Below are 55458 nucleotides of genomic sequence, written 5' to 3'. Positions count from 1 at the left end.
CCAGAATCAGCTGAAAATACTGCACGATCAGCATGAACAGGCCGAAGGTGACCAGGAACTGCACCGTCACGATCGCGGTGCCGCTGCCGAAGCCCCGATGAGCGAAGAGCCGGATATCGATCAACGGGTGCGCGACCCGTCTTTCGACAACGACGAAAGCTGTTGTCACGGCCAGCCCTACAGCGGTCGCGCCGATCACTACGGGATCGAGCCAGCCGCGTACGGGCACCTCGATCGCCGCGACCACGATCGCGCCTATTGCCACAGCGCTGGTGACCGCACCGAGCGGGTCCATCGCGGGCCTCGATGTATCCACCGATTCGGGCAGCGTGAAGGCTGCCACCGCAAGCATCGCGCCCGCGACTGCCATCCCGGCGAAGATCGCAGCCCAGGACCAGTTTTCGATCAGAACACCCGAGCCCAGGATACCGAGGATGGCGCCGACGCCCGCGACACCGGCCCACAAGCCGACCGCGCTGCCTCGCCGTTCCTCCGGAAATCCGGCGGTCAGCAGCGACAGCGTGGACGGCATCACCAGCGCCGCGCCGACCCCTGTCACGACCCGCGCGACGATCAGCCACGTCGGGCTGTCCAGCAACAAGGGGGCCGCTGAGGCGAGCGAGAAGATGACGAGTCCCAGGATGAGAACCACGCGCCTGCCATACCTGTCACCGATCGCACCCCCAGGCAGTACGAGGCAAGCCAGTGCCAGCGTGTAACCGTCGACGATCCAGGTGAGTTCGGCCTGACTCGCGCCGGTATCGGCCGCGATCTCCGGCAGCGCCGTATACAGCGCCGCCATCGAGGAGGTGACGAGAACTACCGCGAGACAAGACAATGTCAGCAGCCAGCGCTGGGCAGCGGACAATCGTTCGCGTCCGGTGGGAACCATCGGGCCTCCGCTACTATTAGTATCGCTTCGCTACTATATGTAGCATAAGTATGGAGCGGGAGGTAGGCCGTGGGGAAAGTCCACCGGCAGAGGAATACTGGGCGATATGAGCGGAACTGACGCCGTCGAGGTCGACCCGCGCCGGGTGCGCTCGCGCGCCCGGCTACTCGACGCCGCCGCGGCGCTGCTGCAGGACGGAGGCTTGGAGGCGGTGACAGTCGAAGGCGTCACCAGATTGTCCAAGGTCGCCAGAACCACCCTGTACCGGCATTTCGACAACGCGATGCAGCTACGCGCCGCCACGATCGAACGGCTGCTGCCCTCGGCAGTGGAGACCCCGCCCGAAGGTCCGCTGCGCGAGCGCCTCGTCGCCCTGCTGGAACGCCAGGCCGAGGCGATCCGAGACACGCCGCTGCAGGTCTCGACATTGGCGTGGCTGGCGACCGGCTCGGACCACAATGCCGACAACCCGGCCATCAGCTCGCTGCGCCAGCGCATCATCGACCACTATCGGGTGCCGTTCGACCAGGTGCTCGATACCCCCGAGGCGCACCGGCAACTGGGCGAATTCGACACGTACTTCGTGCTGTCGCAATTGCTCGGTCCACTCGTTTTCGCGAAGCTCATCGGCTTGCGGGCCTCGACTCCGCAGGACTGCGCCCGGATCGTCGACGACTTCCTCGCGGCACGCGTCAAGCCTTCTTCGGTGCCCTGAACTTCTTGCGCGCCAACATCATTCGCTTCGGCGCCTCGTAACCCCATCCGAAGCGAGCTGCCGGTCGCCGGAACCGGCAGCTCGACATCACAGATCCGATGTCAGCGAGTTGCCCTCGGGAATCGTGCCGCAACTCGAACCAGCGGACACGCCCCGAAGCGGCGAACCGGTCCACCCCGATCTCGACAGCACCGCCGCCGCACGCAACGCGGCGGCCCGACCGGCCCGTCGAGATCCCGACATGGTCCGACCTAGACTACTGCCGATCAGCTGGTGGGGTTCCTTGGAGTTTCACACGCGTAACCAGCGAGGTAGGCGATGCGATCGGGACCAAGGGTGAGTCGATGAACGACGGCAAGACGCTGCGGGCTTGGTGGAAAGACCCTGTCGACTACCGATGGCTGGTGCGCACGCTGTCCGCCAGGTCGGCGCTGGTTCCGCTGAAGATCCTGATCGGCGTCGCCGGAGCCGGGATCGCGGTGATGGGCGTGGTGATCGCGGGAACGCCGGTGGGCCCGCCCGGTCATCCGGGCATCGCTTCGACGATCGGAGTGTTGGCCGGGACCCTGTGGGCAGCGCGCTGGTGGCTGCTGCCCTGGCCGAGCAAGACCGAGTCGCTGATGCTGATCGCCTGTGCCGATGTGCTGTTCACGGTGGAATTCCTCCAGCTGCAGGATCGACTGTTCGGGGCGATGGGCACCGTACTGCTCCTCGGCACCGGCAGTTATCTGAGCTTCTTCCACAGCGCCAGGGCACTGGCCCTGCATTCGATGTGGTCGTTGCTGTCGGTGGTGGTGTTCTCGGTGCGGATCGCCACCGGCGGTGGCAGCATCGAGCTCGCCCTCGCGGTCGCATTGCTCCTCGCGTCGGTGGTGAGCGCGGTGCCCGCATTCCAGCTCCTGTATTCGCTGCTGCGCACCGAGTCGCTGTCGGACCCGCTGACCGACCTGCTGAACCGCCGGGGCCTCGAGAACCGGCTGCCCCAGCTGATGGACCGCAATCCCTCGATCTGTGTCATCTGCTTCGATCTCGACCGGTTCAAAAACGTCAACGACACCTGGGGCCACCGGATCGGCGACATCGTCTTGATGCGGACCGCCCGGCGGCTGCGCGATGCCGCCGGGGAGAACGCAGTGGTGGCTCGGACGGGCGGGGAGGAGTTCGTGGTCGCCGCCCCGATCGCCGCGACCGCCGCGCGCAGGGAAGCCGAACGGCTGTGCCGAGTGATCGCCGAACCACCGGAGACCACGGTGGCTGTCACCGCGAGCGTCGGTGTTGCCGTCTTCGACGCATCGAGCTGTCCACGATGTCCGTGCCCGACTCCGGACCGACTGCTGCAATCCGCCGACGCGGCGATGTACCGGGCCAAACAGTCCGGCGGGAACCTGGTGGTGGTCGACGAACTCACCCCGCCGCCGGAACACCGCCACCCTGCCGACCCGCAGGACGGCCGGTAGCGCGTTTCCCGAGGTCAAGGCCACCACTGCGCCGGACCTGTTCGTATCGGGCACGATGGTGATCATGGACCTCCGCATCTTCACCGAACCCCAGCAGGGCGCCGACTACGACACGTTGCTGTCGGTGGCGCGCGCCGCCGAGGAGCTCGAATTCGACGCGTTCTTCCGTTCCGACCACTACCTCGCCATGGGCGATGCCTCGGGCCTGCCCGGCCCCACCGATGCCTGGATCACCCTGGCCGGGCTGGCCAGGGACACTTCCCGCATCCGGCTGGGCACCCTGGTCACCGCCGCGACGTTCCGGCTGCCGGGGCCGCTGGCCATCCAGATCGCCCAGGTGGATCAGATGTCGAACGGGCGGGTCGAACTCGGCCTGGGCAGCGGATGGTTCGCCGCCGAGCACGCCGCATACGGAATCCCGTTCCCGGACAACAGGTTCAGCCTGCTCGAAGAGCAACTGGCCATCGTCACAGGCCTGTGGGAGACCAAGCCGGGGGCGACGTTCAGCTTCGAAGGCGCCCACTATCAGCTCACCGACTCCCCCGCCCTACCCAAGCCCGTGCAAGACCCGGTACCCGTGATCATCGGCGGCAACGGCAAGGTCCGCACCCCGCGCCTGGCGGCCCGCTATGCCACCGAGTTCAACATGCCGTTCGCCTCGATCGCCGACAGCGCCGCCCAGTTCGACCGGGTGCGCACCGCGGTGCGCGCGGCCGGGCGCACCGACGAACTGATCTACTCCAACGCCCTGGTCGCCTGCGTCGGGCGCACCGACGCCGAGGTAGCGCGCCGGGCCGCCGCGATCGGGCGCGAGGTGGACGAGCTCAAGGACAATGGCCTGGCGGGCTCGCCCGCCGAGGTCGTCGACAAGATCGCCCACTACCGCGAGATCGGCGCGAGCCGGATCTACCTCCAGATCCTCGATCTCGCCGATCTCGACCACCTGGAACTCATCGCCGCCGAGGTGCAATCGCAGCTCTGAGACCGACGGGGGCGGGCTACCGACTGCCGGGCTTGCCCCCGACGGTGCCTCGGCTGCCGGGCTCCTGGCCGTCCCCGATCTGGCCGGAGGACCCGCACGGTCGGCCGTTCCTGCAACGAGACGCCTCCGCCGACGAACCCCCGGCACCGCCCCCGTCCAACGATCCATAGGCAACCTCGAAGGTCGTCTGCGAACTGACGGGTGTCACCCCGGACGCCACACCGACTCCCAGCAAGCCGGTCGCGGCGATCATGGTGGCGGTGATTGCAGTTTTCATCGTTCCCCTTCGTGTTGTTCGACAAGATCATCCTGAGCCTGCGTCGCTAACGAAACCTTGACGACTGCTTATGGACGACCCCTCGTACAACATTCGGCGGCAACACTTTTCACGTCGAGCACGAACCTTCACCCGGTTCGGTCGAACGTGGCCTGCCGATGCGAACGCTCATTCCCCGCCGACTGACCTTGACCGTGACGGCGGTGCGGTCTGGCCGAATCAGGCTGTCTCGCATCAAGTCAGCCGGTGTGTGCCGGTAGCAAGGAGCAGCCTCGTCCGGTCAGCAGTCTGGTTCGGATCCAGGCCGCCGGTATCGATCGTGTACTTCTCGAGGTCTCCGATGTCGGAGAATGCGCCGTGCAAGCCGGTGATCGCCGCCAGATCCTTCAGCTCGTCTCCGACGCGTTGCTTCGCGCGAGACACGGTGGTGGCCAAGTCGGGTCGCAGGACCACATAGGAAACGGTCGGCCCGCCGTGGTCGGCGAGTGCCCGAAACGGCGGGAGGAACCACGGGCCGACGATCCCGTCGACGATGACGTCGTACCCGCCGCGCGCGTATGCCGCGACGGCCGCGACGATCGCCTCGATCACCACCTCGTTCTGCCGGTGCGCTTCCGGAAGGAACGGCAGGACGAATCCTGTGCGGATCGACCGGTAGAACAGGTCGGTCTCGAGATGAACCGTCGGGGCGCTCGCCGCGTCGGCGAGAAGGCGGCAAACCGTCGTCTTTCCCGCAGCAGGTGGACCGGTCACGATGATCACTTCACCACTCATGGACACGGACCCTAGCCAGCCCACCAAGCAAGAAACAGTCCTTTTTTCCTCCCCATTGATCGCCGTCGAACATCCTCGGCCCCAACGATGTCGGCGTCCCGGTCTGCGATCCGTCCACTGCATGTCGGTCGCGGCAGCGCACCTCGTCGGCGCCCGCCACCGGACCCGCGAAGGACAACTGATATCGCCGCCGCCTACACACGGCCTTGTCCCAGTCCGACCTGTTCTAGAGAAATATAATTCGACAATAAAAGCTCAGCTTTACATCGGGGCACAGTGGTAGTAAACGTCACGAAATACGCGTAGGCTCCATTCGGCGCTCCAGCATGAGCGACAATGTCATCGCAGTTACATGCCGGCAGACAAGCCAGAGCGCGGATCATACTCGCAAATGCCAGCGCTTCATTGTCCGCGCCGAAACGTCTTCACGGGCCGGCGACCACCCGATTCCGTCCTACGTAAATGACTCGGTAGCAATGGATTACGGCTGACAGCCTGGTTCCGGCAACACACCTCTACCGCAGGTTTCTGCTTTCATCGTCGTCGATGAAGACGAGCGGGATATTTCCTCTCCATTACACCATGAGCTTGTGAATGAGCCGCGACGCGCTGGCGCATTCACATTTGATCCGACCGAATCGGATGATCGGTGAAGCGCGCCCCATGGCCGATTTCGCTACATCGGCCGCAGTGCACATAAATAGAGGAGCACTATTGTGACCGGAACTCTCAGCGCACGCACCCGTATCGCCGCACTGTTCGGCGGTCTCGTCCTGACCACCAGCACCATGATCGCCGTGGCGCCGCCGGTATTCGCTGCCTGCCAGACCATGAACGGCGCCGACGGCGCTCCCGGCACCGCCTCCCAGCCCGCCGGCGGCAGCGGCGGCAACGGCAGCCAGGGCACCGAGAACTGTCCGGGTGGCGACGGCGGGAACGGCGGCGTCGGCTACGGCGGTGGCGCGGGCGGCGCGGGCGGAAACGGTGGCAGTGGTGGACTCGGCGTTCTGGGTGCGGGAGGGCTGGGCGGCAACGGCGGACTCGGCGGTCCCAACGGCGGATCCGGCGGCGCCGGTGGCGAAGGCGGCAACGGCGGGGCAGGCGCGACCAGCGCAACCGGCACGGACGGAGCGCCCGGCGGCAACGGTGGCGTCGGCGGCAACGCGCTCGCTGTCGACACCGGCGGCGCGGGCGGCAAGGCAGGCAACGGCGGCGACGCCTCGGGCGCCAACAACAGCGGCGGAGCGGGCGCGCGCGGCGGCAATGGTGGCACCGGAATCCTCGGAACCGGCGGGGCGGGCGGAAACGGCGGAAACGGCGGGGCCCAGACCGGCGACGGCACCCTCGGCGCTTGCGGCACCGCGGGCAGCGGCGGCGCAGGACTGGTCAACGGGGCTCCCGGAAATGCGGGCACCGGGGACTGCTGACACCCCCTACACATGCCGAATCACACCCGTATTCGTGCGGGTGTGATTCGGTGTCGAGACGGCGCCCTCGAACCGCCGGGCACAGCGGTGTCAGGGAAGCAGACCCAGGGGCGGTGCGGCCGACGACGTCGAGGATCGCGTCGGTGTTTGGGGGGATGGAGTTGTCCGGTGCGCACGTCGCGGTAGAGACGTTCGAGTTCGTTGCGGCGACTGACCGACGACGCGCCGACCACCTGCACGGCGGTGTCGATGACGTTCTCGGCTGTCCTGGTGGCGACTTCCTTCGCCGAGAACAGACGCGGAACCGTCCGCACGCCGAGATCGACGCCGGCGTCCGCATCACGGGTCATCGTCTCGAGCAGTGCGTGCGCGGCATCGAGCTGGATTTCGGCTTCGGCGATCTGACGTTGTACCGCGAGGTCCATACCGGGCCGAGCGACGTGAAGCTCTTGCGGCCGTCGATGAGGTAGGAGCCGTCGAAGCAATAGAATCGGCCCGATCACATCCCGAACGTCAGTAGAAAACCGGCCCGGGAACGCCACCCCCGGCCGCGATCGCATCGCCGGTGATGGCGATGCTGCGTGGCGAGGCCAGGAACGTCACCACGTCGGCGACCTCACCCGCGTCGATGATCCGACGAATCGAATTCTTGACCAGCTGTGATTCCAACTCGGCCACGTCGCCACCGTCTCGCTCGACCTGGCGGGTGAGACGTTCGGTGAGCCGTTCGGTACGGGTGAGACCCGGGTGCACGACTGTCACATTCACCCCGTGCGGCCCCAGCTCGTCGGCGAGGTTCTTGGTCAACGCCGAGACGCTCACGTTGCGGATGGTCTGCCCGATCGAATTGGCCTGCCGCGCACCGAGTCCGCTGATGTTGATGATCCGACCCCACCCCTGCTCCACCAGGTGGGGTGCGACAGCACGCGCGGTGCGAAGGTACCCGAGCACCTTGATCTCGACTTCCCTGCGCACGATCTCGTCGGTGGTGGCTTGCAGATCGCCGCCCGCGCCCGCGCTCCACGGTGTGGCAGCGGAGTTCACCAGGATGTCCACGCCACCGAGTTCGGCGACGGTGCGGGCGACGAGTTCTTTCACCTGTTCGTCGTCGCCGGTGTCGGTCGGTACCGCGATCACCCGCCGCCCCGATTGCCGAGCGATCTCCTCCGCGGCGGCGCGCAGCGGTTGCGCCGACCGTGCCGCGAGCACCACATCCACACCCTCTGCCGCGAGCCCCCGCGCGATAGCGAGACCGATTCCCTTGCTCGCGCCGGTGACGATCGCCCGTTTTCCGTCCAGTCCCAGATCCATCCGCCGACGCTAACAATCCCACCCGCAGCGCCACACGCTCCAGCTCGAGATGATCCAAACCTGCCCAGGTGAGGCACAAGCTGCCGCGTGCGCCGTGTTCGAGTCTCGCCGACGAGATCGCCGAGTCGGTCGACAGGGCAGATCGAAACGCCCGGCGCACCGCGTAAGTTATCGCCTGTCCGCCCGCTATAAGACGGGTTGGTTGCCCCGGCCCAGCGGTAGCGCGACGCGTAAGGCTCGAATTTCCTCGACCAGATCGGCATAGCCTTCCTGGACTTGAGCAAAGCGCAGTGCGGCGTGGTGCTGGTGTTCGGCGCTCTTGGTGTGGCGCAGTGTCCACTGAACGTGGGTGTAGGTATCTGCCACGTGGCTGATCACCTCGCCGAGGGAATGGGTGTGGCGGCGGCCCGAAGTGGGACGAGGAAGATGGCAGGCCGACCACTCGTCGATCAGGCCGATGACGGCGTTGATCCGGCCGCTGGTGGTGGGCGCGTCGAAGTCGGCGGGCCGACGGGTGGTCGACACCGACGCGGTGAACAGAGTCGCGTGCAGATCCGCCAGCTCGCGCGCCCACCCGATCAGCGGGGACCCGCCCTGCAGGTTCCCGGCGACGGCGAGCAGTAGCTGACGGGCCTCCAGTAATCCCTCCGCGGTCCGAACGCGTGTGTTCTCCCCAGCGCGGCTGTCGGGCTTCGCGGCGGAGCCGCCTGCGTGCGTCACAGCTACACACACCCGACTCACCGGCGTCTGCCCATTGCGCGATGGCCACGTCTCGGCGTCGTCGTAGTCATGAACCGAGTACAGCGCCGAATAATCTCTGCGACAATGACATTCGACAGGGCATGTCGTAAATGCCGCTGCGCGGGGGATGACATCGTCAGGTTGCGTCAACATTGCTACGCGGTCGCGAGGCGGTGTTCGGTCAGCGGACGCGGAGTGTGCCGGGTGGTGCGGACGGCCCGCCGGATCGTCTGACAGAGATCGCGAACATCGGATCGCGAGGACGCGAGAGTCGCGGCGTGCACCAGCTGCCCCAGCCGGTCGCCGACTCGCCCGCTGTCGACCTGACCGGTCATTTCCAGCGAAGCCGTCGCGAAGGAGACCGCGTCATCGATCTGGCCGAGACGGAAGGTGCCCGTGGCGATCGTGATGTTGTCGAACAGAATGCTGCGGGCAGGTCGTCCCGGCGTGGAGGCGGCCAACGAGGCGCGAGCGGCATCGACGGCTTCGGCTGTGTAATGTTGCGCGGTCTGTCCGCGGGCTGTCAGGGCGTACTCGTTGTAGATCACCGATCGCATCCCGGTGAACTCTCCCGGGGTGAAGAACACCCGGGTCCACGGGTCGACGGGATGGTCTGCGACCCGGGCGATCTCGTCCTCGGCGCGGGCGAGCGCGGTCCGCATCCGGCCGACGTCGCCCATCATCGCGTGTGCCCAAGCCTCGTTGGCATACAAGCGCGCCGACTCCCCACCGCCGGTGGCGTCTTGGGCAGGCAGCTGGCCGAGTTGGAACATCCGCAGAGCGACGCGCGGGTCGCGTTCGATCAAGCTGATCCGCCCCAGCACGTAGAGCGTCGACGCGACCAGGCTGTCCGCGCCCGCTCGCCGGGCGGACACCAAGGCCATCGTCGCGTATTGGCGGGCGCGATGTTGATCACCGATGTCGTGGTAGGCCCACCCGATCAGCCGGGCCAGATCGGCGGTGGCGACCAGCAGTGCGTGCGCGAGCGTCGTATGTCCGCGGTATCCGGCCAGCAGCGCGGTCGTCGATTTCAGGAGATCGACGGCGGTGCGGGCGACCGAGCCGCCACCGTGTCGCTGGTCGCGTTCCCGCAATCCCGAGGTGGCGCTGCGCACCGCATCGATATCGAGCAGTTCTGCGTCGCACGGCATCTCGGAAACATCGAGGGAAGGCAACCACGGCGTCAGGATGTCAGCGGAACCGACAACCGCGGTCGCGAGGGCCTCCAGCAGAGTCGCCTCCGCGCCGCGACGCGTACCGGCACCGACCGATTCGGCAGACCGTGACACCACGTCACGAGCGAACCCGACATTCAGGCCCGGCGATGGCAGGACGGAGTCGATCTCGGGAACCGGTGCGCCGACCGCAGCCAGCAGAACGCGATAGGACTTGCTGGGCCTGCGGACCTCGCCGAGTTCCCAGCGTGCGACGTGTCGTTCCGAACACGCGACATTGACGCTGTCGCGGCGAGCTCGGTCGTTGATCAACTCGGCGAAATCCCCACGGCTGAGCCCTAATCGAGCGCGACGATAGGTCCGAAGCCGCTGTCCCCAGCTGTTCGCGGCTCCGGCATCGAGAGTGCCACGGAGGGTTCCGGGGTCGGTGACGTCCATGAGTGGGCCCCACTCTTCTTGCGCCGCAGGGTATGTCGCAGTTCGGATACACCCTCTGACTTGTTCGCCAAATAATCGTGGTTGATAATCTAACCTGATAATCAGGATTGCGAAACAGGTGGCAGCCGCCGCCCAGCAGCCCGATACGGTGGGATCCATGGCACGAACCGCACGAAAAGTGCTGCTAGGTCGAGAGATCGACGCGCTCTTGCGCCGGTCTCGCACTACCCAGGCCGACGCGGGAAAGATGATCGGGGTGAGCCAGTCCCGCATCGCGGCGGTGATCAGCGGCACCGGCAATCTGAGCGCCCAGGCGCTCGACGAGCTGGTCAGGCAGCTCGGCGTCACCGACCAGGACTACATCTCGATCCTGCTCGATCTGCGCGAAGACAGCCATCGCCGCGGATTCTGGAACTCCGGCTACCGCCGCGCCTACATCGAGGAACTGCGACTGCTCGTCGACCTCGAGGCCGTGGCGGATCGGCTGCGCGAGACCGCCGCCGAGATCGTTCCCGGGCTACTCCAGCACGAGAGCTACATCCGCGCGCTGCACGAGCCACTGGAACCCGACCCCGACGATCCGGACGCGGTCACCGTCGACGACTACGTCCAAGCCCGCATCGCCCGTCAACGAATCCTTCTCGCGCGGGGCGCACCCGAGTTCCACGCGATCCTGTCCGAATCCTGCCTGCGCCGCACCTACGGCGGGGACGCGGTGATGCTCGACCAGATCACCCATCTCCTCGAGCTCTCCGCCCGGCCCAACATCCAGATCCAGGTCATGCCCTTCACCCACCAAGCACCCGGCGCCGGCATGGAGGACCGCTACATCCTGGTTCGCGTGCCCTCCCCCGGAGCGGCCGGCGATCTCGAGATGGCCGTCATCGAAGCTCAGGGCGAGATCCGCTACATCGATGACAAACCCGCCGTCGGTATCCGCGACAAGATCTTCAACCGCCTGGCGATGACAGCTTTGAGCCCCCACGACTCACGTCAGTTCATGGAACACCTCGTCCGCGGCCTCCGCAGCCGACCGACCATTCAGCGATAGACCGGCACCACCGCACCCGCAGAGGAATCACGATGTCCGACAGCGACTTCGAGCCACGCCCGATCGACACCAACAAACCCAGCTCCGCACGCATCTACCACCACATGGTCACCGGCGAGGTGATCTTCGAATCGGATCTGCCCTTCATTCATCGGCTCTACGCCGATATCCCCTTCTATCCGTTGTGGGCCCAGCACAATCGCCGGTTTCTCGCCCGCGCCGTTCGCTACATGGCCGGCACCGGGATTCGCCAGTTCCTCGATATCGGGTCGGGCCTGCCGACCGGCGGCAACACCCACGAGGTCGCGCGCGAGCTCGTGCCCGACTCGCGCGTGGTGTACGTCGACAACGACGAAGAGGCGATCAACCGCGCCCGCGACCTGCTTCGCGAACAGGGTGTCACCGACACCGCGACGATGGTCGACGCCGATCTGCGCGAGCCCGCGCGCATCCTCGCCCACCCCGATACCCAGCGCCTGATCGACTTTTCCGAACCCGTTGGACTGCTGCTGGTTTCGGTGCTTCCCTGGGTCACCGACGCCAGCGAGCCGAGCAAGATCGTCGCGCAACTGCGCGACGCCCTAGCCCCCGGCAGCCACATCGCGATGACACATGTGTCCCTCGAAGACGCGGGAGCGGAGATCAAATCCCAGGTCGCCGCGGGCGCTGCGATCTTCACCGACGCCAGCACACCGGTCACCCTGCGCACCCGCGCGCAGTTCCAGACCTTCTTCGACGGATGGACGATCGCCGATCCGGGCATCACCTACGCCACGGACTGGCGACCCGAACAGCCGATCGACCACGACGACTACGCCCGCCCCTGCAATTTCGCCGCTATCGGCAGCCTGCCCTAGTGTGCGCCCGCGCGGTCGGCACCGTCGCCGACCGCGCTGTTCGAAAGGATCCGCCATGTCGTTACCGACACCGCCCGCCGCCCACTTCCGCAAAGCGGCCGCCAGTTCCCCCCAGCAGGCGTGCGTGATGGTCTACCGCGACAACCACCGCACCCTCATCTGGGACGACAAGCTCGCGCGCCCGGTCGCCACCGCGGCACACCCTGTCCCCCTCGAGGAATGCCTGACCCTCGACCACCACCAGTTCGAGGCCCTCCAGTCCGCGATACGAGCAGACCGGCCCATCCGTGGCGCCCTGACGATCACCCGGGCATCCGACGACCTCTACGAATTCAGCGCCGCGCCGGAATGCCGAGCCTCAGCCGGCACCGCCAGGCTCTTCTTCGACCACCTCGAATACACCGCGTTCGTCCACGCGGTGCGGCACCGCGAGTTCGAACGAGCGACCTTCCTCTCCCACGCCGCGTGACCGAGGTGGCCTTGCGCCGCTGCGGGCCGAGGCTGCAGCACCATCCAGCAGCTTGGACAGAGTCCGTTGCACGACAACATGACTTGCGTTCGTGCTGAGCACAAGTCTGTTCGTCGGCGGTGGTGTCGGGTTGTATCGATGCCATGGCAACACAGGAGACCCCGGTCGCCGAGGTAGACAGTTTCACCGCCGAATGGCAGCAATGGCATCGTCAGCAGGAGGCGCGCCTGGCCGACCGGCACGGATTCCTGGCCATCACGAACCTGCACTGGCTCACCGAAACCCCGGAGCGGTTCACCGATGCGCCCGGCACCTGGTCCACCGGTGTCGACGGTGTTGTCGTGGTTCTCGACGAGGGCGAGGAACTGGTCGTGGAGGGGACGCCGGTGCGCGGGCGCTACGAGTTCGGTGCGATCGCCGAGCGCGACGGGGTGAACGCTGTGTGGGGTGATGCGGTGATCGAGGTCGCGCGCCGTGGTGGCAACGACATCGTCCGCCCTCGGCACCCGAACAACCAGTTGCGCACCGCTTTTCGGGGGACCCCCACGTTCGCGCCGGACCCGAAGTGGGTGGTGACGGGTCGCTATGTTCGCTTCGAGCAGCCGCGACCGACCACCGTCGGCGCCTCGGTCGAAGGGCTCGAGCACGTCTACGACGCACCGGGACAGGTCGAGTTCGACATCGACGGTCAACCGCTGCGGCTGACCGCGTTCCCCGGCAGGAACCCCGGCGACCTGTCGGTGCTGTTCACCGATACCACTTCGGGAGTCACCACCTACGCCGCGAATCGCATTGTGCAGGTATCGACTCCGGCCGCCGACGGCACCGTCGTGCTCGATTTCAATCGGGCGGTCAACCTGCCGTGCGCCTACACCGATCTGGCGACCTGCCCGCTGCCGCCCGCCGAGAACCGGCTCCCGATCGCGGTCGAAGCTGGAGAGAAGATCCCCTACGAGCGCCAGGCATGAGCGCACCGCGCATCGACACATTGGCGTTCCTGACGCCGGGCAACTACCTCGACGACGACCCGTACACCGGGTTGGAGGACACGCTTCAACTGTTCGAATTCGGGGAGCGCGTCGGCTTCGACGGTGCCTGGATCCGGCAGCGTCACCTCGAGCACGGCGTGGGTTCGGCGGCGGTCTTCCTGGCCGCCGCCGCCCAGCGCACCAGCCGAGTGGAGTTGGGCGCCGCGGTCATTCCGATCGGCTACGAGAGCCCGTTCCGGCTGGCCGAGGACCTGTCGCTGGCCGATGTACTGTCCCAGGGTCGATTGCAGCCCGGTTTCAGTGCTGGCACCCCACCGCACGCCGATCTCATCGGCGACCTGGTCTTCGATGGTGACTGGCGCAGTTTCGACCTGTCCTACGGCCGCGTGGCCCGCCTGCTCGAGAACCTGCGCGGCGACTACCTCGGCGACGCCGACACCGTCATCCACTCGCCCGGCAACACCCAGCGTCCCCGCCTTCAGCCACACAGCCCCGGCCTGGCCGATCGTGTGTGGTACGGCGGCGGGAGCATCCGATCCGTGCGCTGGACCGCGGAGAACGGACTGAATCTGCTCAGCGGCAATGTCGTTTTCGGCGACGCCAGTGACGATTTCACCACCTCCCAGCTGACTCTGATCGCGGACTATCGACGCCTGATCGATCCGGCTCGACCCGCCCGCGTGGCGGTGGGACGCGTGATCGTGCCGTTCGACAGCGCCGACCACGCGACCCGCGAGCGCTACCGCGCCTACGCCGCCAGCCGCCACGACCGCACCCTCGGCCCGCAGGGCGAACGCCGAATCCTGTTCGCGCCGGACATCGTCGGCACCGCCGAGCAGATCCTGGAACAGCTACGAGCCGACCCGATACTTGCGCAGACCTCTGAGCTGCGCCTGGAACTGCCCTACGAATTCCACCGTGAGGATTACGAACAGATCCTGCACGACACCGTGCACCTGATCGCTCCCGAACTGGGCTGGAAACCCTCGTTCACGAATGCGTCGCCTACGTCGGCGTGACCAGCCGCAATAGAAGTCGCTGCCAGAACACGGAAATCGCGGAGGAGGAAGGGATTACGTCTCCCTCCGCGATCACCGACGGGTTAGGCGGCGCGTCTACGCAGGGCGAGAGCAAGCCCGCGGCGAGCGGGCCATAGGTGATGACGCCGAGACCGTACTTGCGGGCGGATCAGCAAGGACGGCGGCGGCACTCACTCTCCGAGTAGCGGCAGCAGCTGGGAACCCTGACGCTCGATCTCGCGCAGATACGGGGTGTCGGACAGCACGAAATGGGTGATGCCGAGATCGCGGTATTTGCGCAGCGACTTCGCCACATCCTCGGCGGAGCCGACCAGCCAGGTGGTGCCCGCGCCGCCGCCACCGTATTTGCCCGGCGCGGTGTAGAGATTGTCGTCGAGCACCTCGCCGCGCGCGGCCAGATCGAGCAGACGCTGTTGCCCGACGGCGGTGCGGCGGTGCGGATTCGCCGCACCCTGGCTGCTTTTCGCCATCTCCGCGACCTTCGCCTCGGCATCGGCCCACGCCTGCTCGGTGGTGTCGCGAACGAAAGTCGTGATGCGCAAGCCGAATTCGAGCGGCGCGTGCTCACGGCCCAGCTCGGCGCTCAGCGCGCGCAACCGTTCGATGCGCTCACGCACACCTTCGAGCGGCTCACCCCAGAACAACTGGACATCGGCCTCGGTCGCGGCGACCCGCTCCGCAGCCTCGGAGGCGCCACCGAAGTACAGCGTCGGATGACGGCGGTCGCCGCGCGGTTCGATGCGGGGCACCACCGTGGAGTCGGTGACCTGGAAGTGCTCGCCGCGGTAGGTGACGTTCTCCTCGGTCCACAGTTTGCGGACGAGCTGGAGGAACTCCTTGGTGCGGGCGTAGCGGTCGGCCTGGTCACCCTCGCTGTCGCCGTAGGCGGCCAGGTCGTCCTTCCCGGAGACGATATTCACCCGCACCCGACCACCGGAGAGGTGATCGAGCGTGGCCGCGGCGGAGGCGAAGTTCGCCGGACGCCAATAGCCGGGCCGGATCGCGATGAGGGGCTCGAAGGACTCGGTCCGCGCCGCCAGCGCCGCGGCGACGGTGAGAGTGTCGGGGCGGCCCCAGCCGGTGCCGAGCAGCGCGCCCTTCCAGCCGTGCGCCTCCAGCGCCTTCGCCTGGGTGGTCAGCGTGTCCAGGCTGTTGTGGTCGGCGGCCACGGGTTCGCCGCGGTGACCCGGCGTGACCTGATTGGGGATGTACCAGAGGAATTCGAGACTCATGTTCGGTGGTTCCGTTCGGTGGTGATCAGCGGGCCAGCGCAGCGAGCTGGGCGCGACGGACATCGGTGGTCTGGCCCTGGACCAGGACGAAGAGGACGGAGCGGGCGTGTAGTTGCGCGGTATCGTCGCCGCTGAGGCCACGGCCGGATCTGGCGATGAGCAGCGCGCGGCTGATCGCCGAGAGTGCCTCGCCGCTGGCGACTTTGGTGGCCAGGCGCTCGTCGAGGCGATGCGGTCCCTCGCCCGCGGCCGTGGCTTCGTCGGCGAGCGCGTACGCGGTGGAACGGATCTCGGCGACGCGGGGGCGCCAGGTCGCCGCGACGTCGGCGGCCAGCGGCACAGTGCTGCGCTCCAGCTCGGTCAGGATTGTCTCGGCGAGGCCGAAGTGGTGGGCTCGCGCGTCGCTCGCGGTGCCGGTGTCCGCGACGCGCGCTCGGTCGAGACTCTGTGTGGTGAGAACGTTGGCGTCGGGGACGAAGACTTCGTCCAGGTGCACGCGGGCCGTTCGACTGCCCGCGACCGCACCGAGTTCCAGCGGTCCGGTGCTGCGGGTTCGTTCCCCGACCGGAACGAGCGCGGTGACCACGGTTTCGGTGTCGGGTTCCACAGCGGCCACGGTGAGCGCCGAATTGAGTCCCCACCCGCTGACCCAGGACAGGGTGCCGTCGAAGATCCAGCCGTTGGCAGCCTTGCGCGCCGCGACATAGTGATCGGGGAACCGCCTCACATCGCTGACCCCGGCACCGAGCAGCAGCTCACCGCGCAGAATCCGCGCGGCCAGCGCCGATACCGGGGCATCCGCCGCGGCGATGCGCCCGGCCAGCGGCGCGTGCTGCGCCCAGACCAGCCAGGTGTTGAAGCAGGCGCCCGCGATGATCTCGTGCACGCGGCGGTCGGTGTCGCGGTCGATCGCGAGCCCACCGAATTCTGTGGGCGCGAGGTGATTGAGCAGACCGAGGCCGCCCAGTTCGTCGATCCGATCCGCGAGCACCCCGGTGCGGTCCGCCGACAATGCGGCGGGTCTCAACACCTGCTCGGCGTAGTCGCGCACTCGGACGAGGAATTCGTCGTTCGAGTTGTCGTGCGCTGCGTTCACGTCGAAAGTATCGACCCGAACAGCGAGCGAAAGCCGTTATCCACCCCCGCTTTATCCCGATCAGCACCGACTCTACCTGCGCATACAGGTGGTAACCGGAGATAAATTCCCGCAGAGCGAGAAGTCGGTCAGACGCGTGCGACGACGAGGATCTACCAGTGGAAACCGGCGCGGGCAACGATGCGGCATCCCTTCGATGCGCGAGAGTTCGGTGCGCGGCGTTCGACCTGCTCCAGGGCGACCGCCTATTTCCTGTCGATCGGGCTGAATTCAACGCTTGACGTCGCCACAGCGGACCGGTCGAGTTCACCCTGCCACCCCCGCCGGCCACCCGTGATCGTTGCCGACATCGCGGTGCCGCCCGTACTACGACCGCGGCACTCGGACTCGGCCAACAACCCGGTGCCCGGCATCGGGCGTTGCACCAGGCACCGTTCACCGAACCACAGAAATGGCAGACGATGGCACCGAAACCACTGCACCTGGGTGTCGCGCTCGACGGCGCGGGCTGGCACCCGGCCGCCTGGCGAGCACCGAACTCGCGGCCCACCGAATTGTTCAGCGCCCGATACTGGACCGACCTGGTCGGCACCGCCGAGCGTGGTCTGCTCGACTTCGTCACGATCGAGGACAGCCTGCGTGTGCCCGGTCCGCTGCACGCCCGCGGCGACGATGCCGTAGACCAGGTCCGCGCCCGGCTCGACGCACATCTCATCGCCGCCGCGCTGGCCCCGATCACCCACCGCATCGGACTCATCCCCACGGTGACGACCACCCACACCGAACCGTTCCACGTCTCCACCGCCATCGCCACCCTCGACCACACCTCCCGCGGCCGCGCGGGCTGGCAGGTTCGAGTCTCGGCCGGCGCCGAGGAAGCCCAGCACTTCGGGCGCCGCGAGATCACCGACCCGATGCCCGCCGAGTTCGCCGACATCGTCGCGACCGGCAAGCTCCCCGACCACGCCGAAGCACTGTTCGAGGAGGCCACCGACGCCGTCGAGGTGGTGCGGCGACTGTGGGACAGCTGGGAGGACGGCGCCGAGATCCGCGACGTCGCCACCCGCCGCTTCATCGACCGCGACAAACTGCACTACATCGACTTCGAAGGCCGCTTCTTCAGTGTCCGCGGTCCCGCCATCACCCCGCGCCCACCGCAGGGTCAGCCGGTGATCACCGCACTCGGCCACGCCACTCGCATCTACGAATTCGCCGCCGCGGCGGCCGATCTCGTCTTCGTCACACCCACACGCGAGCACGGACCGGCGGAAATCCTGCGACAGGTCGCGACCGCCGCCGCGACCAGGGTGGGCGAACCACTGCGGGTCTACGCCGACCTGGTCGTCTTCCTCGACACCGACGACGACACCGGCGCGCAACGCCTGGCCCGGCTCAACAACCAGTCCGGTGCCGAATTCGCCTCCGACGCGGCCGTTTTCACCGGCAGCGCCGAGGAGCTCGCCGATTTGCTCGCCGACTGGGACAGCCAGGGCGTCGACGGGTTCCGGCTGCGTCCCGGTGTCGCGGTCGATGATCTGGCCGCGATCGCGGGCCGACTGGTGCCCGCCCTGCAGCATCGCGGATTGTTCCGCACCAGCTACCCCGAGGGGTCCCTGCGCGGACTGCTCGGTCTGTCGACCACCGTGCCCAGCCGTTACGCCAGAGTGTGAGGTCCCACCGATGAGTACACCCCGTAAGCAGGTCATCCTCGGCGCCTACCTCGGCGGCGTCAACCATCACACCGCCTGGTGGCACCCGCAGGCGGGCAGCCAGATCGATTTCAGCTCCTTCGAACACACCGCGCGCACCGCCGAACGCGGCAAGTTCGACTTCTTCTTCCTCGCCGAAGGTCTCATCCTGCGTGAACGCGCGGGCCAGATCTTCGACCAGGACATCATCGGCCGTCCCGACACCTTCGGCGTGCTGGCCGCCATCGCCTCGGTCACCGAGCACCTCGGCCTCGCGGGCACGATCAACGCGACGTTCAACGAGCCCTACGAACTGGCCCGCCAGTTCGCGACCCTCGATCACCTCTCCGGCGGACGCGCCGCCTGGAACGTGGTCACCTCCTTCGACGCCTTCACCGGTCAGAACTTCCGCCGCGGCGGTTTCCTCGACCCGGCCGACCGGTATGTGCGAGCCGAGGAGACGCTGAACGCTGTTCGCGCCCTGTGGGATTCGTGGAACGCCGACGACATCGTCGCCGACAAGGACAGCGGGCGATTCCTGGCCAGACCCGATGCCGGTGCGTTCGAGTTCCGTGGTCGGCAGTTCGACATCTCCGGCCGGTTCACCGTGCCGCGCAGCCCGCAGGGCAGGCCGGTGATCCTGCAAGCCGGTGTCTCACCACAGGGCCGCGATTTCGCCGCGGCCAATGCCGACGCCATCTTCTCCCCGTACGGCAAGCTTCCCGAAGCCGCGGACTTCTATCGCGACATCAAAGCTCGCGCGGTGGCGGCCGGGCGCTCGGCCGACGACATCAAGATCCTGCCGTCGGCGAGTTTCGTCCTCGGCGACACCGAAGCCGAGGCGATCGAGAAATACCACGCCATCCGCAACGAACAGGTCACCGGACAGACCGCGCTGATCTTGCTCGAACAGATCTGGAACCGGGACCTGTCCGGCTACGACCCGGAGGGCCCGATCCCCGACATCGAGCCCGATCCCGACGCACCGCCGTTCATCCAGGGCCGCGCCTTCCTGCACCAGGACCGCTTCGGCACGGTCAAACGTTTGCGCGAGATCTCCGAGGCCAAGAAACTGACCCTGCGCGAAACGGTGATCGACCAGTTCGAGCGCGGCCCGATCGTCGGAACACCGGCCCGAGTCGCGGAGAAGATCGACGATTTCGTCAGCAGCGATGGCTCCGACGGTTTCATCCTAGGTTCCCACCTCGTCCCGACCGGCCTGGACGAGTTCGTCGACCGCGTGGTTCCCCTGCTCCAAGACCGCGGCGCCCTGCGCACCGAGTACTCCGGAACCACCCTGCGAGACAACCTCGGCCTGCCCGATCTCCGATCGGCCGCCGTTCGCGTCGATGCCTGAGTGATGGTGCTGCTGTGGGCATCTCGTGTCGGTGCCCACAGCAGACCGTCCCCCACCGAGCCGTCACGGGGAGAGGACTTCGACGCAGGCCTAGGGTGCCGAGCAGGCGGCAGCGTCCAGAGCGCGCGAACCTTCCTGGTAGCGGTCATCCATCAGGTCCTGGTTGAGGGCGATGGTTATCGCGCCGCCTGTGGTGAGGACTACCCCGTCGTAGGTCACCGTGCCCGAGAGACCGCCGGTATGGCCCCAGAGCTCGTTGCCGCACGACATAGTGATTCGCGCCAAGCCGAGACCGTAGGCCCATTTGCTGTCCACGCCGGTGGGCCGGACGTTCTTCATCTCCGCCAATTGCGCGGGTGGGAGCAGCTTTCCGTCCAACAGGGCGATGAAGAAGTGGTTCAGGTCCGCGCCGGAGGCGACCATCGCACCGGCCGCGCCGGCCCACGATACGTTCTGACTGGTGTAGTCGACTTGTACGCCACCGATTTCGGTGTAGCCCTTCGGATGTGGGCCACGGATGTCGACTTCATCAGGACTCGGGTAGTAGGTGTTGCGCAAGCCGAGAGGCTCGATGATGCGGTGGGTGATCTCAGTGCCCAGCGGACTTCCGGTGATCTTCTCGATCACCATCCCGGCGACGGCGTAGTTCGTGTTGGAGTATGCCCATTGCGCACCGGGCTCGAAATCGGCGGGCGCGGTGAGCGCGTTGCGGACCGTTTCGGCGATATCCGTTGTCCCCCATCGGACTTGCTCGGTGAGACCCGCGACCTGGCCGGGCTTGGGCGGCGTCCCGAACTCGGCCGCATATTCGGGCAGTCCACTGGTGTGCTGCAACAGGTTCCGGATCGTGATCCGATCGCCGTCGATGCCCGGCCCGCGCACCACTCCCGGCAGATACCTTTCCACCGGCGCATCCAACTCGACCTTGCCCTCGGCCACCAATTGCAGCATCACGGTGGCGACGAACGGCTTGGTGTTGCTGGCTATCCGGAGCCGATCGTCATCGGCGAACGGCCTGCCGGTAGCCAGGTCGGCCACACCTGCGGCGACTGTCCAGGTATGCCCTTTGTCGGTGATCACCGCCTGAGCTCCCGGATAACCCTGTTGCACCGCGCTATTCAGCGCAGCAGTGATCTCTGCCCGTCCAGCTTCCGTGACATCAGGCGAAGTGTCCACGCCGCACGACGTGGTTATCAAGACCGTCATCCCCAGCATCGCAAGTTTCATCCGCATCCCATGAAACTAGGGAGAACCACCAGCTACGAGAAGCCTGCCGACTCCCCAAAACCTGGTAGTGCTGCCACTACCGGTGACTACGCACGGCGCGGTCATTGCCTGATCTCAGGGCACTCGATTACGACGCGATCCGCGCCGACCCGAAACCTCTTGTCGGATTCAGCGACATCACCTACCTACATCTGGAGATCTGGCAGAACTGCCGAGTCCCTGGCGTCCATGACTGCCTAGCAGGCAGGCAATCGACCGAAACCGTTCTCCATCTGCTGACCAGCCCGCAATCGACCGCCAACTCACCCAGCTGATCCGATACGGAGCTTTAGAGGTATCCAAGCATTTGCCCTGGGAAGGTTTCACGGGTTCTAGGACTACAACGGGCAAATTGACAGCCTTCGAGGGGGACAATGCTGGCATGCCCGAGTTGATGTCGGCTGTGGTCGATCCCGCTACGTTCGCCACCGACCAGCCCACGTTCACCGCAGCCGACGGGTTGACGCTGCGACCCTGGACCGACGCCGATGCGCCCATTGTCTACGAGGGATTCCAAGACCCCGCGATCCGTCATTGGCATGTTCGGTCCGCCGAGTCCATCGAGCAGGTTCGCCAATGGATTTGCGGATGGCGCTCGGCTTGGTCCAGCGGCAACGGTCAGTGGGCAGTCACCAGCAACGGAGAAGTCGCCGGACGCATCGGATTGCGGCAGTCGGACCTCACCGAGGGCGTCACCGAGCTCGCCTACTGGACCCTGCCCGCCCGGCGTGGGCACTCCATCGCGCCACGCGCTGCAAACATGCTGACCCGGTGGGCTTTTCACGACGTCGGATTCGATCGGATCGAGCTCACCCACTCGGTCCACAATGTGCCATCGTGCCGGGTCGCAACCAAATGCGGATTCCCCTTCGAGGGCACATTGCGTGGAGCCGGCCGCCACAGCGACGGCCGCCACGACATGCACCTCCACGCCCGACTCCGCACCGACTGATACCGGCTCGGACAGCGCCGTGCCTAAGGGCAGCAGGCGTGACGCAGCACCGGGCCGATGCCGATCAGCGAGAGCACGCGGGGCGGGACAGCCCAGCGGCCTAGTCAGGACTGGGCGGCAGCTGATCAGTCTGTTCGTGGTCAAGGTGCCCAAGTCGACGATCGCAGCCTGATGCCGGTTCGGCCCCTCCTGGCGTGGTTCGGCAACGATCAGACGAAAGTGCTCACTCTCCTTACCCGACCCCAGACATTCGGCGTAAATGCCAATAGTGCCGCGGATGCCGCATCCCGTTGAGCCGTGTCTTGTTAAAAGGAATCCGCTCCGGTAAACTCTGAGCAAACCAACGAATGCGGATGCTGCAGCCCCGCAGATAATTTCACTGGGCATGCGATCCTCGATGATGCACCACGGCACCGAGCGAACAGTCGCGCACGGAGGTGAACATATCCTCATCGCGACTACCAACCCCACGTGGTCCACTGACAAACGGATTCGAACAAGTAGAAGTTTCCGACAGGACCTGCATCCATTCAACGGCGTATTGTCCGGTGTCGAGTGGGCGGTCCTCAGCATCACCGAGGAGTCGACCATGACCGGCAACCCGTCACCGGTACACAATGCCCCCGAGGAAGAGCCCTTCCAGCGGGAAGCCGTCGTCGAGGGGATATCCATCGCGGCCGCGTTCATGCTTATCATTTTGGCGGCGGTTTCCATTCTGCAGGGTATCTCCGCGATCGCCGACGACAAGTTGTATGTCGCCGGAATCGAATACGTCTACGAGTTCGACACCACGACGTGGGGCTGGATTCATGTCGTCCTGGGCGCCCTCGCGCTGATCTGTGGCGTCGGACTCGCGATCGGATCGACGTGGGGCAGGTACGGCGCGCTGGGAATCGCCGCACTGGTCATCATCGCGAACTTCATGTCCCTGCCGTACTACCCGGCATGGTCCATCGTGATCATCGCGCTGAGTGTCGTGATCATCTGGGCTGTCTCCACCTGGCGACCCGAACGCTGAGTCCTCGTCGGATCTCTCCCCGATAGCTCGTCTACCGGTGGGCGCGGCGCCGACCAGGAGGAACGATGGCGTCCCTGTCGATCGACCAACGCGATCGGTTGCACCGCAACGATATCCGCGCGTTCACCGTCGGCGTCGAGGAAGAGTTCGTCCTGATCGACCCGGCCAGCGGACGGCCTTGCCTGACCAGCGCCACCGTCGCGGCAGTCGAGACCGACATCGAATTCCAGCTGGAACTCTCGCAATGCCAGATCGAAACCTGCACCCCCGTTTGCGCCAGTATCGAGGCGCTACATCGCGAGGTTCGGCGGGCCAGGGTCGCGATCGTCGACGCCGCGGCTCGGTCCGGCTCGTTTCCGCTGGCCGTGGGCGTACCGATCTGGGGGCCGCCTGCCGGTTCCATGACCGACACGCCGAGATACCAGCGCATGGCCGAACACTTCGGGACGTTGGCCGAGCAGGTGACCTGCGGTTGCCATGTCCATGTCTGCGTCCCCGAACGCGACCTCGCGGTGCAGGTCAGCAATCACCTGCGTCGTTGGCTGCCCGCACTGTTGGCATTGACTGCGAACTCCCCCATCACCCAGGGCATCGATACCGGGCACGCCAGTTGGCGCCACATGGTGTGGGCGCGGTGGCCCAGCGCGGGCCCACCACCGTATTTCCGGTCAGCCGCGCACTACGACGACATCGTCGCCGGACTCGCCGAAGACGGACGAATTCTCGACCCCGCGATGGTCTATTGGGATGTGCGATTGTCCGCTCACCTGCCGACAATCGAGATCCGGATCAGCGACGTACCCGCGACCGCCCTGGAAACGACACTGCTGGCGAGTCTGGTGCGGGCCCTCGTCATCACCTCGGTCGCCGCCATCGGCCGTGGCCACCTCGCCGTTCCGATCGCCCGGACGCACCTGCGCTCAGCGTGCCGCTACGCCGCCCGCGACGGGCTCTCCAACACTCGATTCCCCACCGCCATCGCGCGTCGCGGGGACAGCCGCCATGCCCTAATCCAATTGCTCAGCCACGTCCGGTCCGCCCTGGAGGAATCCGGTGATTACGAATTCACCCACGACGCGCTGGCGATGGTCCTCACCAGCGGCAACGGCGCCATCCGGCAGCGCGGTGCCCTGCTGGCCGGTGGCCCCGCGAACGTCTTCGCTGTGCTCTCACGGCTGACCGTCGAGGGGTGCGAAGCCCAATTCCCAGTGGACTAGATGACACGACCGGCGAGGTACGAGCGAGCAGGCGGTGGATGATGCGCAACGACAACGAATCTGTGCAGATCGATCAGGTGATCGAACGCCTGATCGCCCGTTTCCCGGCGAAATCACCGGCGGCGATCGAGCTCCTGGTTCGCCGTATTCATGAGCGATTCGCCGGCGCTCGTGTTCGCGATTTCGTTCCGCTGCTCGTCGAGAAGGCCGCCTTGCACACTGTCGGCGTCTTTCCGATCGAGGTCACCGGCGAGGACACCCACAGCGCCGAGACGATGGCTACGATCTAGGTTCCACCGATCTGGATACGACGGCTCAGACCGGTGAAACGGGCTCGAACCCCAGGAGTTCGTCCGCCCCGGCCCGCACGATTCCGGCACACGATTCGGGGACTTCGTTCCACGCGCCGGGGAGGTCACGCAGCGGTTCGGAAACCACGAAACGGGTGTGGTCGCCGAGGCGGTGCAACACTTCCACCTCGGGGTGCAGAGCGCGCAGTTGAGCGATCTTCGTCGAGAAGAACAGCGATCTCGACTGGCGTTCACTCGAGTAGCGGAATACCCACAGCGACTTTCCATCGGTCGTCGCTACCGTCATCTGGACCGGATTCTCCACCTGGTGCGCGCGACCGACATCTTCGACGAATCCGACCGCGCGAGCGACCGCACCGAGCGGATCCTCGGTGAGACCGAACGTCAACGCCAAATAGAACAGTGTTTCCGAATCCGTCGATCCTTCGAGGTCGGGAAACAATGCCGGGTCGATCGCGGTGACCAGGTCGCGCCGGACCTCGCGAAAGCCACGCAGTGCTCCGTTGTGCATCCACAGCCACCGCCCGTGCCGGAACGGATGGCAGTTGCTGCGCTGTACCGGCGTTCCGGTCGACGCGCGGATATGGGCGAACAACAGCGGCGTACGGATCTGGCCGGCGACCTCACGCAGATTTCGGTCGTTCCACGCCGGTTCGATGCTCTTGAACACCGCGGGTTCCGCACCCTCCCCGTACCAGCCGATTCCGAAACCGTCACCATTGGTCGTCGTGGCTCCGAGTCGGGAATGCAAACTCTGGTCGATCAACGAGTGCTGCGGCGTGAACAACAGTTCTTCCGCGAGAATCGGCTCCCCCGCGTACGCCATCCATCTGCACATATATCCATTCAAGCAGACCGGATCGCCAATGTTAAGGAGCCGATCACGACTGTATTTTCGATTTCGCCGCAAGGAATTTCGGGTCTCGGCAGCCGACAGCGATTGACAGCCGTCGCCGGGGGTAGGCACACCGTATGGAGCTCGCCGCGACATCTTTCCCGTCAACGCCGACGGCGACCGAGGCTGAGCACCACCCCACAACCGTGACAGGAGACCAGCGCCGATGATCGATATGCACCGTGTCGCCGAACTACCGAACACTGTTGTCCGTACCACCTTCCAGACCGGGGCTCGGTTGCGGCACGCACGGGTGTTCCACCCACGCGGCGTCCGCCTCGCGGGCCGATTTCACGCCACCAGCGCCTACGAGCCCTGGTTCGGCCCCGGCGACCGAGCGGTCATCGCCCGGCAGTCGAAAGGCATCGGCAGCCCCGGCGGCGTGCCCGACGTGCTCGGGCTGGCATTTCGGGTACTCGATCGCGACGAACATCCCTGGGACTTCGCGCTGGCGACCACCGGCCGCAGTGCGATGGGCCGGTTCGTCATCACTCCCGCTCGCTCCTGGGCCACGGCCCGTTTCGGCACGCTGCTGCCCTACCGATTCGCCGACGCGTCACCGGTCTGGCTTTTCGCCGAACCGCTCGACACCGACGACCTGCCGAATACCGCGTCTCTGCGAGCCCTCGACGATCACCTCGACGACCAGGTGATCCGGTTCTCGATCACCGCCGATGGAATCGGCCGCCCACCCGAAGTCGTCGGCGAACTCGACCTCAGGCGAGCCGCGCCGGGCGAATACCGCACCGACTTCTTCGATCCGATTCTCAACCATCCTGCCGACGTCGCATTGATGCCTCGCGTGGTGAACTGGCTGCGTGAAAGCGCCTACACCGGAAGCCGTCGCGGCCGCACCGACGACGGCACCCAGCCCGCGACCTGATCGGCTCGTCGGTCACAACCCTGGTCGCGTCAGCTCGGACGTGAATAGAAGTGGATTGTGGCGAACTGAGGGTCCCGAACGATCGTGACCTGGGGATAGTCGGGGCTGATATCGCCATAGGGCGAGCTGGCGAACCATTCGATCGCGTTCGCGCAATCGAACTTCCATCCGTTGGCGCTGCGCTGGGGCGTCGGCTCGAATCCCAACCGCTCGGTCAGTTCGGCGCAGGTAATCTTCTGCAGCGGTTGGGTATACGTCGAATCAGTGTGAACCGCCCGGTGATCCGGGAAGTGTTCCGCCGGCGCGACGTAGCTGCCTGCATAGCCGCACATGCCCGCCAACGGTGGACACCCGAATCGCCGCATGCTGACCAGCTCGAACGAGTCGGGTATCCAGATACTCTGCCGTTCCATGACCCGTCGCGCCTCCTCGACGGAGAGATCCTTGTCCAGTTTCGGCATGACGACAGTGGCGGCGCACCCCCACAGGAGCGCTCCACACGTCACAAGCGTGAGGACTGACCAGAACCACCGCAAATTCGAGCTTTGAGACACGACCTTCTCGCTTGTCAGTGGACACGTAGCCGGTTCGAGGCGGGAAAGTACTCGAAGGTGCCCTGGGCGCCGATCGCGACAAGCTTACGTCGCTGCGGGATCGGACCGACGGCTCGCAATCGCCTTGCCCGGCCGCGGTGGTCGGCTCGCTCGACGAGCCCGGACTGGTCCAGCCCGAGGAATGTTGCCAGGTCGACGTGGCACGAGCGGCACAGCGTCGCTCGGCCACGCCGACCGGCGTGCCACTCGGGCGCTGCGCAGTCAGCCACCGAGCATCAGTGATTCGCAGTCGCAGTCTCGCCGGATCGGCGTCGTCGCACACTTCAGGCCGCACAGGCCTCGACCGGTTCGCCATCGACCTGGTTGTCGACGGCCAAAGGACCGACCACCACCCGGGCGCCGCGTACCAGGCGCATGTTAGAACTGGACATATGCCGCATACGAGTCCTGTTGCCGCCTGGAAGACCCTCCGTGAGGGGAACGATCGCTTCGTCGAAGGGCGACTGCAGCATCCCAACCAAGGCGCTGCGAACCGAACCGAACTCACCACCGGGCAGCACCCGTCCGCGATCCTGTTCGGGTGCGGCGACTCCCGAGTCGCCGCCGAGATCATCTTCGACCGCGGTCTTGGCGACATGTTCGTCGTGCGCACAGCCGGTCACGTCGTCGACGGCTCCGTGCTCGGATCGATCGAATACGGCGTCGAGGTACTGGATGTGCCCCTGATCGTTGTTCTCGGACACGACAGCTGTGGTGCGGTCCGCGCCACGATCGACGCTCTCGATTCCGGCGCCGTGCCCGGTGGATTCATTCGAAGTGTCGTCGAGCGAGTCACCCCGTCGATCCTGCTGGGCCGCCGCGAAGGACTGAGCTCCGTCGACGAACTCGAAGCACGGCACGTGGAGGAGACCGGCCTGTTGCTGACGCAACGGTCGAGCACCATCGCCGAGAAGATCCAGGCCGGAAAACTCGCCATCGCGTGCGTCACCTACAACCTGTCCGAGGGCAGGGTCCAACTGAACCGGGTGATCGGCAACATCGGCGAACTCGAGTAACCGCGACAGTCCACATCCGATCCGACGTCGTTGCGGTGTCACCGTTTACGTCCTCGATCGTGGCCGTGGGTCGATCCCCCGTGTCGTCGCGAGCGGATCGAAATCGGCCGACCACGGGGGCAGGGCGGACGGATCGGCGATCACCGCGCCGGACTCGATCTCGGTGACCAGATCGCGTCCGGTGACGGCCGCTGCCGCGTGCACTCCGCTGAGCATGGCGCCGACGGTGCCCGGGCCCCAACGAGTGCTCGTGCCGGCGAGGAAGAGCCCACCGATCGCGGTGGACGTGCCCGGGCGCATGCTCCCGAACTGATCAACGCTGACCTTCAGCCCGAAGGGCGCACCACCGGTGTTGCCGACCAACCGGGTCTGGGTGGCGGGCGAGCCCAGCTCAGCGATCTTGACAGTGGCCGAGGAACCGGGAAACGCCTGTTCCATCCGCTCAGCCATGCCGTCGAGCACGATCTTCTTGACCTCGTGATAGGTGCTGCTCGTGCGGTAATCGCCGGTCGCGAGGTCGTAGCCGTCAAAACCCCAGAGCTCCGGCTTGTAGGGGGTGATCGTCTGGACCTCGACCGTCGAACTGCCGACGGGCGCTGCCCGCCGATTGCCTGGATCACGTCGCGACGACGATTGGACGAACATCGGCTGTCTGGCCGCCATCTGCCGCGCCCACTCGGTGCCGGTGCTGAAGCCGCTGCCATCGATCAACTGGCGCGACATGCGCGTCAGCGAGAGCAGGGACTCGGCGTCGTCCCACGTCGGTATCGCGAAATAGTTGCTGTTCGGCGCGACTTCGGTGTCGAACTCGATACCGAAGAACCCATTGATGAGGGGCCGCGACATGGTCCAGCTCTTGACCCGCACGCGTTGGGCGATCGGCAGGTGTTCGAGGCCCACGAGTTCGGTGAACGTCTTGATGATGTCGGCGTCGGAAACCACGGTCGGCGCAGCGATCATTTCCCCATCCTCCAAACGCACGCCGGTGACCTGTCGGCCACTGACCGTGATCGCGCAGACTCGGGAGTTGGTGCGGATCGCACCACCGTGGGAGGTGATCACCTCGGCGAATCCGGAGGCCAGCATCTGCCCTCCGCCTTCTGGGTAGTACGAGCCGCTGCCGACATAGTCCTGTAGGAACCCGGCCATCGCCGCGGTCGGGAGACCGAGCGGTGTCGATGCCAGCGCGCCGCACTGGACAGACAGCGCGAGAATCGACCGCGGTGAGAAGCCGCACACCGTGAGGAACGCGGCAAAGGGCATGGCAGCGAAGAGGGCCGCGCGACCCGATCGGACCAGGGCGCGCCCCATCGCCGCATGTGAGGACACCGAGGAACGGTTGGCGGCCTCACCCAGGCGACGCACCACCGAGTGATACCGATACACCGCGGCGCGCTCGGTGGGAAACGCGTCGAGCAAACTCGCCAGGTAGGCATCCCATCCCACCGGTACCGCGAATTCGAACCCCGGCCCGATGATGCGGTCGAATCCGTCCTGATCCATCGGAAGCCAGTTCAACCGGTCGTCCAGCGCCAACCCGCGCATGATCGACGTGACGATCCCGTCGGGCCCGCATTCTCCGAGATAGTGAACGCCACAGTCGAATTCCCACCGTCGTTGCCTGCGGAACACATGCGAGGAACCGCCCAGCGCGCTGTACTGCTCCAAGACCAGTACCCGTTTGCCGGCCGCTGACAAGTACGCGGCCGCTGACAATCCGCCGAGTCCCGACCCGACCACAATCGAGTCGTACTGTGCCGGATTCGATTCAGACGTCGATGTCATCGAGTTTCCTTTCGGGGTGACGGGGTGAGCTGTTCCAGGCGAGGAGCACGGATTCGTTCGCGGGCTTCCATGGCAGAAAGACAGCGACAGCGACCGCGACGAACAACGACGCCGAAACCGTCACATAGGACGCGAGCGCGAACCCCTCCAACGACGCCGACTTCATCGCGTAGATCAGATCGGCCTTCTGCTGCGCGAAGGCGGGATTGGTGGGCCGCTTGACCATTTCGAGTACGGCGATGACGCTTTCGCGAGCGAAGCTCTTCTCGTTCGGGGTCATCAGGAAGTCCGGGATGGCATCGATGCGTGGGCCGACCTTGGTCGTATACACCGACGCCACCACGGATCCCAGTACCGCGACACCGAGCGTGCCACCCGCCTCGCGGGTGGTGTCGTTGACCGCCGAACCGGCGCCCGCCTCGTCGAGGGCCACCGACGACATGATCGATTCCGTCGCCGGGCCCTGCACGATCGCCAGCCCCAGACCCATCAGCACCATCGAGACCAGCACCGGACCCACATATGTCGTCTCGACCTTCACCTGGCCGGCGATGAACATCCCGATACTCATCACCACCAGACCGAAGACAATGACCGCGGTGGTGCCGATCTTCTGGGCGATCAGCGTCGCCAGTGGGGCGCCGACCGCGATGGCCACGGCGAATGGCAGTGAGTGCAAACCGAATTGCAGCGGCGACAGCTCCATCACGCCCTGGAAGTACTGGGTGATCATGAACAAGAATCCGAACATGGAGAAGTAGGCCACCATGATCGCCACCGCGGGCAAGGAGAATCGGCGGATCCGGAACAGGCTCATGTTCAGCACCGGCGAACTGGTGCGCATCTCCCACCGGATGAACACCGCGAAGCAGACCACCGCGAAGACGAAGCCGACCAGACTGGTCGCCGAAAGCCAGCCCAGCTTCGGCGCCTCGATGATCGTCCACACCAGGGTGGTGACGCTCAGCAGTGACAGGGCGATGCCGACGACATCGAGTCTGCCGACGTGTGCCGCTTTCGACTCCGGAACCAGCGAGCGGGTAAACGCCATGATCACCACGGCGACCGGGATGTTCACCCAGAAGACCGAGTGCCAGGAGAAGTGCTCGAGCAGCCAGCCGCCTGCGGTGGGGCCGATCGCGATGGCGAAACCGGCCATCGCGGTCCAGGCGGCGATCGCGATGGCCCGTTCCCTGACGTCGGTGAAGATGTTGATGATCATCGCCAAGGTCGCGGGGAACACCGCCGCGGCGAACACTCCCATCGCGGCGCGGGCGGCAATCACCTGGCCGAGATCGGTCGCCAGTGCGCCACCGACCGACATGACCGCGACGCCTGCCAGGCCGATCATCATCACTCTGCGTCGACCGAAGCGGTCACCGAGGTGGCCGAATGCCAGCAGCAGGCCCGCGAAGGTGAGCGTGTAGGCGTCGACCACCCACTGCAACCCGCCGAAGCCGGCATGCAACTGCACACCCAGGGACGGCAACGCGACGTTGACGACGGTGTTGTCCAGGACCACGAGCAGTTCGGCGGCACAAATGACGACAAGGGCCAGCCATTTGCCCCGCCCGCTCAGGGCTGGAGGGTGCGTTGCCGGTGCGGCAGGTTCGGCGACAGATGAGTGGGGCATGGGACATCGACTCCTCGTTATGGCATAAGGCGAACACGGGAGAGTGGCTGCCGACCCCGGCCGGGCCCGGCGATGGGCTTGCCAGGGCCGACAACCACGGGGGTGCTGGCGGCGGCGGCTCAATTCCGCGACAGCACCGGCTTCGCAGGGAAGGCCCGGACACTTCCCTTGCAGTTTTGGTGTTACCGCGCGTAACACCTGTGCCAGGTTAGTAGAACAAATGGTCTATAGCAAGAGGGCATTCGCCCAATCACTTGGTATTTCCGAAGGAGAGGATCCTGAGATAGCACCGATTGGTCTACTCGATGCCATCATCGCTAGGCTGGTGGCCTGTACAGAGGTGGGAGAGATTCATGGCTACCGACGCACGACGGCGCTTGATCGAGAGCACGATCGAGCTGGTCCGGCGCAGAGGTGTGGCCGGAACCGGAGTCGCCGAACTCCTCGAGCACAGTGGCACCGCCCGGCAATCGATCTACAAGCACTTTCCCGGCGGAAAGACAGAGTTGATCGAGGAATCCGTCCGTACCGCGGGGGCCTGGATCGAGCAGATGATCGAGCAGATGGCCGAAACGCTCTCCCCGGAGGAGATGCTGCACGCCTTCACCGAGTACTGGAAATGGGTGCTGGTGAGCAGCGACTACCAGTCCGGATGCCCGATCGCCGCCGCGGCATACGGTGGCAGCGAAGCACCGGTCGCGCGTGAACTGTCCAGCCAAGCGTTCCGACGCTGGGAACATCACCTCGCCGAGCAAGCCATCGCGCAGGGCGTGTCCGCCCCGACAGCGCACAGCCTCGCGACCACGACGATCGCGGCAATCGAAGGCGCGGTGATGATGTCGATCGCGGACCGCAGCATCACGCCCCTCAACCGCACCTACGACCAACTCCGCGAACTGCTCCGAATCCAGCTCGGCGCTGCTGATCACGCACCGATCCAGTAGAGGTGGTTCGCGAGTTCGAGTTCGAAACCCCATCCGCGACATCGCACTGGGCACCGACGTAGTCCTGCACTCGGTCGGCGAGGTCCCCCGCCACATCCGGCGCCGTACACAGGCAACGACCGCCGTCCGGGTCGAAGCCGACCAGCCGTCTACGGTTGAGTGCAGCGGCAGGACGTGATGGCCACGATCACGCTCGCGGTCCGAAGAACTCAGCTCGGGCGGCGGCGATACGTGCCTGGGCCTGGGCGGCGCCTTGGAAACTGACCGCGGCCGATCCGCCACCGGCGAGCCCCAAGGCGATGAGACCACCGATCACCGAGAGGAGATTCGGCTCGGGGAGGATGCCCGTGTCACTGGTGGGTTGGACCTCATGGGAGGGAACCGCCGCACCGCCGCCGGGTGCGGGCACGGCGGGTGGAACCCCTACTCCACCAGGGGCCGGTGATCCGGGCGACTCTCCAGCTCCGCCGGGAGCGGATCCGGCCGGCGGTGCGGCGGCGGCGCCGGGTGAGTTGCCGTCCGGTGCGCCGCCGGGTTCGGCGGTGTCGGGCTGGGCTGTCTTCGGCTCAGGCAGTAGACCAGGGGCCAAGACTTCGGGGGCGGGTTCCGGGGCGGGCGCCTGCGGTTCGGGTGCATTGCCGGGGTTGGGGTTGTTGCCCTGGTTACCGCCGCCGTTGCCTTGGTTGCCGTTACCGCTGCCGGGGTTCTGATTCCCGTTGTTGCCCTGGTTACCGCCGCCGTTGCCTTGGTTGCCGTTACCGCTGCCGGGGTTCTGATTCCCGTTATTGCCCTGGTTACCGCCACCGTTACCCTGGTTGCCGTTACCGCTGCCGGGGTTCTGATTCCCGTTATTGCCCTGGTTACCGCCACCATTTCCCTGGTTGCCGTTACCGTTTCCCTGGTTCGAGTTCCCGTGGTTCCCGCCGTTGCCGTGGTCTCCCGGACCCGCGACCAAACGGGTGGCGTCGCCGTCAGCGAATCCATCACCACGGGGAGCCTCGGTGGAGCCGAGTTCCCTGGCTGCGGCGATCTTCTCGCTGGGGACGACGGTCGGCTGAGCAGCCGCAAACCCGCCATAGCCGAGGAGCCCCAGAGCGCCCACGGTCCCGGCCACCACGGCTGTTCGTCTCATCCGTCCGACTGTCACGCGCCCTCCGTCCCATCCTCGATAGCCCAGCTCCCACCATTGCGGTCGGATCCGGCTCTCCCCGCGTTACGCACCGCCGCGCCCGAGACCTGACAGCGCGTGGATCACACACTTCGAGTAACCGTGTGAGTCAGGGAGTTCCCTGATGTGGTTTCAGGGCTCTCGCCGGATGTCGTCGCCTCCGGGCCTGCCTACTGTCGACGGCAGATCTTCAGGAGGGGCGTTCCATGCGAAAACTCACCGCGGCACTCGCGGCCACCACCGTGTATGCGGCACTGGCGACCTTGGTGTTCTGCACCATGATCACCGAAACCCTGTTCTTGTACCCGAACTTCTTTCACGACATTCCGGCGTCACTGATCGTGGCCGACGAATTCACCGCCGTCGTCTCGGTCGGCAGCGTGATGCGTCCACTGGGCGCTGTTCTGATGCTGACCGGCGCGGTCGCCGTAGCGGCGACTCTGTGGTCGAAGTCGTCGCGAATCTGGACGCTTGCCTCGATGCTCTCGCTGGTCTCCGGGCTGTTCCTGCTCTCAGCGCTGTACCTGTGGCCGCGGTGGACGATTCTGTTCGATGATCGCGCGCTGCACACTGTCGACGAATTGCACCGCACGGCCCACGAAATCGGGGTCGCGCACTCAGTGCGTGTGGTGTTGGGAGCACTCACGGCGTTGTTCGCTGTCATCGCGGCACTGCGGATCTACCGCGACCGGATTCTGCAGGCTCAATGCCAGCGCTCGGCGGCCTGACCGGCCCCGATGATTCGATTCCCGGTGACCCGTCGGTTCGTGGGATTCCGCAGGTCGGTGCCAGGCGTACGATCAGCGAACAACATGAGGCGGGGGCTTCCAGCGCGAGGTGATGTCGCATGTTCGATACCGATGTTCTGATCGTCGGCGCAGGTCCGGTGGGCTCGGCCGCCGCCGTCGAGGTGGTTCGGCGCGGCGTACGGTGCCGGATCATCGACGCGCGATCCGATCCGCCGCAGTACGCGAAAGCGGTCGGCATCCAGCCCCGCACGCTGGAACTGTTCGAGGCGATGGGCATCCTGCGCGAGGTCCTCGATGCCGGGATCCTGTTGCGCGGCCAGATCGCGTACATCAACGGCGCCGAGGCCGACCGAATGGATCTGGCGCTGCCCTCCGAGATTCCTTTCGGGTTTCTCGGACTCCCCCAGTACGAGACCGAGCGGATCCTGCGGCAGCACCTGGAATCGCTGGGCACGCGAGTCGAGCGCGGGGTCCGGCTCGTCGGGTTCACCCAGGACGAGGACGGCGTCGATGCCGTGCTCGCCGGACCCGAGGGCGAGTACACGGTGCGGGCACGGTATCTGGTCGGCTGCGACGGTGCGCACAGCACCGTCCGCAAGACGCTGGGCCTGACGTTCGAGGGTGCGGCCTTCGCCGAGCAGTACATGCTCGGCGATGTCGAACTGGACTGGTCACAGCCGCGCGGCTACACGGTGCGGTCGATGCACCAGACCGACGGTGTCACCGACGACGTGCTGGTCTGTGTCCCACTGCCCGGCCACCACCGCTACCGGGTGTCGATGCGGGTTCCCCCGGACCTGACCTCCGACGCCGTCGGCGGCGGCGGCGACAAGGTCGAACACGGACTCGGCACCGGGCCCGGACCGACACTGGCCGATATCCAGGCGGTGCTCGACCGGCTCGCGCCCGAACCGACGACCGCCTCGCACATGCGCTGGTCCTCGGTCTTCCGGATCAGCCATCGCATCGTCGACTCCTACGGCCGGGGAAGGGTTTTCGTCGCGGGCGATGCCGCTCACATCCATCCGCCCACGGGCGCCCAGGGCATGAACACCGGTATCCAAGACGCCCACAACCTCGCGTGGAAGCTCGCGCTGGCCGTCGCGGAGGTTGCGGCGCCGACGTTGCTGTCCAGCTACGACGCCGAACGCAGGCCGATCGGCGAAGAAGTGGTCGGCCGCACCGTCCGCGACGCCCGCGAGGGGATCGGCGCAGGCGAATCGGACCCCGAACGCGTTCTCCTCCGCGAGGCGCAACTCCTGATCGACTACCGCGACAGCCCCATCGTCACCGAATCCCCCACCGGCGCACCATCTCCCGTCGCGGGCAGCCGCGCACCGGACGCGATCGGACTCACCCGGGACTGCGTGACGTCACCTTTCCGGCTCTTCATCCTGCTCGACGGCCACGACCACACGCTGCTCTGGTACCTCGGCAACACCTGCGACACAGCCACTCTCACCGAGATCGAACGCCACGTCGAGCTGCTTCGGAAACTCACCGACGACCACCTCGACACCTACCTCGTCGCAGGCCTCGGGGCAACCGTCGACTCGACGATCCTCCCGGTCATCCGCGACAGTGACGGCGACTTCGCCCGGCAATACCATTGTGCCGCCGGCGCGGCCTACATCGTCCGCCCTGACGGCTACCTCGGCTATGCCGCCTCCCCTGCCGCCCCGGACGACCTCATCCGTCATTTCGAGTCGACCTTCGCCCCCGCCCCCGAAAGTGTTCTGGGAACCGCCTGATTCGCGAGGGAGGAAGGATAACGTGCCGACGCTCCCTACTGTGTCGTCGCGCGCGTCAGCCGTTCGTGTCGAGAACGTCACCCAGCGCGCGCGAATTCTTTCCCGGAGAAGCCGCCGTGGTGGCTCGGGAACATCGTGGGCTGCTGTCCGAGTCGCTCGGTTGGCCCCGCCGAGCCCACCGTCCTCGAGGACGATTTCACCACTCGGGTTCGGAGAGCCTTCTCTCGCGAAAGGCCTTGTGCAGTCGGGGGTTATCGCCCAGTCGCCGAATCCACCACAGATGCCCTGGTAGGAGCACGTTATTAAAGGTTTCTTGAGAGAGTGCACCGGTTGCGGCGACGACGTCTTCCGCCTGATAGCTTGACGGATACGAATATCGGATTCTGCCCAGACCCTCGCGGCGCCGGTGCGGGATCGTGCGCAGGATCGGAACCTCGCTTTGTCCGCTGGATCGACCCGTTCAGGCGGATGTGTGCTTGATCAGGAGTTTGCTTTGTCCGGTGCAAGAAATCTGAATCCAGCAATTTCGCAGCAGCTGTGTCTCGGGGCAGATCTGCCCGGTGCACGCAGGTGAGCGCACCGGATTCGTGGTACCCGGTTCCAGCTCAGCACGGTCCGTTTCTTTCGCCGCAGGAATTGCTCGCCGCGATCAACGGGGGCGCTGATTGCGATCAGCCGCTGGCGCGCTGGGCTCGCACCCTCGGATCGTTGTATCGGGACTGGCTGGCCGAACCGTCGGCCGTGTGGGTCGGTCGCCAGATCGCGGAGGTCGCGCACACCATCGATGTGTGGATCACCGCTCAGCTTCCGCGGCCACGCCCCGGTGCTCCCCGAGGAATCGACACGGTGGGCGGGGTGATCGGCCGGGTCGCCGAAGCCGCCACATACGCCCACTGGGCGCTGCACAACGCCGAGGACGCCCAGCGGCATCGAGCCTGGCACCATCTGGCCGAGATGCGGGAGGGCTACGAGGATCTGGTGCGGTCGGTGCTGGACGGTTCGGTCAATCTGCCGAAGTCGTGGCCCACTGTCAGCTGGCCGGCCGCGGCGACGTAGAAATCTGCTCGGTCCCCCGTTTCGAAGCGACGTGCCGGGGTATCGCCCGCTTGCAACCAAGGACCGCCACCGGGGACGGGATGCCCGAACTCCCGACCGGTCGGCGGGCGGTTGCCGGGGCTGGCGCGTCCGGTTCGGACGCTGTCCCAGACGACGGCCCCGGCAACCGCCAACCATGGCCAGCACCGTTTCCCCGCCTTGCTACCGGGCCTGACAACGAGAGCCGGTCTCGAGGTCAACGGTGTCGGACTCGGCGGTATCTAGCCGAGCTCACTTGCGTTCATCGCCGTTTGAGTGCCGGACCGGGATGTCCCGCCTATGGTCGCCACCTCTTGCGTGAATTCAGCCGCGGCCGGTGACAACGGCCAATCCGTGGGTAGGCGAAACCTTGCGCCGATCATCGCTACCGCATTCAGCACCGCGTCGATGCCGTCCCAACCTCTCGCGATCCCACACGTTTCGCCGTCGACCCGAACCAGGCACAGCATGCCGTCCCCGCCGACAGACTCGACGGGCCCGCAGAGGGCGATCGTGTGCCGGTCGCCGAGTTGGGTGATCGTCTGCGTTGCTACAACATCGGCGGCATCCATGGCATCGGGCCGATCACCTGCGGGTGGTACCGGAAAGCCGTGGTTCGCCGGGACGACGAACCGCGCCGACGCTCCACGATTCGCCTGCGCGAGCAGGTCACCGATGTCCAGGAGAGCCCGGTAGAGCGCCGCCAGCTCATCGGGGCCCTTGGCGGTGCGCCGCGTGTCCGCCAGCCGATAAGTGCACTCCGCGTTCCCGTGGACAGGGCGCGGTCGGCTCACCTCGATGACCACGACCTGGCCGCCTTCGGTGACGCGCCGGGACAAGATCGGTATCTCAGCGGCCTTACTCACAACACCTCCCACTCTTGGCACCCAGTCGGGCTGCCGCGAATTTTCCTAGCGCGATAGCACTGAGGTGGATATGACTCAGTCGCGCAGAGATCGACGCATGATCCGACTCGAGATCCGCGTGGTGTGTAGCCACTCGCGAAGACCCCACGAGCCCAACAGAGCCGACAGGAACATGTGCAGGCAAAAGGCGATGACGACGAGCTCTGCCCCATAGTCGCGGGTCCACTCCCCCATCGCCGGGGTTGCGATGCATCCCATTATCACCAGCGCGAACGACACGATGACGGCAAGTGGTGCCAGCGGTGCCAGCTCATCCCCGCGTTCACCCGAGATGCCGCGGTGCGGACCTTCGCCACGGTCCTGAAGCGCGAATCGATTATCGAAGTGAGTTCTGATGTAGACCATGTATCCTCCCACCCGGCTACCCCAGCCGGACCATTTCTTCTACGCCCGTACATTCCCCTTATTACGAAGATCAGCTCAGCCGATATTTACGGTCGTTGCCATCAGCGCCGCGCCGTCGGTGACACATAGAGTGCCAGATCGCCGAAGTCGATGGAGCAGAAACCGGAACCCTCTCACCTATCGACGAGGCCGTTATTTTTCAGTGACAATTTTCCTGTTTCCACAATGTGGGGTTACGCGGGGAAAGAGGGCGCACAACGCCTCGAACAGACCCGAATTCCAACGACGTAGTTTATGCAATCGTGACATCGTGGGCGCGACTTCACCGGTCGTGCGCGATTAGCGTCGCACCCGAAGCCATCGGTCGAATCACCCGACCCTTGAAGGGCGAATTGCCATTCACAAGAGCGCTATTCCCCGTTACCGAACAAGCCCCCACCCGCCTATGACGCTTGCTTTACCCCCGCATGTCAGCACACCCCGAACACAGTCCATCAACCCGACGGAGCGATAACAGTCAGACACGCACCCCTGCGCCGACCATGGAAGAACGGCACTGAACAACGGCTGCGAACAAATGCGCAAAATGGCCATGGTGACCTCGTTGGGGCTGCCACTGCCGCGATGGGTGCACGGACGGTCATGCCCGCCCGGTCGGGGTTTCGACCTCGTCGACATCCTTGTCGAAACGTAGTCCTCGCCAACTCGGATGCCGTAGCCGGCCGTCGCCGGTCCATTCCGTGAACGCCACTTCCCCGACCAGTTTCGGCTGTACCCAGGACACACCGTCCGGAGTGCGGCCTATGCCGGATATCGGCGGATCAGGACGTTGCAGCGGCGCGAGCTGTTCGGAGAGGTCAGCGAGCATCGCCGCTGTGAACCCGGTGCCCACACTGCCTGCGTATTCCAGGCTGCCGCGATCATCGGGTACGGCGACCAGCAAGGATCCGATCTGCCCGGCGCGGCGACCGGTGCCCTTCTTCCAGCCGATCAGCACGACTTCTTGATGGGTGACGTTCTTGACCTTGGTCCAGGCCGGGCTGCGCTGCCCGGGCAGGTACCAGCTGTTGCGCCGCTTGCAGACGATGCCCTCCAGCCCGAGTTCCTGCGAGACCGCCAGGGCGTCCGCGGCGGGACCGGGAAGCAAATGCGGGACCCGCCAGTGCGGGCCGGTCAGCCCGAGATGTTCGAGGAGTTCGCGTCGCTGGGCGTACGGCAATTCGATCAGAGACCGGTCTCCGATGTGGAGTAGGTCGAAGATCATGTAAGTCGCCGGAGTCGATTGCGCGAGGGCTCGGATAGTGGCGGGGTTGCGTTGGTGCATCCGCGGCGCCAACGCCTGAAACGAGGATCGGCCCGCGTGTTCGACCACGATCTCGCCGTCGACCACGAACCCGGGTTCGGCCGGAGCGAGCCCGGACAGCTCGGGCCAGGCGACAGTGATGTCGTTGCCGTTGCGCGACTCGAGCCGCAAGTCGTCATCGATATAGGCGATGGCGCGGACTCCGTCATGTTTCACTTCGTAGGCCCAGCGGTCGTCATCGGCAGGCAGTTGGCCCGCCGTGGCCAGCATCGCGACGTAGTGCGGCAATCGGGTCATACAGACCTCGCCATCACCTGATCGATCCCATGGACACCGTCAGCAAACATTCAGCATAGCCCTGGTGCGTCACGCGCCGATGTCGCGACGACCAGCTCGACCACCATGCGGCCCGTCCCAGATCCGCTGCCGTGAGGCAGGGGCAGGAGGGCCGCTCGGGCGGTCAGCGACCAGGTCGCTGTACGTGCAGTGGTGAAACACCGTCCATGATCTCGGTCCACCACGGGTCGAGGGGGCTGCGCTCGGGCTCCTGGGCGTGCACGGCGGTGACGTCGAGGCCTGATTCGCGGTCGGAATCGAAGACGAAGGTCTCCTGTTCGACGCGATCGGCCTCGGAACCGGTCGGTAAGACGGTCATCGGGTCCTCCTCGAAGCGGCTATCGGAGGGGGTGAAGGCGGTGGCCGGGTCCGCACCCCGGCCACCGGACTGCAGGGAGTCGAATTCAGCTCATTCGACAGGGCTCGGATCCCCTCACGGCCTCAGGCGTTGATCGCCTGAGGTTCGCGATCGTGATCGCGGGCGATCTCGATCTTGCGTGGTTTGGCCTTCTCCGCGACCGGGATCGACAGGCGCAGGACTCCGTCGCGGTAGTCGGCGCGGATCTGGTCGGTGTCGAGGCTCTCGCCGAGGAACAACTGTCGGCTGAACACTCCGCGCGGGCGCTCCGCGGCGATCATCGACCGATTCACGTCGAGTCCGGGCCTGGACGCGCGCACGGTCACCACATTGCGCTCGACGTCCAGATCCAGCGAGTCCGGGTCGATTCCGGGCAGATCGAGCTCGACGACGAACTCGTCCCCATCGCGCCAGGCATCCATCGGCATCGCCGCCGGTTGCGCTGCTGTGCCGAACATCTGCTGGGTCAACCGGTCCAGATCACGGAAAGGATCGGTGCGCATCAACATGGTCGCCACCTCCAACTCACTCCATTCTCGGTAGGATGTTCATCAGATAACCTATGCCATCTGACATAGATATTTTTTAGCACTCGACCCAGATGAGTGCAAGTGCCAGAACCAAGTAATCTGAGAGGGATCGCAGGAATCGAGGTGAGGACGTAGATGGTCTCCCGGCACGACTCAGGGCCGTCACCAGCACAGGCGGTGTACGCAATCTCCGTTGCCGCGGAGTTGGCCGGCATCGGGGTCCAGACTCTGCGCCTGTACGAGCAGCACGGCCTGCTCATGCCGGCGCGCAGCGCAGGTGGCACCCGGCGCTACAGCGGTGACGATCTGACGCGCCTGCACCGCATCACCACCCTCACCGGCGAGGGGATGAATCTGACCGCGGTGGCTCGCATTCTCGAACTCGAAGACACTGTCGCTCGCCTGCGCGCGGAACGCGATCGACTACGCGCCAAGCCGAAGCAGGCGCCCACGTAAGCAGGGCAACGCGCCTCCGCCCCCGGGTCGACGCGAATGTGCTGATCCGCGTACTACGCGGCTCGGCAAGAAGGAGTTGCTCGGTCAGCTCAATCGTTCGGTGAGCTCGACGGTGACTTCATCACCATCGGTCTTTCCGATTCGGCGCCGGATCGCGGCGGCGACAGGAAGCTTGTGAGTGCCGTCTCCGAGCGCCATGAACGAGGATGCGAACGGGACACCGTCCACCGTTCCTTTCACCTTGACCAAGCCTCGGGTGCCGAAGATCCGTGCCGAGTCGGGCAGTTGCACACACGTCCACGTGTCACCTTCCCTGACTTTTCCGAGGACAGCGGTGAACGTGATGTCGATCGGTCCCGGTGCGGTGTTCATGAGAGCTCCTGTCGGGGTACGCGATTCAGACGAACAGGCCGAGGATGACGCCGCTGACGACCAGCTTGAGGGCCCAGTCGGTCATATGCACCAGGGCGGTCGGTATCGGCACGTTCTCGTGGACGATGGCGCCGGCGAGGATGGTCACCGGGAGCACCGCCACGATCGCACCTACCGCCGCCCCGGCGGCGACGCCATGCCGATCACCGGCGACGAGCAGTGTCGCCAGCACCGCCGCGGCCGACAGGCCACGCAGCACCACGAACAGCATCTGGACCGGCATGCCGATTCCGGGACGCGGGGTGCTCGTCCGCGACACCAGTGCGGCGATCGGCGGTGTCGCGTACAGCACCGCGCTGATGACGAACGAGACGACCGCCGCGACGACGACACCTGCAAGTATCATGGCGAACTCCTTGAGTACGATTCAGTACTTAATCTAAGAGAACGGATAAGTACTGTCAAGTACTAATATCGGGAGCATGACCTCTCCAGCTCGACGCCGCGGCCGGCCACCCGGGAAGTCCGGCGCCGAGCTACTCACCGTCGCCCGCGAGGTGTTTCTCGAGCGCGGGTTCGCGGGATCGACGATGGACGAGATCGCCGCACGCGCCGGGATCTCCAAAACCTCGCTGTACCGCGAACATCCGTCGAAAGAGGGACTGTTCGCCGCGGTCGTGGAGCACTGGACCGCTGCAGGCCGTGACGCCATGCGACCCGCCCTCACCGACCTCGAGACCGCCGAGGATGTCCGCGAGGGCCTACTCGCCTGGGCGCGAACCCTGCTGGCCGGTGTCCTCTCGCCGCCCGTGGTGGAAATGCGTCGACTGGTCACCGCCGAGGCGGCCCGCCTGCCCGAGGTCGGTGCAACGTATCTGCACCAGAGCTGGGTTCGCAATATCGGCGCTCTCGCCACCACACTGCAGGTGCTCGACGCGCGCGGCATGCTGGCGATCCCCGACCCCCGGGCCGCCGCCGAACAGCTCACCTGGCTGGTCGTCGGCGCACCGCTGAACGCCCGAATGCTCGATGCCACAGCAACATCCGCGAACACCCCCGACGCAGCGATAGATCTCTTCCTGGCGGCTCACCGACCGGCCCTGACCGCATCCGAGCTCGGTGGTCCCTGAGCGCCGCACGTTCAGGCGAGCGCTTCGTCCGCGAGCGCTCGCGCCGCCTCCTCGGGCGCGTAACTCGCCAGCGCGAGGACAAGGCTTCGGATCCCCGTCAGCGCGGACGGCGGTAACCGCGCGTGACGGGCGACATCGAGCTCGTTGGCGATCGTCAGCACCGCGAAGGCATGCAGGTCAGCACCCTGGACCAGCCTGGAAGTACCGGTGAAGCGATCGATTACCGCCAGCGGCTCTCGCCCGAGGTCTCGGTATGTCCGCTCGCGATCGCATCCACCGTAGAGATAGACCAGGTCCTCCGCGGCGGGCCCGATAACCTTCACGAGCCGCGGCCGATCGGTCGTCGGCAGCAGCTCGACAGCGAATCCGTCCGTGCCGTAGGAAGCGTGGCAGATCGCAGCCAGGCGGGTTCGCGGTGTGGCGTTCCATTCGGCCAAGAGGTTGTGCACCCGACGCAGGTGAGCGTGCAGTGTTCCACCGGGATGTTCGACCTCCTCGGCACCGAGAACCCGCTGTAGGTCGAAGGCACCCTGAACGACCTGGGCGGTAGCGAGCCAGGTGTTGGCGTGCTCCGAGACGATGCGCGCCAGCTCGTCAGGGGCTTCACGGGCAATGAGATGGCCGGCGTCGGCCACACGGGTAACGGTGACACGACGGTCGGCGAGGAACCGATCCACTTCGGGGTCGGTGAGCGGCGACTGTCCGCCGCGCACGAGCAGCATCGGCACTTCCGACCCGACGGCCGTCGCGTGTAACGCAGACCCCGCCGCAAGGCTGTCTTCTACCAGTTCGGTGCGTTGATCGCGGAGCCCGCTCTCACTCAGCCAGGCGCGCACCCGATCCGGATCGGAATGCGGCACCACGTCCACAAGAATCAGACCGGCCACGCGACGCGCGATGTCGGGTTCGCCGAGGGCGGCGATGGCAGCGAGCCCGCCGACGGAGGCGCCCACCACAACGAGCGGTGCCGGCTCGCGGCGCACCATTTCGACCACGTCCTCGGCAACCGCCCGAAGGACTGTCGCCTCCCCCGTGCTCTCGCCGTGTCCACGCAGATCGAAGGCCGCCGTCCGCAAGCCGGCCGCGGCGAGCTGCGACGCGACGGGAGCCCACACGCCGCGTTGCTCGCCTCCCGCATGGAGCAACAGAACCGTCGGGCCCGCGCCGGTCACGGTGCCGCGCAGGGTGACGTCACCCAGGGCGATACTCACGTCGGTCGCATGCATGACGCTCCTCGGCGGACCTCGGGAATGACGCTGGGTGGTTGCGTCGCAGACTTCGGTATTCGGGTCGGCACCCGCCCCGCGTCCTGCGTCCCGATCCGGGACTTGTCAGTGATGCGGGGCGGGTTGCCGCCCTGGGCCCACAACCATCATCAGCGACAAACCACCAGCGGGTCAATCCTCGGTTCCCCTTGGCCGACCCCAAGATTCACCACACCGGCGGCCAGCGCTCAGTCCGCGACGACCTCGCTGCGATCACCGCTCCACAGCGTGTGGAACTTGCCCTCTGCGTCGATGCGCTCGTAGGTGTGCGCGCCGAAGAAGTCACGCTGGCCCTGGGTCAGCGCGGCGGGCAGGCGCTCGGCGCGCAGTGCGTCGTAGTAGGACAGCGAGGACGCGAACGCCGGGACTGGGATGCCGAGCAGGGTGGCAGTGGACACCACGCGCCGCCAGCTGTCGATCGCGGTCTCGATGGCCTCGCGGAAGTACGGCGCGAGGATCAGGCTCGGCAGCGCGGGGTCCTGCTCGTAGGCTTCCTTGATCCGGTTCAGGAACCGAGCGCGGATGATGCAGCCGCCGCGCCAGATCGTCGCCAGGTCGCCGGGGCGCAGATCCCAGCCGTACTCGGCGCTGCCCGCGGCGATCTGGTCGAAGCCCTGTGCGTAGGCGACGACCTTGGACGCGTAGAGCGCCTGCCGGATGTCCTCGGTGAACTGCTCGACATCGGTGGGCTTGTCGGCGAGTGTGCCCGACGCGAGGCCCACCGCGGCTTTGCGCTGGGCGCGCGAGCCCGACAGCGCCCTGGCGAAGACCGCCTCGGCGATGCCGGTCACCGGCACACCGAGATCGAGCGCGGACTTGACCGTCCAGCGGCCGGTGCCCTTCTGCTCGGCGGCGTCGACGATGACATCGACCAGCGGCTTGCCGGTCTTCGCGTCGACCTGCGCGAGCACCTGCGCGGTGATCTCGACCAGGTAGCTCTCCAGGTCCCCGGAGTTCCACTGCGTGAACACGTCCGCGATCTGCCCGGCGTCGAAACCGAGCGCGTCACGGAACAGATGGTATGCCTCGCCGATCAGCTGCATATCGGCGTACTCGATGCCGTTGTGCACCATCTTGACGAAGTGTCCGGAACCGTCGGGGCCGATGTGGGTGCAGCACGGGGTGCCGTCGACCTGCGCCGCGATCGACTCGAGCAGCGGGCCGAGGGATTCGTAGGACTCCTTGGGCCCGCCCGGCATGATCGCGGGGCCGTTGAGCGCACCTTCCTCACCGCCCGAGATGCCTGCCCCGACGAAGTTGAGGCCACGGTCGGCCATGGCGGCCTCGCGGCGGATCGTATCGGTGTAGAGGGCGTTGCCGCCGTCGATGATGATGTCGCCCGGCTCCATCACGGCAGCCAGTTCCTCGATGACGGTGTCGGTCGCCTCGCCTGCCTTGACCATGATCAGCACCCGCCGCGGCTTCTCCAGCGCCGCGACGAACTCCTCCACGGTCTCGGTGCGGATGAAATCGCCGTCACCGCCGTGCTCGGCGAGCAGCGCGTCGGTCTTGGCCACGGAACGGTTGTGCAGCGCGACGGTGTAACCGTGCTTGGCGAAGTTGCGGGCGATGTTGCTGCCCATCACTGCCAGGCCGGTGACACCGATGTGTGCACGCGCGGTAGAGGTCGACATTGATCAGCTCTCTTCGTTCGGCGGTTCGATGTGTGCGGAAGACGAACTCCTTGGCAGGCAAGTTACTGGGTGCCGGTTCGCCGCCGAACACCTACCACCGTGACCGGGGCTACACGGCGAACCGGGCCCGGCCCGCGTGTCGGCGGTCGCTGCTAGTGTCGGTCGAGTTCTGACACGGGGTGTCTCGCGACCGCGAGGCTGAGAACAGACCCGCTGAACCTGTTCAGGTAATGCTGACGAAGGGATGTCACGGTGTTGCACGCCCACACCACGAATACCGGCCTGTTCACCGATCACCTCTGGGACCGGACCAAGGTCCTGCGGAGCGCGATCGATGAGCTCGAATTCCTGCGGCACCTCGGCGAGGGCACCTTGCCACTCGAGGTGTTCCGGACCTATATCGAACAGGATTCGCTGTATCTCACCGGGTACTCGAAGGCGCTGGCGATTCTCGCCGCCAAGTCACCGGACCCGCAGACCGCGGCCTTCTGGGCGACCTCGTCGGCGAACGCCGCCGCTGTCGAGTCGGCCATGCACGACCAGATGCTCACCGGCGGAGCGCTGCCCCCGCGGCAGGGCGAGCCGGAGCATTCCCAGACCTGCCTGGCCTATGTCTCCTATCTGATCGCCGCCGCCGCGACCGAGTCCTACGCCGTCGCCGCGGCGGCCGCGCTGCCCTGCTTCTGGATCTATGCCGACGTGGGACGCGGTCTGGCCGAGAGTGCCGCGAAGGTGATCGCCGCCGACGCCGCCCACCCGTATGCCCAGTGGGTCACCACCTACGGCGCGGAAGAATTCCAGCAGGCCGCGGCCACGGCTCGATCGCTGGTCGACGCCGCCGCCGAGTCGGCGAGCGAGCGTGAGCGAGCGGCGATGGAGAAGGCATTCGTCCTCGCCGTGCGCTACGAACTGATGTTCTGGGACACCGCCCTGCACCCGCAGCCCTGGCCTGCCGCATGAGCGGGCGTCTTCGCCGCGCACTCGCGGTCATGGCAACCACCGTCGCGACCCTGTCGCTGGTCACCGCCTGCGGATCGGGCGGCGGATCCGATCAGACCATCCGCTTCGCGCTGGACTGGACGCCCAACACCAACCACTCCGGGCTGTATGTCGCGTTGCAGCGCGGCTACTTCGCCGACGCCGGTCTGGATGTGCAGGTGCTGCCGTACAACAACACCTCGGTCGACACGGTGGTCGATGCCGGGAACGCGGAATTCGGGATCAGTACCCACAATTCGTCGACGTTCGCCCGCGCCTCGGGTGCGCGAATCCAGTCGGTGCTCGCGCCCCTGCAGCATTGGGCGACCGGGATCGGCGTGCGCGCCGACCGTGCCGATCTCGCGAGCCCGAAGAATCTGGACGGCAAGACCTACGCCGGTTTCGGTGACCCGGGTGAGAAGGAGTCGCTCGCGCAGGTCATCCGCAACGACGGCGGCGCCGGCGAATTCACCTCCGTCATGCTGGGATCGTCGGCGTACGAGGCCGTGTACTCCGGGAAAGCGGACTTCACCGTCTCGTATCTGGCGTGGGAGGGCATCGAGGCCGAACACCACGGCACCCCGATGAAGTACTTCCGCTACACCGATTTCGGATTCCCGGACTCCTACGCCATCGTGATCGATGCCAACGAAGGCTGGCTCGCCGAGAACCCGGACCGCGCGAAGAAGTTCGTCCAGGCCCTGCAACGCGGCTACCAGTTCGCCGCGGACAACCCGGACGCCGCCGCCCAGGACCTCATCGACGCCAACCCGGGCGCCTTCAACGACGAGAAGCTGGTCTTCGACAGTCAGCGCATGCTGGCCGAGCAGTTCATGAAAGACCCGAACGGGCGAGTCGGCACCCAGACCGTGGAGCAGTGGTCGGCGAATTCCCGATTCCTGTACCGCAGTGGCCTGCTCAACGGCCCCGACGGCAAACCTTTGACCACCGAACCCGACTGGTCGACGTATTTCACCGATGACTACCTTGCCAACCCGTGACCGGTCCGTAGACGCGGAAGTCCTGCCCAGCGACCGGTCCGGTCGCTGGGCAGGAATCCGGTGGGCGGTGCCCTCGATCGTCACCGTGGCGGTGCTCGTGGCCGTGTGGCAGATCTATGTCGTCACCAGTGGTGTGCGTCCGCAGGTGCTGCCCTCGCCGGTGCGCGTGGTCGAGCAGGGCTGGGCACATCGCGACGAGATCGCCACCCACGCGGCCGCCACCTTGCAGGTGACGCTGATCGGCTTCGCGGTCTCGCTGAGCGCGGCGTGGGTGCTGGCGGTGATCGTCGACTTCTCGCCCTGGCTGCGGCGCGCGTTGGTGCCGCTGTTCGTGGCATCGCAGACCGTGCCGATCGTCGCGATCGCACCGCTGATGATCATCTGGTTCGGGTTCGGTCTCCTGCCGAAGATCCTGGTGGTCGCGCTGGTCACCTTCTTCCCGATGGCCATCGGCCTGATCGAAGGGTTCGCCGCGGCCGACCGTGACGCGGGCGCGCTGCTGCGCAGCATGGGCGCCTCCCGCGTGCAGGAGTTCGGGTATGTGCGGCTGCCCTCCGCGCTGCCGCGGTTCTTCACCTCGTTGCGGATCGCGATCACCTACGCGGTCGTCGGTGCGGTGTTCGCCGAATACGTCGGCGCCAGTGTCGGCCTCGGTATCTACATGAGCCTGCAGAAGAATTCGTTCCGCACCGATCTGGTGTTGGCGGCCGTCTTGGTGACCGCGCTGCTGAGTATCGCGCTCTACCTGACGACGTTCGCGGTCGAGCGCCTCGTCGCGCCGTGGGCGCGCACGGAGAACAGGAGCCGGCGTGACTGACGCCGAAGGCGACCGGATCGTCGTCGACCACCTCACCAAGTCGTTCCCCGAGCTCGGTCGGCGCAGCCCTGCCCTCGAGGTGTTGGGTGGGGTGTCGTTCACGGTCCGGTCGGGTGAGTTCGTCACCGTCATCGGCCCCAGCGGTTGCGGCAAGAGCACGGTGTTCAACATGCTGGCCGGACTCGAATCCCCCGACTCCGGCAGCGTCGGCTTCCGCGCGGCCGACGGCGAGGACACCGCGTCGCACTGTGCCTACATGCCGCAGAAGGACCTGCTGTTCCCGTGGCGAACCGTCCTCGACAACACCATCCTGGGCTTGCGCGTGCAGGGTGTCCCGAAAACAGAGGCCAGGCGCCGCGCTCGCGAACTGTTCCCGGTATTCGGCCTGTCCGGTTTCGAGGACGCCCGCCCGTCCCAGCTGTCGGGCGGGATGCGACAGCGGGCCGCACTGTTGCGCACCGTCGTCCAGGAGCGTGAATTGCTGCTGCTCGACGAACCTTTCGGAGCGCTCGACTCGTTGACTCGCACCGAGATGCAGTCGTGGTTGCAAGAGGTCTGGCAGCGCTACCGCTGGATGGTCCTGATGATCACTCATGATGTCCGTGAGGCGGTGTACCTGTCGGACCGTGTGATCGTCCTGTCGGCGCGTCCGGCCACCGTGCGCCGCGAACTGCGCATCGATCTGCCGCGCCCGCGCGGGCTGTCCATGATCACCGCCCCCGAATTCGTCGCGCTGGAAGAAGAACTCCTCGCGATCCTGCACGAGGAGTCGCGTCGCTCACTCGAGCAGTCGCTTGGTCGAGCGACGAAACGCCCAGACCACGACCAGTAGCGCCGGCGCCAGCAGTGGGGTTCCCATGACGATCTTGGCGGTGGCCAGCCAACCGTCGGCTTCGATGCCGTAGAGCCAGTTCTGGACGAAGTAGCGTGCCGCGAACACCGCGGCGAGGGCGAGGGTGGCTATATCGTGCCCGCGCAGTGACGGGCGGTCCTGCCGCCAGGCGAACTCGTTGCCGTGCAGCATGTTCCACAGCACCCCGGTGAGCGGCCGACGGGCCAGCAGCGAGACGAGTGCGACAAGGGCACCGACCAGACTGGCCCAGATGCCGACCAGGAAGAACCCGCCTGCCGAACCGGTCCACGCGGCGACGCCACCGGCGACGACGACCCCGACGAGTCCGCCGCTCGCCTGGACAGCGGGCTCACCGCGAACGATCCGAAATCCCATGAGCCCTACCGCGACGGCGACGGCAGACCCGATGGCAATCGGTAGTGCCACAAGCGCATTCGCTACGACGAAGGCAATGACCGGTATGGCCGTGTAGATCATTCCTGTGGTGCCGCCGAGTTGGTCGACCAGTCGCTGCGTGGGATCGGCCGTCGATACACGCGAGGCGGCGGACTCGTCGACGTCGCGGTGGGATTCAGGCTGAATCATGGTGCTCTCCAAGCTGTTGCGCGAGAAAGGTGTCGTGCGAGGACAACTCCCACGTTCGTCGCCGCGGACACCGGAAACCAGTGCGCGCCAACACCTTTTCGAGTGACAACCTCATGGATGCGCCATGACATCTGTCACGACATGGGTGCCATCAGACTCAGCAACCCGAGGTCCTCGGCCAGCGCGCCGTCCTGGCCGAGCGCGGTGAAGTCGGCCTCGACCTCGGACAGGGCGAGCTTGCCCGCGCGGACCGCTCGGTAGCGCACATACGACCAGAGAAAGACGTCGAGGTTGTCGAAGCGGGTCCCGTCCTCGAGGACCTCTTCCTCGTGAAACCACACCGCGACCTGACCGGTGGTGAGCACGACGTAGAGGTTGCCGCCGCCGTCGGCTCCGATAGAGAACACGTCCTCGTCGGTCAGTTCGGTCGTGTAGTCCTCATCGAGAATCCCGCAGCCGTTGCCGGCGAAGTCGAAAGCGTAGGACCAGTCGAAGATGTCGAGGAACTGCGACAGCCGACCGGAGCGGACGCGGCGGTCGAAGGCCGCGAGTGCGGCAGCGCCGGCCGGAGGCAGTCGGTCGAGAAATAGCTCCACCGAACGAGTTTCGGCGGAGACGACGACAGGTTCGCCGTCACCGAACCAGCGGGCAAGATCGGCATCGAGGCCACGATCGGTGTAGCCGACGAGGTCGGCGAGGGTGAGCGTCACGCCGAAATTGTAGAAACGACCTCCGACATGGCCACCGCTCGGCCGACTTCTCGTGGGCGAGAACGTCGGATTCGCGATCCCGCGACAGGTGTCGTCGCATGTCGCGGTCCGGATGTCGGGTCCAGCGGTGTATTTTCGGGACTCGAGCTGGTGGCCCGCCTGCTCGATGCCGCCATCGCGCTACTGCATCCGGGTGCGGTCCGGTCGGTCTCACCGGGCCGGTGAAAGACACCGATGGACGCCCGCGATGCCGCCAGGTTCGTCCGGGTGCCGCAACCGCGCATCGCGGTGCCGGTGAACTACGAACTGGACCCATTTCAGCGAAAGTAAGGGTGAACTGATCATGTCCTCGTCAACCAACGTTCCGAATCCGCGCCGACGCCGGATGCTGAGCGTAGTGGCAGCGACGGTTGTCGCGCTCGGCCCGTTCGTCCCCGCAGTCGCGACCGCCGACCCCGGCGAACCCACTCTCGTTCTGGTGCACGGCGCCTTCGCCGACGCCACCAGCTGGGACGGAGTCGCCGCCGAGCTGCGCGGACGCGGCTATCGTGTTGTCGCAGTGGACAACCCGCTGCGCGGGCCGCGCAACGACGCGCAGGCGCTACAGGGCGTGCTCGACTCCATCGACGGCCCGGTTGTGCTCGTCGGGCACTCCTACGGCGGGTCGGTCATCACCAACACCCACGACCCCAAGGTCAAAGCCAACGTCTACATCGCCGCCTTCGCCCCGGCACAGGGCGAGTTCGTGCTCGGACTGCTCGACCCGATCCGGTTCCCCGGCAGCCAACTGCTCCCGCCCGCACTGCAGGTACGGGTCGTGGACGACGCCACCGGGATCGCGGGCAAGAATGTCGACGGCTACATCGTGGAACCGTACTTTCACGATATCTTCGCCCAGGACGTCAGCACCGACACCGCCGCGAACATGTACGCCCACCAGCACTCGGCGGCACTGACCGCCAATCTGGAACCCTCCGGCTCACCCTCGTGGGCGAGCACACCCAACTGGTACCTGATCTCGGGTGAGGACCGCGTCATTCCCGCAGCCGCGCAACGGTTCATGGCTGGACGCGCCGCGGCCACCACCCGTGAGATCGGCTCCTCGCATGCCTCGTTGGTCTCCCAGCCGATCGCCGTCGCCGACACCATCGCGGAAGCCGCGGACTCGGTTCGATAGCCGAGCCGGCCGCGGCACCGACGACCGGCCGAACACTCATTTGCGGGCGCGACGGGTGGTGAGAACTCCGGCGATCCAGCCGACGACGAACATCGCCAGCAGGATCAGCCACATCGGGGAAGTGACCGTGATCAGCAGGATTTCGACAGAGACCTTTCCCCTGTTCTCCAACACGAACACGACGGCGAAGATGCTCAACCCGATGGCGACCCATTGGGTGGGTGACACACGACTCAGCAGAGACCTCTTACCGGCGGCATCGTTCATCGGAGTCCTCCTTTCGACGAGGTGGCGTTCACTCGGCGCCACGCAGGATCTCTCGTAAACGCTCGGTGTCGGCGACGGTCCAGTCGGCCGGTGACAGGATCGCGACCCACGCATCGGCGATGTCGGCCTGGAAGGTGTGGCCGTGCCCGTCCGGCACATCGACCGCGACTGCCATGTCCGCCGACACCTGCAGAAACGTCACCACCGGGATCCAGCGGGTGCTCGGTAAGACATCGCGACCGCGTTCCTCGTCGAGCCAGTCAGGTCTCTGGAACAGCAGTCGCGGTGTCCACCAGGTGATCGGGTCGGAGGCGTGCTGGAGATAGACCACTTTGGGTGCGATCCACACGGCGTCGGGGCGGGCGAGATCCGGTGCGCCAGCGACGAATCGCGCGGTGTGCCCGTCGCGGTAGATCGGCAGCCACTGCGGCGACCCCGGGTCGCGTCGTGCGGTGGCATCGCGCCATACCGGGTTGGTGGCGGTGGGACCGACGAACAGGACGCCGTCGGTACGGGCCGCCATGTCCTGGATGCCGGAGAACGCCGCCTCACCGCCGAAGGATCCGAGGCTCTCCCCGAAAACGACCAGCTTCGGCCGACGATCGACCGGCAAGAGGTCCCATTCGGCGTGCACCGCCTCGAACAATGCTTGACCGGCCTGTCGAGCGCGTTCCTGGTCGACGACAAAGGACAGCCAGCTCGGCAGGTAGGAGTACTGCATACTCACCAACGCGCTGTCCCCGCCGGCCAGATACTCCACTGCCGAGGCGGTCGACTCGTTGATCCACCCGGTTCCGGTGGTGGTGGCGATCCCGAGGACCGCTCGTTCGAATCCGCCGGCCCGACGCAATTCCGCAACCGCGAGATCTGCTTCGGCTCTGATGGTCTCCGCCGAATCGAGGCCGGTGTAGACGCGAATCGGCTCACGCGCGGGCTTTCCGCTGAATGCGGCCAGGTCGCTCGCGGTGGGACCGTTGGACACGAAGATTCGCCCCTGCCTGCCCAGCGAGTCCCAGCTCACCAGCGAGCCGGGACCACCGGAACGCTCCGCGAGAACGGGTTCCTCCGTATCGGGCGAGGTCTCGTCGTTCACGGCCTTGAATGTCTCGTTGAGCATCGACATCGCCACGTCCGCGACCACGCCGTTGATCGCGGCGACAGCGACGGCGGCCACCACCACACCGCCGAGCACCGCCGCGACGCGTGGCGGCATCACCCGTGCCAACAGTCCGCCGACCCATCGCGACAGCGCCCAGCACAGCCGCGACAGCGCGATCAACACCGCGAACGCGACGGCGGCGATCGCCACGATGATCGGATAGGCGTGCCATGCCAGTCCGCTCACGCCCATGAGCGAACGCAGATCGCTTTGCCAATCGGCATACCAGGCCAGCACTGCGACCGACCCGAGGCAGGCCACGACGCCCAACGCCCACCACGCCGGCGACGGCGCAGGCCCGCGCTGTCGTTGCAACATCCACCGCATCAGGGCACCGACCGCGACGCCGAGTCCGTATCCGAAGGCAGCCGCGGCACCGGTGACGATTCCTTGAAACAGCGGTCCTCTGGGCAGCAGCGACGGCGTCAGCGACAACCACACCAATACCAACGCCCCCACCACGCCACCGAAATGGGATCCCCGACCGGTCAGCATCGCGACATCGGATCTGCTACTCATCGGCCGATCCGACATCGGAGATATCTACGCGTGGAATTCATTTGTTCCCCTGTGATTCGACCAAGGATCCACCGGCGCACAGAATTCACTGCCGAACCCGGTGCAGCTCTGTCGTGCGGTCAGGCCGACACGAGGCCTGGTCCGGGTTCGTTCAGTGGTGTGAACTATACGACCCGGTGATACCCCGATACGGAATTCGGGCAATCGACACCGACATGTGAGCTGAACACAGGTCAAACGTAGTAGCCCCGTCCGGTACAAACACTGGCCAGAGCAAATTCACGGGAATGCGCCAACACGTAGAGGTCGACTACCGAAGCATCGAGCCACGGCAATGGTGGTCAAAATTCGGTCCGCTACACGATCGACACTCTCGCCACGGGAAGGTCGCGGCGAGTCCCCACAAAGGCGCGCAACCAGCCCGGATAATCCACGACGTCGACGTCGAACACCTGCACAGTGAGATCGACCGGTCGTACCGCCCCGGACTCGCGAAGCCTGATCGGCGGCAGCTCCGAGGTGAACGTCACTTCTCCGGCGTTCCATATCGCGCAGAACTCCGGGTAGGCACCGAGCTCGTCGAGAAGCTGCTCGGGCCAGTCGGCGTGGCCGAAAGTGCCGATTCGGCCGCGTAATCCGCTCACCGTCGCCTGTGCGACATCGTCCCAGTCGACGAAGACCTGCCGGGCAATCTCGTTCCCGAACAACCAATGCAGCCCGTTTTCCCCCACGCGCAGCCCGGGCAACATCGACTGGGCGGCGTTGTTGAGCGCCAGGATATTGCCGCGGGCGTCGAAATATCCCGCCACTCCTCCACGATGGGCATCGAGTATGCGAAGCGCGTCGTCGCTGATTCGGGCGCGCAATTGGTCAACCGTGGGGGTCGATGTGATCGGCAGTCCTGCCAGGTCGAACAGGTGCCGTCGCTCGGTCATCGTCAACGCACGGGCTCGACCCAGGCAGTCGACCAAGGATTCGACGACCGCACGCGCTGGATGATCGCGGTCACCCCACTCCAGGTGGGTGACGTAGCTGGCGCTGACTCCTGCGGACACGGCCAGTCGCTCGCGCGACATTCGGCGATCGTCACGCAACCACCGTAGGAAGCTGCCGAATGTCGGCAGCGTCAGCAGTTCCGGATCATGCGACCTGGTCATTTGGTTCACGGCACTCACTCCCGTTCGAGCCTTGCCTACGCCCTGCACGATAGCGACCACGGCACGCTACCGGCCCGGAACACGCAGGTTCGGGCCGGTGACAAGGGCGCTTTCCGTTGCGGCACTACCGCGCGATCGGCGGATCGCGCAGGAGCAGTCGAATCCAGGCATCGGCCAGCCAGTCACGGAAACGCTCTGCCGTCCAATCGCGTTCGCCGACGAGCAGTACCCAGTATTCGGTGGCGTTCATACTCCAGATCACGTCGGCGACCTCGTCGTCGGACAGATCGTCGCGCAACTGCCCAGTACTGCGCAGGTCTGCTGCGAACTCACGCATATTGACGGCGCGGCGCTCGC

58 protein-coding genes and 1 riboswitch (2 of these 59 only partly in view) are annotated in these 55458 nt (G+C 66.1%); of the genes, 29 read left to right on the top strand and 29 right to left on the bottom strand.

Features of this window, described 5'->3' with window-relative positions:
• Positions 1–892, bottom strand: partial view of an MFS transporter gene (locus ACFVJ5_RS05820; RefSeq protein ID WP_379218725.1) — the 5' portion only. It extends 650 nt beyond the left edge of the window; 892 of the gene's 1542 nt are visible here — the first part of the coding sequence; it begins with the start codon at positions 890–892; its stop codon lies beyond the left edge, outside the window.
• 106 nt (positions 893–998) lie between these two features.
• Between ACFVJ5_RS05820 and ACFVJ5_RS05815 the strand changes: the two genes are divergently transcribed.
• The 3 genes from ACFVJ5_RS05815 to ACFVJ5_RS05805 all read left to right on the top strand — a co-directional run bounded on the left by ACFVJ5_RS05815 (position 999) and on the right by ACFVJ5_RS05805 (position 4046).
• Positions 999–1607 (top strand): TetR/AcrR family transcriptional regulator, encoded by a 609-nt coding sequence (locus ACFVJ5_RS05815; RefSeq protein ID WP_379218724.1) that lies wholly within the window; start codon positions 999–1001, stop codon positions 1605–1607.
• A 344-nt stretch (positions 1608–1951) separates the two neighbouring features.
• Positions 1952–3064: a GGDEF domain-containing protein gene (locus tag ACFVJ5_RS05810; RefSeq protein ID WP_379218723.1), complete on the top strand. Its 1113-nt coding sequence runs from the start codon at positions 1952–1954 to the stop codon at positions 3062–3064.
• Between the two features lie 64 nt (positions 3065–3128).
• Complete coding sequence (locus ACFVJ5_RS05805) at positions 3129–4046, top strand: LLM class F420-dependent oxidoreductase (protein WP_379218722.1); 918 nt, start codon at positions 3129–3131, stop codon at positions 4044–4046.
• Positions 4047–4557: 511 nt separating this feature from the next.
• On the opposite strand, the gene ACFVJ5_RS05800 is transcribed toward ACFVJ5_RS05805, so the two are convergent.
• Positions 4558–5097: an AAA family ATPase gene (locus tag ACFVJ5_RS05800; RefSeq protein ID WP_379218721.1), complete on the bottom strand. Its 540-nt coding sequence runs from the start codon at positions 5095–5097 to the stop codon at positions 4558–4560.
• Positions 5098–5813: 716 nt separating this feature from the next.
• Here ACFVJ5_RS05800 and ACFVJ5_RS05795 point away from each other — a divergent pair.
• Positions 5814–6524 (top strand): hypothetical protein, encoded by a 711-nt coding sequence (locus ACFVJ5_RS05795; protein WP_379218720.1) that lies wholly within the window; start codon positions 5814–5816, stop codon positions 6522–6524.
• A 20-nt stretch (positions 6525–6544) separates the two neighbouring features.
• Here ACFVJ5_RS05795 and ACFVJ5_RS05790 read toward each other — a convergent pair whose 3' ends face one another.
• The 4 genes from ACFVJ5_RS05790 to ACFVJ5_RS05775 all read right to left on the bottom strand — a co-directional run bounded on the left by ACFVJ5_RS05790 (position 6545) and on the right by ACFVJ5_RS05775 (position 10189).
• Complete coding sequence (locus tag ACFVJ5_RS05790) at positions 6545–6949, bottom strand: acyl-CoA dehydrogenase family protein (protein WP_379218719.1); 405 nt, start codon at positions 6947–6949, stop codon at positions 6545–6547.
• 88 nt (positions 6950–7037) lie between these two features.
• Entirely contained in the window at positions 7038–7835 is a 798-nt protein-coding gene (locus tag ACFVJ5_RS05785; RefSeq protein ID WP_379218718.1) for an SDR family NAD(P)-dependent oxidoreductase, read from the bottom strand.
• A 186-nt stretch (positions 7836–8021) separates the two neighbouring features.
• On the bottom strand, positions 8022–8555 hold the full coding sequence (locus ACFVJ5_RS05780; RefSeq protein ID WP_379218717.1) for a hypothetical protein: 534 nt from the start codon (positions 8553–8555) through the stop codon (positions 8022–8024).
• Positions 8556–8731: 176 nt separating this feature from the next.
• Positions 8732–10189 carry a hypothetical protein gene (locus ACFVJ5_RS05775; RefSeq protein WP_379218716.1) on the bottom strand — a complete coding sequence of 486 codons (1458 nt, stop codon included), beginning with the start codon at positions 10187–10189 and terminating at the stop codon, positions 8732–8734.
• A 157-nt stretch (positions 10190–10346) separates the two neighbouring features.
• On the opposite strand from ACFVJ5_RS05775, the gene ACFVJ5_RS05770 reads away from it, so the two are divergent.
• The 5 genes from ACFVJ5_RS05770 to ACFVJ5_RS05750 all read left to right on the top strand — a co-directional run bounded on the left by ACFVJ5_RS05770 (position 10347) and on the right by ACFVJ5_RS05750 (position 14574).
• Positions 10347–11240, top strand: coding sequence for a helix-turn-helix domain-containing protein (locus ACFVJ5_RS05770; protein ID WP_379218715.1), 894 nt, complete (start codon positions 10347–10349; stop codon positions 11238–11240).
• Positions 11241–11272: 32 nt separating this feature from the next.
• Positions 11273–12097, top strand: coding sequence for an SAM-dependent methyltransferase (locus tag ACFVJ5_RS05765; RefSeq protein WP_379218714.1), 825 nt, complete (start codon positions 11273–11275; stop codon positions 12095–12097).
• Positions 12098–12152: 55 nt separating this feature from the next.
• Positions 12153–12566 (top strand): hypothetical protein, encoded by a 414-nt coding sequence (locus ACFVJ5_RS05760; RefSeq protein ID WP_379218713.1) that lies wholly within the window; start codon positions 12153–12155, stop codon positions 12564–12566.
• Positions 12567–12709: 143 nt separating this feature from the next.
• Positions 12710–13534 carry a DUF1684 domain-containing protein gene (locus ACFVJ5_RS05755; RefSeq protein WP_379218712.1) on the top strand — a complete coding sequence of 275 codons (825 nt, stop codon included), beginning with the start codon at positions 12710–12712 and terminating at the stop codon, positions 13532–13534.
• A complete protein-coding gene (locus ACFVJ5_RS05750; protein ID WP_379218711.1) occupies positions 13531–14574 on the top strand; it encodes an LLM class flavin-dependent oxidoreductase in 1044 nt (347 codons plus the stop codon). Before ACFVJ5_RS05755 ends, ACFVJ5_RS05750 begins: the two co-directional genes overlap by 4 nt.
• A 191-nt stretch (positions 14575–14765) precedes the next feature.
• On the opposite strand, the gene ACFVJ5_RS05745 is transcribed toward ACFVJ5_RS05750, so the two are convergent.
• A complete protein-coding gene (locus ACFVJ5_RS05745; RefSeq protein WP_379218710.1) occupies positions 14766–15827 on the bottom strand; it encodes an LLM class flavin-dependent oxidoreductase in 1062 nt (353 codons plus the stop codon).
• A 25-nt stretch (positions 15828–15852) separates the two neighbouring features.
• On the bottom strand, positions 15853–16923 hold the full coding sequence (locus ACFVJ5_RS05740; RefSeq protein WP_379218709.1) for an acyl-CoA dehydrogenase family protein: 1071 nt from the start codon (positions 16921–16923) through the stop codon (positions 15853–15855).
• A gap of 461 nt (positions 16924–17384) precedes the next feature.
• Here ACFVJ5_RS05740 and ACFVJ5_RS05735 point away from each other — a divergent pair, with 461 nt between their 5' ends.
• Together ACFVJ5_RS05735 and ACFVJ5_RS05730 are read left to right on the top strand one after the other, a co-directional pair.
• Positions 17385–18593, top strand: a complete 1209-nt coding sequence (locus tag ACFVJ5_RS05735) for an LLM class flavin-dependent oxidoreductase (protein WP_379218708.1) — start codon at positions 17385–17387, stop codon at positions 18591–18593.
• A 10-nt stretch (positions 18594–18603) separates the two neighbouring features.
• Complete coding sequence (locus tag ACFVJ5_RS05730; RefSeq protein ID WP_379218707.1) at positions 18604–19968, top strand: NtaA/DmoA family FMN-dependent monooxygenase; 1365 nt, start codon at positions 18604–18606, stop codon at positions 19966–19968.
• Between the two features lie 90 nt (positions 19969–20058).
• Here the strand turns inward: ACFVJ5_RS05730 and ACFVJ5_RS05725 are convergent, their stop codons facing one another.
• Complete coding sequence (locus ACFVJ5_RS05725; RefSeq protein WP_379218706.1) at positions 20059–21174, bottom strand: serine hydrolase domain-containing protein; 1116 nt, start codon at positions 21172–21174, stop codon at positions 20059–20061.
• 125 nt (positions 21175–21299) lie between these two features.
• Between ACFVJ5_RS05725 and ACFVJ5_RS05720 the strand changes: the two genes are divergently transcribed.
• The 5 genes from ACFVJ5_RS05720 to ACFVJ5_RS05700 all read left to right on the top strand — a co-directional run bounded on the left by ACFVJ5_RS05720 (position 21300) and on the right by ACFVJ5_RS05700 (position 24711).
• Positions 21300–21509, top strand: coding sequence for an LD-carboxypeptidase (locus ACFVJ5_RS05720; RefSeq protein ID WP_379218705.1), 210 nt, complete (start codon positions 21300–21302; stop codon positions 21507–21509).
• Between the two features lie 107 nt (positions 21510–21616).
• Entirely contained in the window at positions 21617–22186 is a 570-nt protein-coding gene (locus ACFVJ5_RS05715) for a GNAT family N-acetyltransferase (RefSeq protein WP_379218704.1), read from the top strand.
• 589 nt (positions 22187–22775) lie between these two features.
• Entirely contained in the window at positions 22776–23204 is a 429-nt protein-coding gene (locus ACFVJ5_RS05710; RefSeq protein ID WP_379218703.1) for an acetyltransferase, read from the top strand.
• Between the two features lie 65 nt (positions 23205–23269).
• Positions 23270–24421 carry a glutamate--cysteine ligase gene (locus tag ACFVJ5_RS05705; protein WP_379218702.1) on the top strand — a complete coding sequence of 384 codons (1152 nt, stop codon included), beginning with the start codon at positions 23270–23272 and terminating at the stop codon, positions 24419–24421.
• A gap of 38 nt (positions 24422–24459) precedes the next feature.
• Positions 24460–24711: a three-helix bundle dimerization domain-containing protein gene (locus ACFVJ5_RS05700; protein ID WP_379218701.1), complete on the top strand. Its 252-nt coding sequence runs from the start codon at positions 24460–24462 to the stop codon at positions 24709–24711.
• A gap of 25 nt (positions 24712–24736) precedes the next feature.
• Here ACFVJ5_RS05700 and ACFVJ5_RS05695 read toward each other — a convergent pair whose 3' ends face one another.
• The gene (locus ACFVJ5_RS05695; RefSeq protein WP_379218700.1) at positions 24737–25558 is read right to left on the bottom strand and encodes a class II glutamine amidotransferase; all 822 of its coding nucleotides are present in this window, start codon (positions 25556–25558) and stop codon (positions 24737–24739) included.
• Positions 25559–25793: 235 nt separating this feature from the next.
• Between ACFVJ5_RS05695 and ACFVJ5_RS05690 the strand changes: the two genes are divergently transcribed.
• Positions 25794–26510: a phosphodiesterase gene (locus ACFVJ5_RS05690; RefSeq protein ID WP_379218699.1), complete on the top strand. Its 717-nt coding sequence runs from the start codon at positions 25794–25796 to the stop codon at positions 26508–26510.
• 29 nt (positions 26511–26539) lie between these two features.
• Here ACFVJ5_RS05690 and ACFVJ5_RS05685 read toward each other — a convergent pair whose 3' ends face one another.
• Positions 26540–26971 (bottom strand): hypothetical protein, encoded by a 432-nt coding sequence (locus tag ACFVJ5_RS05685; RefSeq protein ID WP_379218698.1) that lies wholly within the window; start codon positions 26969–26971, stop codon positions 26540–26542.
• 524 nt (positions 26972–27495) lie between these two features.
• Between ACFVJ5_RS05685 and ACFVJ5_RS05680 the strand changes: the two genes are divergently transcribed.
• The gene (locus ACFVJ5_RS05680) at positions 27496–28119 is read left to right on the top strand and encodes a carbonic anhydrase (protein WP_379219790.1); all 624 of its coding nucleotides are present in this window, start codon (positions 27496–27498) and stop codon (positions 28117–28119) included.
• 45 nt (positions 28120–28164) lie between these two features.
• Here ACFVJ5_RS05680 and ACFVJ5_RS05675 read toward each other — a convergent pair whose 3' ends face one another.
• Both ACFVJ5_RS05675 and ACFVJ5_RS05670 read right to left on the bottom strand, forming a co-directional pair.
• Positions 28165–29904 (bottom strand): phytoene desaturase family protein, encoded by a 1740-nt coding sequence (locus tag ACFVJ5_RS05675; RefSeq protein ID WP_379218697.1) that lies wholly within the window; start codon positions 29902–29904, stop codon positions 28165–28167.
• Positions 29888–31537, bottom strand: a complete 1650-nt coding sequence (locus ACFVJ5_RS05670) for an MFS transporter (protein ID WP_379218696.1) — start codon at positions 31535–31537, stop codon at positions 29888–29890. The genes ACFVJ5_RS05675 and ACFVJ5_RS05670 overlap by 17 nt, the downstream gene beginning before the upstream one ends.
• 353 nt (positions 31538–31890) lie before the next feature.
• Between ACFVJ5_RS05670 and ACFVJ5_RS05665 the strand changes: the two genes are divergently transcribed.
• Positions 31891–32481, top strand: a complete 591-nt coding sequence (locus ACFVJ5_RS05665) for a TetR/AcrR family transcriptional regulator (protein ID WP_379218695.1) — start codon at positions 31891–31893, stop codon at positions 32479–32481.
• A 187-nt stretch (positions 32482–32668) separates the two neighbouring features.
• Here ACFVJ5_RS05665 and ACFVJ5_RS05660 read toward each other — a convergent pair whose 3' ends face one another.
• The gene (locus ACFVJ5_RS05660; RefSeq protein WP_379218694.1) at positions 32669–33613 is read right to left on the bottom strand and encodes a hypothetical protein; all 945 of its coding nucleotides are present in this window, start codon (positions 33611–33613) and stop codon (positions 32669–32671) included.
• A 242-nt stretch (positions 33614–33855) separates the two neighbouring features.
• Here ACFVJ5_RS05660 and ACFVJ5_RS05655 point away from each other — a divergent pair, with 242 nt between their 5' ends.
• The 3 genes from ACFVJ5_RS05655 (at position 33856) to ACFVJ5_RS05645 (ending at position 37205) form a co-directional block, all read left to right on the top strand.
• Positions 33856–34377, top strand: coding sequence for a hypothetical protein (locus tag ACFVJ5_RS05655; RefSeq protein WP_379218693.1), 522 nt, complete (start codon positions 33856–33858; stop codon positions 34375–34377).
• A 119-nt stretch (positions 34378–34496) separates the two neighbouring features.
• The gene (locus tag ACFVJ5_RS05650) at positions 34497–36149 is read left to right on the top strand and encodes an FAD-dependent monooxygenase (protein WP_379218692.1); all 1653 of its coding nucleotides are present in this window, start codon (positions 34497–34499) and stop codon (positions 36147–36149) included.
• Between the two features lie 570 nt (positions 36150–36719).
• Positions 36720–37205 carry a hypothetical protein gene (locus ACFVJ5_RS05645; RefSeq protein WP_379218691.1) on the top strand — a complete coding sequence of 162 codons (486 nt, stop codon included), beginning with the start codon at positions 36720–36722 and terminating at the stop codon, positions 37203–37205.
• Between the two features lie 260 nt (positions 37206–37465).
• On the opposite strand, the gene ACFVJ5_RS05640 is transcribed toward ACFVJ5_RS05645, so the two are convergent.
• From ACFVJ5_RS05640 to ACFVJ5_RS05620, 5 genes are all read right to left on the bottom strand, one after another.
• Positions 37466–38029, bottom strand: a complete 564-nt coding sequence (locus ACFVJ5_RS05640) for a hypothetical protein (RefSeq protein ID WP_379218690.1) — start codon at positions 38027–38029, stop codon at positions 37466–37468.
• A 135-nt stretch (positions 38030–38164) separates the two neighbouring features.
• Positions 38165–38494 (bottom strand): hypothetical protein, encoded by a 330-nt coding sequence (locus ACFVJ5_RS05635; protein ID WP_379218689.1) that lies wholly within the window; start codon positions 38492–38494, stop codon positions 38165–38167.
• 640 nt (positions 38495–39134) lie between these two features.
• The gene (gene ligD, locus ACFVJ5_RS05630) at positions 39135–40094 is read right to left on the bottom strand and encodes a non-homologous end-joining DNA ligase (protein WP_379218688.1); all 960 of its coding nucleotides are present in this window, start codon (positions 40092–40094) and stop codon (positions 39135–39137) included.
• A gap of 163 nt (positions 40095–40257) precedes the next feature.
• A complete protein-coding gene (locus tag ACFVJ5_RS05625) occupies positions 40258–40452 on the bottom strand; it encodes a hypothetical protein (protein WP_379218687.1) in 195 nt (64 codons plus the stop codon).
• A gap of 122 nt (positions 40453–40574) precedes the next feature.
• Positions 40575–41000 carry an Hsp20/alpha crystallin family protein gene (locus ACFVJ5_RS05620; protein ID WP_379218686.1) on the bottom strand — a complete coding sequence of 142 codons (426 nt, stop codon included), beginning with the start codon at positions 40998–41000 and terminating at the stop codon, positions 40575–40577.
• Positions 41001–41156: 156 nt separating this feature from the next.
• On the opposite strand from ACFVJ5_RS05620, the gene ACFVJ5_RS05615 reads away from it, so the two are divergent.
• Positions 41157–41477 (top strand): MerR family transcriptional regulator, encoded by a 321-nt coding sequence (locus ACFVJ5_RS05615; protein ID WP_379218685.1) that lies wholly within the window; start codon positions 41157–41159, stop codon positions 41475–41477.
• Between the two features lie 84 nt (positions 41478–41561).
• Here ACFVJ5_RS05615 and ACFVJ5_RS05610 read toward each other — a convergent pair whose 3' ends face one another.
• Both ACFVJ5_RS05610 and ACFVJ5_RS05605 read right to left on the bottom strand, forming a co-directional pair.
• Positions 41562–41849: a DUF1905 domain-containing protein gene (locus tag ACFVJ5_RS05610; RefSeq protein WP_379218684.1), complete on the bottom strand. Its 288-nt coding sequence runs from the start codon at positions 41847–41849 to the stop codon at positions 41562–41564.
• Between the two features lie 25 nt (positions 41850–41874).
• Positions 41875–42255: a DUF1761 family protein gene (locus tag ACFVJ5_RS05605; RefSeq protein ID WP_379218683.1), complete on the bottom strand. Its 381-nt coding sequence runs from the start codon at positions 42253–42255 to the stop codon at positions 41875–41877.
• A 76-nt stretch (positions 42256–42331) separates the two neighbouring features.
• Between ACFVJ5_RS05605 and ACFVJ5_RS05600 the strand changes: the two genes are divergently transcribed.
• The gene (locus tag ACFVJ5_RS05600) at positions 42332–42979 is read left to right on the top strand and encodes a TetR/AcrR family transcriptional regulator (RefSeq protein WP_379218682.1); all 648 of its coding nucleotides are present in this window, start codon (positions 42332–42334) and stop codon (positions 42977–42979) included.
• An 11-nt stretch (positions 42980–42990) separates the two neighbouring features.
• Here ACFVJ5_RS05600 and ACFVJ5_RS05595 read toward each other — a convergent pair whose 3' ends face one another.
• Complete coding sequence (locus ACFVJ5_RS05595) at positions 42991–44205, bottom strand: alpha/beta fold hydrolase (protein WP_379218681.1); 1215 nt, start codon at positions 44203–44205, stop codon at positions 42991–42993.
• Between the two features lie 227 nt (positions 44206–44432).
• Positions 44433–45878: an NADP-dependent phosphogluconate dehydrogenase gene (gndA, locus tag ACFVJ5_RS05590; protein WP_379218680.1), complete on the bottom strand. Its 1446-nt coding sequence runs from the start codon at positions 45876–45878 to the stop codon at positions 44433–44435.
• Between the two features lie 165 nt (positions 45879–46043).
• Positions 46044–46140, top strand: a riboswitch (TPP riboswitch).
• Between gndA and ACFVJ5_RS05585 the strand changes: the two genes are divergently transcribed.
• From ACFVJ5_RS05585 to ACFVJ5_RS05570, 4 genes are all read left to right on the top strand, one after another.
• Complete coding sequence (locus ACFVJ5_RS05585) at positions 46131–46838, top strand: TenA family protein (RefSeq protein WP_379218679.1); 708 nt, start codon at positions 46131–46133, stop codon at positions 46836–46838. (Overlaps the previous riboswitch by 10 nt.)
• Positions 46835–47857 (top strand): ABC transporter substrate-binding protein, encoded by a 1023-nt coding sequence (locus tag ACFVJ5_RS05580; protein ID WP_379218678.1) that lies wholly within the window; start codon positions 46835–46837, stop codon positions 47855–47857. The genes ACFVJ5_RS05585 and ACFVJ5_RS05580 overlap by 4 nt, the downstream gene beginning before the upstream one ends.
• On the top strand, positions 47835–48674 hold the full coding sequence (locus tag ACFVJ5_RS05575; protein ID WP_379218677.1) for an ABC transporter permease: 840 nt from the start codon (positions 47835–47837) through the stop codon (positions 48672–48674). The genes ACFVJ5_RS05580 and ACFVJ5_RS05575 overlap by 23 nt, the downstream gene beginning before the upstream one ends.
• Positions 48667–49506: an ABC transporter ATP-binding protein gene (locus ACFVJ5_RS05570; RefSeq protein ID WP_379218676.1), complete on the top strand. Its 840-nt coding sequence runs from the start codon at positions 48667–48669 to the stop codon at positions 49504–49506. The genes ACFVJ5_RS05575 and ACFVJ5_RS05570 overlap by 8 nt, the downstream gene beginning before the upstream one ends.
• Here the strand turns inward: ACFVJ5_RS05570 and ACFVJ5_RS05565 are convergent.
• Positions 49453–50112: a DUF3159 domain-containing protein gene (locus ACFVJ5_RS05565; protein ID WP_379218675.1), complete on the bottom strand. Its 660-nt coding sequence runs from the start codon at positions 50110–50112 to the stop codon at positions 49453–49455. The two genes, ACFVJ5_RS05570 and ACFVJ5_RS05565, sit on opposite strands and share 54 nt — an antisense overlap.
• Positions 50113–50246: 134 nt before the next feature.
• The gene (locus ACFVJ5_RS05560) at positions 50247–50822 is read right to left on the bottom strand and encodes a hypothetical protein (protein ID WP_379218674.1); all 576 of its coding nucleotides are present in this window, start codon (positions 50820–50822) and stop codon (positions 50247–50249) included.
• Between the two features lie 343 nt (positions 50823–51165).
• Here ACFVJ5_RS05560 and ACFVJ5_RS05555 point away from each other — a divergent pair, with 343 nt between their 5' ends.
• Positions 51166–51999 carry an alpha/beta fold hydrolase gene (locus ACFVJ5_RS05555; RefSeq protein ID WP_379218673.1) on the top strand — a complete coding sequence of 278 codons (834 nt, stop codon included), beginning with the start codon at positions 51166–51168 and terminating at the stop codon, positions 51997–51999.
• A 36-nt stretch (positions 52000–52035) separates the two neighbouring features.
• Here ACFVJ5_RS05555 and ACFVJ5_RS05550 read toward each other — a convergent pair whose 3' ends face one another.
• From ACFVJ5_RS05550 to ACFVJ5_RS05535, 4 genes are all read right to left on the bottom strand, one after another.
• Positions 52036–52266, bottom strand: coding sequence for a hypothetical protein (locus ACFVJ5_RS05550; protein ID WP_379218672.1), 231 nt, complete (start codon positions 52264–52266; stop codon positions 52036–52038).
• 28 nt (positions 52267–52294) lie between these two features.
• Complete coding sequence (locus tag ACFVJ5_RS05545) at positions 52295–53944, bottom strand: alpha/beta hydrolase (RefSeq protein WP_379218671.1); 1650 nt, start codon at positions 53942–53944, stop codon at positions 52295–52297.
• A 356-nt stretch (positions 53945–54300) separates the two neighbouring features.
• Positions 54301–55101 (bottom strand): helix-turn-helix domain-containing protein, encoded by an 801-nt coding sequence (locus tag ACFVJ5_RS05540; protein ID WP_379218670.1) that lies wholly within the window; start codon positions 55099–55101, stop codon positions 54301–54303.
• Positions 55102–55225: 124 nt separating this feature from the next.
• Positions 55226–55458, bottom strand: the 3' portion of a protein-coding gene (locus tag ACFVJ5_RS05535) for a TetR/AcrR family transcriptional regulator (protein WP_379218669.1). The gene runs 436 nt beyond the window's last position; only the last 233 of its 669 coding nucleotides appear in the window; its start codon lies off the right edge, out of view; the stop codon is at positions 55226–55228.

This window comes from Nocardia sp. NPDC127606 (assembly GCF_042671725.1).
Lineage (GTDB): Bacteria > Actinomycetota > Actinomycetes > Mycobacteriales > Mycobacteriaceae > Nocardia.
Note: the sequence above shows the minus strand (reverse complement) of the source record. Positions and strands in the feature narration are given on the sequence as shown.

Excerpts from the sequence above, each read along its gene's own strand:
- ACFVJ5_RS05815 (WP_379218724.1), top strand. The coding sequence starts at position 999 with ATGAGCGGAACTGACGCCGTCGAGGTCGACCCGCGCCGGGTGCGCTCG.
- ACFVJ5_RS05810 (WP_379218723.1), top strand. The coding sequence starts at position 1,952 with ATGAACGACGGCAAGACGCTGCGGGCTTGGTGGAAAGACCCTGTCGAC.
- ACFVJ5_RS05805 (WP_379218722.1), top strand. The coding sequence starts at position 3,129 with ATGGACCTCCGCATCTTCACCGAACCCCAGCAGGGCGCCGACTACGAC.
- ACFVJ5_RS05800 (WP_379218721.1), bottom strand. The coding sequence starts at position 5,097 with ATGAGTGGTGAAGTGATCATCGTGACCGGTCCACCTGCTGCGGGAAAG.
- ACFVJ5_RS05790 (WP_379218719.1), bottom strand. The coding sequence starts at position 6,949 with ATGGACCTCGCGGTACAACGTCAGATCGCCGAAGCCGAAATCCAGCTC.
- ACFVJ5_RS05785 (WP_379218718.1), bottom strand. The coding sequence starts at position 7,835 with ATGGATCTGGGACTGGACGGAAAACGGGCGATCGTCACCGGCGCGAGC.
- ACFVJ5_RS05775 (WP_379218716.1), bottom strand. The coding sequence starts at position 10,189 with ATGGACGTCACCGACCCCGGAACCCTCCGTGGCACTCTCGATGCCGGA.
- ACFVJ5_RS05770 (WP_379218715.1), top strand. The coding sequence starts at position 10,347 with ATGGCACGAACCGCACGAAAAGTGCTGCTAGGTCGAGAGATCGACGCG.
- ACFVJ5_RS05765 (WP_379218714.1), top strand. The coding sequence starts at position 11,273 with ATGTCCGACAGCGACTTCGAGCCACGCCCGATCGACACCAACAAACCC.
- ACFVJ5_RS05760 (WP_379218713.1), top strand. The coding sequence starts at position 12,153 with ATGTCGTTACCGACACCGCCCGCCGCCCACTTCCGCAAAGCGGCCGCC.
- ACFVJ5_RS05755 (WP_379218712.1), top strand. The coding sequence starts at position 12,710 with ATGGCAACACAGGAGACCCCGGTCGCCGAGGTAGACAGTTTCACCGCC.
- ACFVJ5_RS05750 (WP_379218711.1), top strand. The coding sequence starts at position 13,531 with ATGAGCGCACCGCGCATCGACACATTGGCGTTCCTGACGCCGGGCAAC.
- ACFVJ5_RS05745 (WP_379218710.1), bottom strand. The coding sequence starts at position 15,827 with ATGAGTCTCGAATTCCTCTGGTACATCCCCAATCAGGTCACGCCGGGT.
- ACFVJ5_RS05735 (WP_379218708.1), top strand. The coding sequence starts at position 17,385 with ATGGCACCGAAACCACTGCACCTGGGTGTCGCGCTCGACGGCGCGGGC.
- ACFVJ5_RS05730 (WP_379218707.1), top strand. The coding sequence starts at position 18,604 with ATGAGTACACCCCGTAAGCAGGTCATCCTCGGCGCCTACCTCGGCGGC.
- ACFVJ5_RS05725 (WP_379218706.1), bottom strand. The coding sequence starts at position 21,174 with ATGACGGTCTTGATAACCACGTCGTGCGGCGTGGACACTTCGCCTGAT.
- ACFVJ5_RS05715 (WP_379218704.1), top strand. The coding sequence starts at position 21,617 with ATGCCCGAGTTGATGTCGGCTGTGGTCGATCCCGCTACGTTCGCCACC.
- ACFVJ5_RS05710 (WP_379218703.1), top strand. The coding sequence starts at position 22,776 with ATGACCGGCAACCCGTCACCGGTACACAATGCCCCCGAGGAAGAGCCC.
- ACFVJ5_RS05705 (WP_379218702.1), top strand. The coding sequence starts at position 23,270 with ATGGCGTCCCTGTCGATCGACCAACGCGATCGGTTGCACCGCAACGAT.
- ACFVJ5_RS05700 (WP_379218701.1), top strand. The coding sequence starts at position 24,460 with ATGATGCGCAACGACAACGAATCTGTGCAGATCGATCAGGTGATCGAA.
- ACFVJ5_RS05695 (WP_379218700.1), bottom strand. The coding sequence starts at position 25,558 with ATGGCGTACGCGGGGGAGCCGATTCTCGCGGAAGAACTGTTGTTCACG.
- ACFVJ5_RS05690 (WP_379218699.1), top strand. The coding sequence starts at position 25,794 with ATGATCGATATGCACCGTGTCGCCGAACTACCGAACACTGTTGTCCGT.
- ACFVJ5_RS05685 (WP_379218698.1), bottom strand. The coding sequence starts at position 26,971 with ATGCCGAAACTGGACAAGGATCTCTCCGTCGAGGAGGCGCGACGGGTC.
- ACFVJ5_RS05680 (WP_379219790.1), top strand. The coding sequence starts at position 27,496 with ATGCCGCATACGAGTCCTGTTGCCGCCTGGAAGACCCTCCGTGAGGGG.
- ACFVJ5_RS05675 (WP_379218697.1), bottom strand. The coding sequence starts at position 29,904 with ATGACATCGACGTCTGAATCGAATCCGGCACAGTACGACTCGATTGTG.
- ACFVJ5_RS05670 (WP_379218696.1), bottom strand. The coding sequence starts at position 31,537 with ATGCCCCACTCATCTGTCGCCGAACCTGCCGCACCGGCAACGCACCCT.
- ACFVJ5_RS05665 (WP_379218695.1), top strand. The coding sequence starts at position 31,891 with ATGGCTACCGACGCACGACGGCGCTTGATCGAGAGCACGATCGAGCTG.
- ACFVJ5_RS05660 (WP_379218694.1), bottom strand. The coding sequence starts at position 33,613 with ATGAGACGAACAGCCGTGGTGGCCGGGACCGTGGGCGCTCTGGGGCTC.
- ACFVJ5_RS05655 (WP_379218693.1), top strand. The coding sequence starts at position 33,856 with ATGCGAAAACTCACCGCGGCACTCGCGGCCACCACCGTGTATGCGGCA.
- ACFVJ5_RS05650 (WP_379218692.1), top strand. The coding sequence starts at position 34,497 with ATGTTCGATACCGATGTTCTGATCGTCGGCGCAGGTCCGGTGGGCTCG.
- ACFVJ5_RS05635 (WP_379218689.1), bottom strand. The coding sequence starts at position 38,494 with ATGGTCTACATCAGAACTCACTTCGATAATCGATTCGCGCTTCAGGAC.
- ligD (WP_379218688.1), bottom strand. The coding sequence starts at position 40,094 with ATGACCCGATTGCCGCACTACGTCGCGATGCTGGCCACGGCGGGCCAA.
- ACFVJ5_RS05625 (WP_379218687.1), bottom strand. The coding sequence starts at position 40,452 with ATGACCGTCTTACCGACCGGTTCCGAGGCCGATCGCGTCGAACAGGAG.
- ACFVJ5_RS05620 (WP_379218686.1), bottom strand. The coding sequence starts at position 41,000 with ATGTTGATGCGCACCGATCCTTTCCGTGATCTGGACCGGTTGACCCAG.
- ACFVJ5_RS05615 (WP_379218685.1), top strand. The coding sequence starts at position 41,157 with ATGGTCTCCCGGCACGACTCAGGGCCGTCACCAGCACAGGCGGTGTAC.
- ACFVJ5_RS05610 (WP_379218684.1), bottom strand. The coding sequence starts at position 41,849 with ATGAACACCGCACCGGGACCGATCGACATCACGTTCACCGCTGTCCTC.
- ACFVJ5_RS05605 (WP_379218683.1), bottom strand. The coding sequence starts at position 42,255 with ATGATACTTGCAGGTGTCGTCGTCGCGGCGGTCGTCTCGTTCGTCATC.
- ACFVJ5_RS05600 (WP_379218682.1), top strand. The coding sequence starts at position 42,332 with ATGACCTCTCCAGCTCGACGCCGCGGCCGGCCACCCGGGAAGTCCGGC.
- ACFVJ5_RS05595 (WP_379218681.1), bottom strand. The coding sequence starts at position 44,205 with ATGCATGCGACCGACGTGAGTATCGCCCTGGGTGACGTCACCCTGCGC.
- gndA (WP_379218680.1), bottom strand. The coding sequence starts at position 45,878 with ATGTCGACCTCTACCGCGCGTGCACACATCGGTGTCACCGGCCTGGCA.
- ACFVJ5_RS05580 (WP_379218678.1), top strand. The coding sequence starts at position 46,835 with ATGAGCGGGCGTCTTCGCCGCGCACTCGCGGTCATGGCAACCACCGTC.
- ACFVJ5_RS05575 (WP_379218677.1), top strand. The coding sequence starts at position 47,835 with ATGACTACCTTGCCAACCCGTGACCGGTCCGTAGACGCGGAAGTCCTG.
- ACFVJ5_RS05565 (WP_379218675.1), bottom strand. The coding sequence starts at position 50,112 with ATGATTCAGCCTGAATCCCACCGCGACGTCGACGAGTCCGCCGCCTCG.
- ACFVJ5_RS05555 (WP_379218673.1), top strand. The coding sequence starts at position 51,166 with ATGTCCTCGTCAACCAACGTTCCGAATCCGCGCCGACGCCGGATGCTG.
- ACFVJ5_RS05550 (WP_379218672.1), bottom strand. The coding sequence starts at position 52,266 with ATGAACGATGCCGCCGGTAAGAGGTCTCTGCTGAGTCGTGTGTCACCC.
- ACFVJ5_RS05545 (WP_379218671.1), bottom strand. The coding sequence starts at position 53,944 with ATGAGTAGCAGATCCGATGTCGCGATGCTGACCGGTCGGGGATCCCAT.
- ACFVJ5_RS05540 (WP_379218670.1), bottom strand. The coding sequence starts at position 55,101 with ATGACCAGGTCGCATGATCCGGAACTGCTGACGCTGCCGACATTCGGC.